Here is a 46604-nt window from a genome sequence, read left to right as displayed (position 1 = left end):
ACGACGACTTCCGAGACTTCGCCAAAAGGTTGAAGGAAGCCGGCAAGCCCCCGAAGGTCATCCGCGTCGCCCTCGCCCACAAACTCCTCATCAGACTCAACGCAAAAGCACGCCAGGCGCGCACAGGCCTCGCTATGCCTACTTGACCCCAGACACAGTCGCTCATCCGGCCTTCGGCCGCCTTCTCCCCCCTTGGGGGGAGAAGGGAAAAACCGAGAGATAGTACGGCCGATTTCCCCGATCCCACAACGCGTTGTCCCCTTCTCCCCTTGCGGGAGAAGGTGCCCGAAGGGCGGATGAGGGGTTGCGATGCTGTGGCCCTGACGGATCGCCCGGTCCCGCTCGAACCGCAAATCCGGCGGAAGACCGCCCTATCCACCCCCTCATCCGGCCTTCGGCCACCTTCTCCCCCCTTGGGGGGCGAAGGGGAAAACCGGGAGATCGGGCTGGAGGCGCGATCGGGTTGCGGCGGGTCAGGCGATGCGGGCGACGATGGTGCAGATGCGGTCGAGGTGGTGGCGCTTTTCCATCGGGCTGGTGCCGGTGCGCAGATATTGCGGCACCTTGACGAACCAGTCGTCGGGATCGGCGATGCGCTGGCGGACCAGGGTCTCGATCATGGCCTCGCGCAGGATCGAGCGCTGGGCCTCGAAGGCGTCGCCGGCGGCCGGGCGGATCACCGTCTCGCGATAGGCCGCAAGCACCGCGAAGGCCTCGCGCTCGGTGAGCGGGCGGGTGCCGTCGATCTCGGCGGCGGGATCGAAACCGGCCGTCGCGGCGCGGACCCTGGTGTCCGCCGGCAAGGCCGGAGCGCCGGTCGCCGAGGCCGCGCCCCGGGTGGCTGCGACCGGGGCGGCCGCAACACCCGCCGATGCTACCGCCGCTTCGGGCGCCGGACCTTCCGCGGACGACCCTGCCATGCCGGACGCCGCAACCGGAGAGGCTGCGACCGGGACGACCGCCATGCCAACCGATGCCACCGCCGTCTCGGGTGCCGGACCATCCGCGGACGAGACCTCCATGCCGGATGTCGCGACCGGGGAGACTGCGACCGGGACGGCCGCACTACCGGCCGATGCCGCCGCCACCTCGGGTGCCGGACCGTCCGCGGACGGCGCTGCCATGCCGGACGCAGTGACCGGGGAGGCGGCAATCGGGGCGGCCGCAACACCCGCCGATGCCGCCGCCGCTTCGGGCGCCGGACCTTCCGCGGACGAGGCTTTCATGCCGGAAGCCGCGACCGGGGAGGCTACGAGCGGGGCGGCCGCCATGCCGGCCGATGCCGACCCCGCCTCGGGTGCCGGACCATCCGCAGACGACGCTGCCATGCCGGATGCCGCGACTGGGGAGACCGAGAGCGGGGCGGCCGCACTACCCGCCGATGCTACCGCCGCCTCGGGCGCCGGACCGTCCGCGGACGAGGCTTTCATGCCGGACGCCGCGACCGGGGACGCCGCGACCGGGGTGGCTTCGGGGCCGCCGGGCGAGACATCCCGGTCTTCGGCGCCGGGGGCGGCTGCGGTCCCGGCGGTCCCCTCCTCCATGCTGTCGGCACCGGACGCCGCGGCCGCCTCGACATCGGCGTCGTCCGGCGGCGCGCGCCACAGGACATAGTCGACCGCCGCCGTTTTCGTCCGGGCGCGCAGGTCCTCCAGGCGGCGGACGAGGCGGTCGGTCTGTTGGCCGGGATCCTCGAACCAGTCGGTCGACCAGACGCGCAGGATGTCCCAGCCGAGCCCGCGCAGCACCTCCTCGCGCAGGCGGTCGCGGTCGCGCGCGCTGCGGCTGGAATGATAGGCCGCGCCGTCGCATTCGATGCCGGCCAGGTAGGTCTCCGGTCGGTCCGGATGGCGGATGCCGAGATCGATGCGGTAGCCGGAGACGCCGACCTGCGGCACGACCCGGTAGCCGCGCGCCTCCAGCCGGCGGGCGACCTCGACCTCGAAATCGCTGTCCGGCACGCCGGCCGTCCGGCCCGGCGCCGCGCGGCCGCGCGTCTCGGCATATTCGAGATAGTTGCGCAGGACATGGACGCCGTCGCGCGAGGTCTCGGTCGGCACCACGTCGATCGAGCCGAAGGAGGCGAACAGGCCGATGCGCAGGCGGGCGCGCGAGAACAGCACGTTGAGCCGGCGCGCGCCGTGACGGGTGTTGATCGGCCCGAAGCGCTGCTTCATCGCCTTGGCGCCGGCCTCGCGGCCGTAGGTCAGCGAGATGAAGATGAAATCGCGCTCGTCGCCCTGCACGTTTTCCAGATTCTTGACGAAGAGCGGCTCGCCGCGCTTCTCCATGATCTCGCCATAGCGCTCGACCGCCTCGTCGCCGGCGGCGAAGCGGCGCAGGGTCTCGCCGACCAGGTCGCGCTGGTCGGTGTTCAGCGTGACGATGCCGAGCGAGCGGACCTCGTCCTCCGGCAGACCGGCATGGTGGCGCATGAAGGCGATCGCCTCCTCGGCGATGCGCTCGGCCTCGGCGGGATTGCGGCGCGCCTGATAGGTGCCGTCGACGCGCACCAGATCGATCGAGAAGGCGCCGGGCCGCGCCGCCGGGAAGGTGATCAGGCCGTTGTCGTAGAAGGTCTCGTTGGAGAAGCGGATCAGGCTCTCGCAGCGGCTGCGATAGTGCCATTTCAGCCGGCGCACCTCGCCGAAGACCTTCTGGCAGCGCTCCAGGATGGATTCGTCGTCGACATCGTCGGCCTCGGCCTCTTCGGCCGGCGCGTCGCCGGAGCGCTCGAAGAAGCTGGTCGGCGGCAGCTGGCGCGGATCGCCGACCACGACCATCTGGCGCGCGCGCAGCATCGCGCCGAGCGCATCCTCGGGCCGCATCTGCGAGGCCTCGTCGATGACCAGGAGATCGAAGGCGATCCGGCCGGGCGGCAGGAACTTGGCGAGCGACAGCGGGGACATCATGAAGCAGGGCTTCAGCGACAGGATCGCGCCGGCGGCGCGGCCGACCAGCGACCGCACCGGCACGAAGCGCTTCTGCTTCGGCAATTCGTTCCTGAGCAGCGCCATCTCGGTCCAGGTGGTGACCGAGCCGCCCTTGGCGCCGTCGGGCGGGCGGCGGGTCAGCAGGCGCGTCCGAACGGTCTCGCGGTCGGCGCGGATCTTGGCCCGGTCGCGCTCGGCGAAGATGCGGCGGCGCGCTTCGAGTTCGCCGCCATTGGAGCGGGCGAGGCCGGCCGCGGTCTGACGGGCCCGTTCGGCCCGGCGCCGGGCGACCACCCAGGCGAAGGCCGCCGCCACGCCGGCGCCCGGCAGGCCGGCCGCGTCGATCCGGTCGAGGAGGTCGTCGAGCCCGGCCGCGGCCAGCCGGCGCCGGGCGACCTGCAGGGCGACCACGTCGGCCAGCTGATGGCGCGCAGCGACCAGCGCCTCGGCGCGGGCGAAGCGTTCGGCGAGGGCGAGATCGGCCAGCCGGCCGAGGCCGACGCCGCCGAGGTCGACCAGGCTCGCCTCGTAGTGGGCCAGCCGGTTGCGGGCCTCGGTGCACAATGCCGCCAGCCGGGCGCGCACGGCGCCGGCCTCCGCCGAGACGAGGGCGGCCTGGACCGCGGCCGGAAGACCGCAGGCCGCCGTGGCGGCGAGCCAGTCGAGCCCGCTGCGGGCCGCCGGCACGGCGGCCATGTCGGGGATCGCGGCGGTGACCCGATCGGCGAGGCCGGTTGCGGCGAGACGGTCCGCAGCCGCGCTCCGCTCACGGTCGAGCGTCGCCGCCCGGGCGATCCGGGCCAGCGGCGCCGGCGAGGCGGCCAGCGCCTGATCGGGATCGGCGGCCAGGAAGCGCGTCCACAAGGCGCGCTGCTGACCGAGCCCGCGCAGGAGATCGCGGATCGAGCCGGCACCGGCGCCGAGCGAAGCCACGGCCGGGGACTTCGCGACGCCTTCGCCGGCGAGGCGAAAGCCGGCCAGGGCGGCGGCCCGCTCGGCGTCGAGCGCCAGGATGGCGGCGAGCGCCGGCGCGAGGCCGGGCCGGTCGGCGGCGGTCGCTTCGAGGTCCCGCCGCAGGCCGCGGCCGCGGGCGATCGGCTCGAACGGCGTCGCCAGCCCGGCCCAGGCGGACCCGAACAGTTGCGCGGCGGTCCGATCGGTCTCGAACCGCACCGTCCGCTCGACATGCTCGGCCAGCCGGTCGAGATGCGCGGCGACGAGGCGGCCCTCGCCGACGAGACTGGCGCGGGCGGCGATCGCCTCGGCTTGCGCCATCGAGCCGTCGAACCGGCCGACCAGGCGCCCGATCCAGGATCGCCGCAGGGCCGCCGCGGCCTTGCGCATCGCGGCCGGCTCCGGCAGGTCCGGCGCCGCCAGGGCCGGGCTCAGGCGCATGAGGTCGCCGCGCTCGCGCGCCAGCGCCGACCATTCGGCCTGGAGCCGGTCGAAGGCGGCGTCGTCCAGGGTGGCGTCGAGATACCAGCGGCGTTCGAGCGGGGTCAGCACGGCGAGCCCGACGATCGCCTTGGCGACGAGGCCGAGCGCCTCGGCCGCCAGGCCGTCGTCGAGGCCGGCGATGTCGAGCGCCGGCAGCAGCGCCGCGACCAGGGCTTCGGTCGCGTCGACCGCCGCGATCGAGCGCCGCGCCTGTGCGAAGAGCTCGGCCGGCGACCGTTCGGCATCGGCGCGTGGCGGCAGGGCGGCCAGCACCGCGGGCGCCCGGGCGATCAGATCGTCGGGCAGGCCGATCTGGGCGTACAGCACCGCGTGGTCGGCGTCGCGATCGAGCCAGTCGATGCGCGCCGTGCCGGCCGCGCATGCGAGCATCGGATCGAGACCGGCCCAGGGGGTCGGATCCGGCGGCGGCTCGGCCGGCAGCGCGGCCTCGCGCGTCACCAGCGCCAGGGCCTCGTCCAGCGTGGCCGGGCCGAATTCGGCCAGGAGCGCCGGCAGGTCCATGACCGGGCGGCCGGTCGCGATCATCCGGTCGAGCGCGGCGATCAGGCGCGGCTGCTCGTGCGGCGCCGGCTCGGCCTCGATCAGGCCGGACCAGACGCAGGCCTGGCGCGGGCCGAAGGCCTGTTCGAAGGCCTGCACCTGATAGGCATAGGTCTCGACCTCGCCGGTCAGGTCGGCGAGCGCGACCGGATCGGTCAGCAGGCCGTCCGGCAGGCGCGTCGCGGCGAGCGCGGCGGCCCCGTCGGCGAAGCGCGCCGCGCCGCGGATCGAGGACCAGATCAGCGAGAACGGGGTGGCGCGGTCGGCGGCGGGCGCGTGCAGGGCTTCGACATAGTCGGAGACGAAGGCCCGCGCGGCGCGCCAGGTCGGATCGGCCGCCGGCGCCGGGGCCCCGCCGCCGACCGCGACGCCGAGATCGCAGCGGTCGGCGAGGCTCTTGACCACGGCCTTCGGCGAGGATTTCTCGGAATGCAGTTCGAGGCAGAAATGGCCGAGCCCGGCGCCGTCGAGCCGGCGCTTGACCACGTCGAGCGCGGCCTGCTTCTCGGCCAGGAACAGCACGCTCTGCCCGGCCGCGAGCGCGTTGGCGATGACGTTGGTGATGGTCTGCGACTTGCCGGTGCCGGGCGGCCCCTGGATGACCAGGTTCTTGGCCTGCATCACGTCGACCAGCGCGCTGTGCTGGGAGGCGTCGGCGTCCTGGATCAGGATCGGGGTGATCCGCTCGATCTCCGGATCGTCGATCGGATAGTCGGGCGGGGCGCCGAGCGCGGCGGACGGCGCCGCATCGCGCTCGAAGCCGGCGAGCAGCGAGCCGACCAGGCCGCTCTCGACCGGATCGACCGTCCAGCGCTCGGGCCGGGTATCCTCGTAGATGGCGATGCGCGCGAAGGAGAAATGGCCGAGCACCAGCCAGCGGCGCACCCGCCAGCGCGGCAGCCCCTCGACGGCCGCCCGGACGGCCTCGAAATAGGCCTCCACGGTCCCGGCTTTGTCGCCCTCCTCGTCCTCGGCCGGCGCGAAATCGGGCAGGATGCGGCCGTAGCGGCGGTCCTCGAGCAGCTTCTGCAGGCTGATATTGCCTTCCGCGACCGGCTCGCGGGCGGATAGCGCATAGACTTCCTTGCCGCGCAGCCGCTCGCGCTCGATGCGCACCGGCAGCAGGATCAGCGGCGCGTAGAGCGGCTTGTCGGAGGTCTCGCTCTCGTACCATTCGAGGAAGCCGAAGGCGAGAAACAGCGTCGACAGGCCGGATTCCTGCTCGGCGAGGCGGGCCTCGTCGTGGATCTTCTCCAGGACGGATTCCAGCTCCTCGGGATATTTCAGCGTCTGCAGCTGACCGTTGCCATGCGCCGGCTTGGTGGCGGCCGGGCCGAGTTCCGGGTTCGGCTCGATGCCGAGCGCGCGGGCATGGTCGTTGCGGTTGATCTCGGCGCGTTCGGGGCGCGGCGGCAGGTCGAGCGCGACGCGCAGGCGCCGGCGCAGCGCCTGTTCGAGCCGGTCGAGTTCGGCCTCGTTGTCGCCGCCGGCCGCCTGCAGGCCTTCCAGCGCGACCAGATATTCGACATCGGACGCGCGGGCGTGGTCGAGCGCGGAGAGGAACTCCTCGGTCTTCTCGTCGGCCGGGATGGTGTCGGGCTCCGGCAGCGCGACCAGCCGCATCGCGGCCTCGCCGCCGGTCAGCCGGCCGTAGACCTCCTCGAGCACCTCGTCGACGATCTGCAACTGCCGCTTCGAACGGCTGCCGACCGGATAGCTGAGCATCCGGTTGCGCTTGGTCAGATCGAGCAGCTTCAGCCGCAGCTGCTCGTAGAGCCGCCCGAGCCGCGCCTTCTCGGTCTGTTCGAGCATCGTCCCCACCACCGATGTTGCCGCGTCGCCGCCCGCCGTCGAACCCGTCATGCCGTCCCGTCCGGTGTCCCGCCCCGACCCGGCCCGGCCCGGCCCAGAAGACCCGGACGGCCTGCAACCGACCGCATCCGGACTGAAAGGGGCCGATTCGCTCCGGCCCCGCAAGGCGTTGCGGGCCGAGGGCGACAGGACGGGCCAAGGCCGTGGCGCACGGCCGGCTGCGGTGACGCAACGCGGTGCCGGGGGCGCCGGGCGTCGTCGCGTCGCCGGATGCAGCCGCGCACCGTTTCTCCGGATCGGCGATGCCGGCGGCGAGACAGGGTCGGCGGCAATGGTTCGGCGGCAAGGCTTCCAAAAGGTCTTAGCCGCCCGCGACCCGTCATGACAAGGCCCGCGAGAGCGCGTAGCGGGAATCCCGGCCCGGTAGAATAGCGCCGATCGGCCGCAGGATCAGGAGAGGGTCGCCCGGGCCGCGGCGACCCGGGCTGCGGCAAGCCGCACGGCCGCCCGGATGGGAGCGACGATCGGCTCGGCGAAACGCGGCGCCAGCCGGTCGGCCGCCTCGCCGAGGGGGCCGCCGCCGATCACCACGGCTTCGGCGCCGAGCCCGAAAATGGCCTCCCGGCAGGCCCGGTCGAGCGCTTCAAGAAGGGCCTCCGGATCGGCCATCAGGGCCTCGGGCCGGCCGGGCGTCAGCGCGACGCCGAGAAACGAGCCGCCATGGCCGTAGCCGTCCGCCATGGCCGTGATCGAGGCGGCGAGATCGGGCGTGGTCGTCGCCACCGCGAAGCGCCGGCCGCCGGCGGAGGCCTCCAGGAAGCCGGCCTGGCCGATGCCGACGACCGGACAGGCGAGCGCGGCATCGAGCGCGTCGAAGCCCGGATCGCCGAAGGCCGAGACGATGACCGCATCCGGCGCGATCGCCTCGATCTCGGGCACCAGCTCGGCGACTGCCTCCGCGGCGACCGCCAGGGCCGCGGCGTCGGTGATCAGCGGCGCCCCGTGCCGGGCCGTCAGCCCGATCACCGCCGTGCCGGCCGGCGCCGCGCGCGCCGCGATCGCCCGCATCGTCTCGGTCGTGGCCGCATTGGTGTTCGGATTGATCAGGAGCAGTCGCATCACACCGCCGTCGGCCCGAGAACGCGGGCGAGGATATCCTGCCGTCCGGTCGCCTCCAACCAGTGCCGCGCGATCTGGTCGCGCCGGGCGAACCAGACGCCGGACTTCGACGCGACATGGGCGAGGAAGCGCTCGAGCCCGCCGATCCGGCCCGGCCGGCCGATGATCCTGAGATGCAGCCCGACCGACATCATGCGCGGCGCCTGGCCGCCTTCGGCATGGAGCCGGTCGAAGGCATCGATGCAGTAATGCGCGAAGTCGTCGCCGAAGACGAAGCCGCCGTTGCGGGTGAAGCGCATGTCGTTGGTGTCGAAGGCATAGGGCAGGACCAGATGGTCGGTGCCGCCGACATCGGTCAGATAGGGCAGGTCGTCGTTGTAGGCGTTGGAATCGTAGAGGAAGCCGCCCTGTTCCAGGAGCAGGCGGCGGGTGTTGGGCGAGGTCGCCGACCGGGTGTGCCAGCCGCGCGGCGGCGCGCCCGCGGCCTCGGTGATCGCCGCGACGGTGCGGGCGATGGCGCTGCGCTCTTCCGCCTCGCTCATATGGGCGTGGCGCTCCCAGCGCCAGCCATGAGCGGCGACCTCGTGGCCGTCGGCGACGCCCTCCTGCGCCAGCCACGGCGACAGCGCGACCGCCCGGCCGTTGGCATTGAGCGTCGCCGCGACGCCGTAGTCCTTCAGCAGCGCCCGGATGCGCGGCCAGCCGGCGCGGGTGCCGTATTCGAAATGGGATTCCATGCAGGGGTCGGGCACGCCGACGATTTCCTCCTGCACCTCGTAGACGCTCTCGTTGCGCTCGTCGCCGGCAGACAGCGCCAGTTCGGCGCCCTCCTCGACATTGACCACCACCGAGACGGCGAGCCGCGCGCCGTCCGGCCAGAGAACGGCGGGCGGACGGCCGGCATAGCCGCGGAAGTCACGGGTCGGGGACATCGAATTCACTCCTCAGAGATCGGCCATGCGGCGCAGCCCGACCATGCGGTCTCCGACGACCAGGACCACGACGGCGAGCAGGATGAGCAGGGTGGAAATGGCCGCGATGGTCGGATCGGGGCTTTCCTCGACGAACTGGAGCATCTGGATCGGCAGGGTGCGGGTCCAGGCATCGGTGAAGAAGATCGAGATCGGATAATTGTCCATCGACGCCAGGAAGGCGAACATGCCGGAGGTGACGAAGGCCGGGGCGAGCGCCGGCACCAGCACCTGCACGATCGCCCTCGGGTAGGACAGGCCGAGCGTGCGCGCGGCGTCGATCAGCGTGAAGTCGAACAGCGACAGCGCGGCATAGACGGTGCGCACCACATAGGGCAGCGTGATCACCACATGGGCGAGGATCAGGCTGACCCAGACCGAGCGCAGGCCGGCGGCCCGGTAGGCCTCCAGCATGGCGATGCCGACCACCAGGCCGGGCAGCATCAGGGGCGAGACCAGGAAGGTGACGATCGCGTCGCGGCCGGGGAAGCGGCCGTTGAGGAGGCCGATCGCGGCGGCGGTACCGAGGCCGAGGCCGAGCACGGTCGACAGCGCGGCCAGCTGGACCGAGGTCGCCACCACGCCCCAGAGCTCGCGCGAGCGGCCGAGCGCCTCGTACCAGCGCAGCGACCAGGACGGCGCCGGCAGCGTGAAGACGGCGCTCGAGCCGAAGCTGACCGCCACCGTGACGGCGAGCGGGGTCAGCAGGAAGACCACCGTCGCGATCGCGAGGACCCAGACGACGATCCCGGACAGGCGTTCGACCGGCGTCACGACTGACCTCCGAACCGGCGCGACAGCGCCGAACTGGCGACCACGACCGAGACGGCGAGGACCAGCAGCACCACCGCCGTGGTCGAGCCGAGCTGTTCGTTGCGCATGAGCAGGAAGGAGCGGCCGGTCAGGGTCGCCAGCGTCTGGAAGCGGTCGCCGATCAGGAGGTTCGGCACGACATACATCGACACCGCCATGGAGAAGACGAAGGCGATGCCGGAGACGATGCCGGGCAGCGCCAGCGGCAGGAAGACCCGGAAGAAGCGATAGCCGGGGGCGGCGCCGAGCGTGGCGGCGGCCTCGCCGAGGCGCGGGTCGATCAGCTTCACGACCGAATAGATCGGCAGGATCATGAACGGCACGAAGACGTTGGCGGCGCCGATGACCAGGCCGGCCTCGGTGAACAGCAGCCGCTGCGGCTCGTCCCACAGGCCGAGCGCGACCAGGGCCTGCGAGACGACGCCGTCGCGCCGGAGCACGATCTGCCAGGCGAAGGCCTTGACCACCACGCCGACCGAGAGCGGCAGGATGATCGCGACCAGGATCAGCGCCTGAGCGGCGCCGCGCGCCCGGGCCAGCGCCAGGGCGGTCGGGAAGCCGATGGCGAGCGAGAGCAGCGTGACCAGGACGGCGATGCGCAGCGTGTTGCCGATCACGATCCAGTCGAACGGATCGGAGAAGAATTTGACGAAGCCGGCGACCGACGGCACCCCGTCGATCACCAGCGCGCGGGCGAGCAGGTTGAGGAGCGGCAGCCCGTAGACGAGGCCCAGATAGAGGACCGCCGGCAGCACCAGGAGGCCGACCGGATCGATGCGGCGCAGCGCCATCATGCGACCGCCTCCAGATCCTGCGGCCCGGCCTCGGCGGCCGGATAGACGAGCGTGTCGTCGACCGCCCAGGTGAGATCGAGCAGCGCACCCGGGGCGGCGCCGGCCGGCAGGCTCGATGCCTCGACCTGGACTTCCGCGCCTTCGGGCGCGGCGAACAGCAGCTGCACCCGGGCGCCCTTGAAGATCGCATCGGCGAGCGCCGCCCGGATCGCATTGTGGCCGGCTGGGCCGGCGGGGCCGGTCGCGTCTCCGGCGCCGCTACCGAGCGCGATCCGCTCCGGCCGGACGCCGACCAGGACGGCGCTGCCGGGCAGGAAATGGCCGCGCGCGCGGATCGGCCCGAGCGCCGTCGCGATGGTCAGGAGGCCGGCCTCCGCGGCCTGAACCGTGCCGGGGATGCGGGTCGACAGGCCGACGAAGCCGAGCGCGAAGGGGGTCGCCGGCCGGGCGTAGATCTCGGCCGGGGTCGCCAGCTGCTCGATGCGGCCGCGCGCCATCACGGCGATGCGGTCCGACATGGCGAGCGCCTCGTCCTGGTCGTGGGTGACGAAGATCGCCGTCGTGCCGACCTCGCGCAGGATGCGCTTCAGGTCGATCTGCATCGCCTCGCGCAGCTTGCGGTCGAGCGCCGAGAAGGGCTCGTCGAGCAGCAGCAGCTTCGGCCCGACCGCCAGCGCCCGGGCGACCGCGACGCGCTGCTGCTGGCCGCCCGACAGGGCCTTCACCGAGCGGTCGGCATAGGCCGACATCTGTACGAGGGCGAGGTTGCGGGCGACCGTCGCGGCGATCGCGGCCGGATCGGCACCGCGGGCCTTGAGCCCGAAGGCGACGTTGCCGGCCACGTCGAGATGGGGGAACAGCGCGTAGTTCTGGAACACGACGCCGATGTCGCGCCGGTGCGGCGGCAGGCGCGTCAGCTCCTGGCCGTCGAGGACCACGCGGCCGCGATCGGGCCGGACGAGACCGGCCACGATGCGCAGGAGCGTGGTCTTGCCGCAGCCCGAGGGGCCGAGCAGCGACACGAACTCGCCCCGCCCGACGGCGAGATCGACGCCGTCGAGCACGGTCGCCGGGCCGAAATGCTTCTCGGCGGCGGCGATCGAGAGGAAGCCCGGATCGCGGGCGGCGGCCTCGGTCATGGCCGTCAGAGCGCCATCTCGCGATCCCACCGGGAGACCCAGTTGGACCGCTCGGCGGCGACATTGGCCCAGTCGATCTGGTGCACGGTCAGGTCGGCGGGCAGACCGGCCGGCTTGGGCGTCGCCTTGTTGGTGCCGAGCGAGGCGGTCGGGCCGACCAGCTGCGCCTGCAGGGCGGCGCCGAGCAGTTCGTTGACATAGGCGAAGGCCAGGTCCGACTGCGGCGCACCCTTCACGACCGCGATGCCGGACGGCATGGCGAAGACGCCTTCCTTCGGGGCGGCCAGTTCGATCGGCGCGCCGGCCGCCTTGCGCTCGGAGGCGAAGGACGACATGGCCGGCCCGATCATCCAGGCCTCGCCCTGTTCGAGCAGGTTATAGGCCTGCGGCATCTGGGTGTAGATGGTGAGCAGGTTCGCCTTGATGCCGGCCAGCTTCTTGAAGCCGGCATCGGTGTCCTTCTGGGCGGCCGCGAAGCTCGCGCCGGTGGCGAGGTGGCCGGCGACGAACAGGCTCGGCAGGCCCTCGGTGTTCTGCAGCGACGGGATGATGATCCGGCCCTTGTATTTCGGGTCGAACAGGTCCGCCCAGGAGGTCGGCGGGGTCTTCATCGCGGTCTTGTTGTAGGCGATGCCGAGCCAGGGCTGCAGGTAGTTGGCCCACATGCCGTCCATATGGGTGGCACCGGGAACCAATTCGGCAAGGTTCGGCGCCTTGGCGGCGGTCAGCGGATCGAGCAGGCCTTCCTTGACGGCCAGGATCATCACCGGATCGTCCATCTGCACGACCGAGAGATACTGCGACCCCTTGTTCTTCTGCATCTTCTCGAGATTGACCAGCGACTTGGTGCCCTCGAAGATGATCTTGGCGCCGTATTTCTTCTCGAAATTCGGGATGACCACCTGCTCGACCCAGGGCTTGTGGCTGGCGGCGCCGCCGACGACCAATTCCTTGGTCTCAGCCCGGAGGAGGCCCGGCGCGGCGAGCGTGAAGCCGGCGGCGGCGCCGGCCTTGAGGATGGAGCGGCGGCTGAGACCCGCCCGGCTGATCGTGTCCATGATGATCCCTCGCGAATACCGTCGCCCGAAATGGCGGCTGACGGTGGGCTCGCAAGGCTCATGCCAGTCCCGATGGCGCGAGCCTTGCCATCAAGACTCAATGATCTCAATACGTTGCCGTATCGTGAGTCCATCGGGCCGGTTCACACTTTAAGCCATTTTGTGCACAATCGATGGAAAAATGTGCAATCTCCCCCGGCGATCTGCTGGACAGGGGCGGCCCGGGTTCGGCATGGTCGCCGGATCGGCAAGTCACCCGGACGCTCATGCACGAAGACGACATCCACCTGATCCTGTCGCGGCTGATCCTGGCCGGACGCCTGCCGGGCCGGACCAAGCTCGGCGAGCATCGCCTCGCCGACATTTTCGGGGTCAGCCGCGAGCGCATCCGCAAGGTGCTGCACCGGCTCGGCCACGAGCGCCTGATCGAGGTGGTCAAGAACCGCGGCGCCTTCACGATCGCGCCCGACCTCAACGAGATCCACGTCATCTTCGAGGCGCGCCGCATCCTGGAGAGCGGCATCGCGGCGCATCTGGCCGAGACCCTGACGGCGGCGGAGATCGACCAGCTGCGCGAGCATGTCGAGAGCGAGGCCGAGGCGCTGCGCACCGGCGACCGCGACACCTGGCTGAGGCTGTCGGCCGAATTCCACCACCGCCTCGCGGCGCTGACCGGCAACCCGATCATCCAGCGGCAGGCGCGCGAACTGGTCTCGCGCACCACCATGCTGGTCGCCTTCTACGAGAACTCGCACGGCTCGCAATGCGGCTGCGACGAGCATCGCGCCATCTTCCGCGCCCTCTCCGCCGGCGAGCGTGGCCGCGCCGTCAAGGCGATGTCGAGCCATCTGGCCCTGGTCGAGACCCGCCTGCGGCCGCTCGCCTGCGTCGATGCCGGCCCGACGCTGGAAAGCCTGATCGAGGAATACAAGGCCGAGGTGCTGGGCGCGCCCGCCTGAGCGGCAGTCGGCCGGCCCGCACGCCTCACGGCCGGCCCGCTCTCACGCTCCGTCGCCCGAAACGCCGCCCCGCACCGCTATCGCCCCTGGCCGCTTTCGCAAGGTGCCGCGTCTAACGACCGGGACCCGGATCGCGCAGCACGGCGCGGATCGCGAAGCTCGACTGGATGCGGGCGACGCCGGGCAGGCGCGACAGGATCTCCTTGTGGATGGTCTCGTAATGGGCCGCGCTGCGGGCTTCGGCGCGCAGCACATAGTCGGCGATGCCGGTCATCAGGAAGCATTCGCGGATCTCGGGATGCTTGCGCACCGCCTCCTCGAACTGGTTGAGCGAATCCTCGCTCTGCCGGTCGAGCGTGATCTGCACGATGACCACGATGCCGTCCTCGTCGTCGCCGGCCACGATCGCCGTGTAGCCGCGGATGACGCCGCCGGCCTCCAGCGCCTGCACCCGCCGGAGGCAGGCCGAGGCCGACAGGCCGACCGCGCGGGCGAGATCGACATTGCTCATCCGGCCGTCCTTGCGCAGCGCCCGGATGATCTTGCGGTCGAAGTCGTCGATCTTCATCGCAATATTCTCGCGTGGGACGCACGATCGTTGCGCAAAGGAGCCGATTCCGCAAGCTTCTCCGGCGCTTGGGTGCCACATTCGAACGCCCTTCTGCGACAGTGCAGCCATGTCGCGGCGGGGCGGCAGGAGGGCGACGGCATGCTCATGAAGGTGGTCGAAGGCGTCAACGGACCGGCCCTTGGGGCCGGCGAACTGGTCGTCGATCTCGGCGCGCTCGCGGCCAACTACGCGGTGCTGCAGGCCCGTCAGCCGGACGCGCGCATCGCCGGCGTGGTCAAGGCCGACGCCTATGGGCTCGGCGCCGGCCGGGTCGCCAAGACGCTCTACGACGCCGGCTGCCGCGACTTCTTCGTAGCCCATCTCGGCGAGGCGCTCGATCTCGCCGCCGAGCTGCCGGCCACCGCGCGCATCCATGTGCTGAACGGCCTGGCGCCCGGCGCGGAAGCCGCCGCCGCGGCCGCCGCCGTGATCCCGGTGCTGAACTCGCTCGACCAGGTCGCCCGCTGGGAGCAGGAAGCCCGCCGCCGCAACACCCGTCTGCCCGCCGCGATCCAGGTCGACAGCGGCATGGCCCGCCTCGGCCTCGCCGCCGAGGAGGTCGCGGTGCTCGCCGCCGACCCGGCCTGGCAGGAGGCGATCGAGGTGGTGCTGGTGATGAGCCACCTGGCATGCGCCGACGAGCCCGCCGCGCCGGCCAATCTGCGCCAGTTCGAATGCTTCCGCGCGCTCGCCGCCCGGCTGCCGGCCGCCCCGCAGGCGCTCGCCAATTCGGGCGGCGCCTTCCTGCCCGGCTTCGGGCTCGACCTCGTCCGCCCGGGCATCGCGCTCTACGGCGTCGATCCGGTCGACGACCGCGGCTCGCCGCTGAAGCCGGTGGTCTCGCTCGGCGCGCCGGTGATCCAGCTGCGCGACGTGCCGGCCGGCACCGGCGTCGGCTACGGCCTCGCCCATGTCACCCGCGCCCCGCGCCGGCTGGCGACGATCGGGGTCGGCTATGCCGACGGCTGGCCGCGCGCGCTGAGCGACCGCGGCGCCGTCTATGCCGGCGGCATCCGCCTGCCGATCGTCGGCCGCGTCTCGATGGACAGCACCATCGTCGATGCCAGCGCCCTGGCACCGGGTTTGCTGCGGCCGGGCGACCGGGTCGAACTGATCGGTCCGCACCAGTCGCTGGCCGATGTCGCCCGCGATGCGGGCACGATCGCCTACGAAATCCTCACCGGCCTCGGCGCCCGCTTCGAGCGGCGCTACCGGTCGCCGACGCACTGACGACGCGCCGCCCCAACCGGACGGCGTGAATTCCATCTCAGGGGCAAGTCATGAAGGTTCTGGTTCTCGGCGGCGGCGTGGTCGGTGTGACCACGGCCTATTATCTGGCCCGTGCCGGCCATGAGGTGACGGTGATCGACCGCCAGACGGGCCCGGCGCTGGAGACGAGCTTCGCCAATGCCGGCGAGATCTCGCCCGGCTACGCCTCGCCCTGGGCGGCGCCCGGCATCCCCCAGAAGGCGGCCAAGTGGCTGTTCATGCGCCACGCCCCGCTGATCCTGCGCCCGACCCTCGACCCGGACATGCTGCGCTGGCTGTTCTCGATGCTGGCCAACTGCACCTCCGGCCGCTACGCGATCAACAAGGGCCGCATGGTGCGCCTCGCCGAATACAGCCGCGACCGGCTGATCGCGCTGCGCCAGGCGACCGGCATCCGCTACGACGAGCGGATGCAGGGGACGCTGCAGCTGTTCCGCTCCGAAAAGCAGCTCGCCGGCGCCGACAAGGACATCGCGGTCCTGAAGGCCGACGGCGTGCCCTTCGAGGTGCTCGACCGCGACGGCTGCATCGCCGCCGAGCCGGCGCTCGCCCAGGTGCGCGAGAAGTTCGTCGGCGGCCTGCGCCTGCCCAACGACGAGACCGGCGACTGCTTCAAGTTCACCAACGCGCTCGCCTCGATCGCCGAGAGCCTCGGCGTCGTGTTCCGCTTCGGCATCACCATCGAGGCCGTCGAGACCGCCGGCGGCCGGGTCACCGGCGTGCGCACCTCCGCCGGCACCGTCACGGCCGACGCCTATGTGGCCGCCATGGGCAGCTACACGCCGCGCCTCCTGAAGGGGCTCGGGCTCCGCCTGCCGGTCTATCCGGTCAAGGGCTACTCGATCACCGCCCCGATCGTCGACGAGGCGCGCGCGCCGGTCTCCACCATCATGGACGAGACCTACAAGGTCGCCATCACCCGGCTCGGCGACCGCATCCGGGTCGGCGGCATGGCCGAGATTTCCGGCTTCTCGACCGACCTGCCCGAGCGGCGGCGCGGCACGCTGGAACATTCCGTCGGCGACCTCTTCCCCGGCGGCGGCGACCTCAAGGCGGCGACCTTCTGGTCCGGCCTGCGCCCGATGACCCCGGACGGCACGCCGATCATCGGCGCCACCCGGTTCGACAATCTCTGGCTGAACACCGGCCACGGAACGCTCGGCTGGACCATGGCCTGCGGCTCGGCCGCCGTCCTCGCCGACCAGATCGGCGCCCGCAAGCCGGAGATCGAGACCGCCGACCTGGCGCTGTCGCGCTACGCGGCCTGAGGGCGGAAGGCCGCCAAAATCGTTGGCACCGGGTTCGATTGACCGAGCCCGCTGCCGGGCCATAGTTGCCGGCGGAAACGCGTTTTCCTGCCTGCAACCCGTGACCGACGAGGTCCCGTCATGGCCCGACCGCTGCCCGTCCTGCTTGTCGCCACGCTGTTCGTCGGCCTCGTCGCGGCGGTCCCCGCCCGGGCCGGCGATGCGGAGGATTGCCAAAGACTGACCGGCGAGGCCGGCATCCGGGCCTGCACGGCCGCCATCGCCCGGTCGCCCGGCGACGCCAATTCCTACATCAGTCGCGGCGTCGAATATGCCGGTCTCGGCCAGCACGATCGTGCCATCAGGGACTACGAACAGGCGATCGCGTTGCGGCCCAGCGACGCCATGGCCCGTTTGAACCGGGGCAATTCCTATCGCGCCCTTGGCGATACCGAGCGCGCCATCGCCGAATTCGGTCAGGCGATCAGCCTGAAGCCCGACTACTACAAGGCCTTCTTCAACCGGGGCCTGGCCTATTCGGCCCTCGGCGACCGGGACCGCGCCCTCGCCGATTTCAACCAGGCCATCGCGTTGAAGTCGGACGACCCGGACGCCTTCACGTCACGGGGCCGCATCTTCCGCGACAAGGGCGACAACGACCGGGCGATCGCCGACTACGATCGGGCCCTCGCCCTGAAGCCCGGCTACCGGCTGGCGCTGATCAACCGCGGCGACGTCAATATCAGACGCAAGGAGCCGGACCGCGCGATCGCCGACTTCGATCAGGTGATCGCACAGAACCCGGACGACGTCCTCGCTCTGTTCAATCGCGGCGTCGCCTTTCAGGCCAAGAGCCTGCACGATCGCGCGATCGCCGACTATACCCGCGTGATCGCCCTCAAGCCCGACGATCCGGACGGCTACACCAATCGCGGCATCGCCTACCGCGCCAAGGGCGATGCCGATCGGGCGCTGGCCGACTACAACAAGGCCATTGCCCTGAGGCCCGCGGATCCGAGCAACTACAACAATCGTGGCAACATCTTCTGGGACAAGGGCGATTTCGATCGCGCGCTGGCCGACTACGAACGCGCCATCCAGTTGCGGCCGGACTATGCGGTGGCGATAGACAATCGCAAGCTCGTCGTCGCGCAGCGCGACAAGGCCAAGGCCGCAGCGGCAACGCCGGCCATCCCCGCCGGCGCCCGCGTCGCGCTGGTCATCGGCAACGGCGCCTATGGACGCATGGGCCGGCTGCGCAATCCCGCCAACGATGCCGCGGCGGTCGGCAAGGCGCTGACCGCGATCGGCTTCTCGGTCGAGATCGTGACCGATGCCAACCGCGAGACCATGGCCCGCAGTCTGCGCGCCTTCTCCGACAAGGCCGACCGGGCCGAGATCGCGATGGTCTACTATTCCGGCCACGCCGTGCAGATCCCGCGCGGTGGCGCGATGGAGAACTATCTGCTGCCGGTGGACGCGCAGCTCTCCGACATCCGCGACGCCGAAGACGAGGCGATCGGCCTCGGCCGGGTCATGGAGCGCGTCGGCCGGGCCAAGACCCGGATCGTCGTCCTCGACGCCTGCCGCGACAATCCCTTCGCGGCCCAGATCGCCTCGGCGACGCGGTCGACGCCGGCCCGCGGGCTGGCGCGGCTGGCGGTGCCCAATCACGGCTCGCTGGTGGTCTATTCGACCGCCCCGCAGGATGTCGCCGGCGACGGCGACGGCGACCTCAGCCCCTTCACCCGCGCCTTCGTCGAGACGGTCGCCACCAAGGGGCTGGACGCGCGGCTGATGATCGGCCGGGTGCGCTCGAAGGTGTTCGAGGCGACCGGCGGCCGGCAGACACCCTATTCGGACGACGGCCTGCTGCAGGAGGTCTATCTTGGCGGCCAATGACCGCTTGGCGGACCGTGACCGCTTGGCGGACCGTGACCGCTTGGCGGACCGTGACCGCTTGGCGGCCCGTGACCGCTTGGCGGCCCGTGGTCGCAAGGTGTCCAGTGACCGCAAGGCGGCCCGTGAGACGGCGATCGGGGCGGCCGGCGACGGCGCATGGCGGGGCCGCCGATGGCCGAACCTGCGCCGCATGCGGCAGGGCGCTGGTTGACAGTCCCGGCCCCGCTCGCCATGGTCCCGCCTCCCTGCCCGATCAGCCGTTTCCGGAGCCCGAACATGAGCCTGCCCGTCGACCTGCCCCTGCTCGAACGCGTCATCGACACCGCCTGGGAGAACCGGGCCGAGGTCGGTCTCGACACGCGCGGCGAGGTTCGCGACGGCGTCGAGGCGGCGCTCGAACTGCTCGACCGCGGCCAGATCCGCGTCGCCGAGAAGCAGGACGGCCAGTGGGTCGTGCATCAGTGGCTGAAGAAGGCCGTGCTGCTGTCGTTCCGCCTGAACGACATGGCGATCGTCTCCGGCGGTCCCGACGGGGCGGTCTGGTGGGACAAGGTGGCCTCGAAGTTCCTCGGCTGGGACGAGGCGCGCTTCCGCGCCGCCGGCTTCCGCGCCGTGCCGAACGCCGTCGTGCGCCGCTCCGCCTATGTGGCGCCGGGCGTGGTGCTGATGCCCTCCTTCGTCAATCTCGGCGCCTATGTCGACAGCGGCACCATGGTCGACACCTGGGCGACGGTCGGCTCCTGCGCGCAGATCGGCAAGAACGTGCATCTGTCCGGCGGCGTCGGCATCGGCGGCGTGCTCGAGCCGCTGCAGGCCGGCCCGACCATCATCGAGGACAACTGCTTCATCGGCGCCCGCTCCGAAGTGGTCGAAGGCGTGATCGTCGGCGAGGGTTCGGTGCTGTCGATGGGCGTGTTCATCGGCGCCTCGACCAAGATCGTCGATCGCGACACCGGCGAGGTCCATATCGGCCGCGTGCCGCCCTATTCGGTGGTGGTCTCCGGCTCCATGCCGGGCAAGCCGCTGCCGGACGGCACCCCCGGCCCGAACCTCTATTGCGCGGTCATCGTCAAGAAGGTCGACGAGAAGACCCGCTCCAAGACCTCGATCAACGAGCTGCTGCGCGACTGATCCGCAAGGCGCGGATCCGCAGCCGCGCAAGCCCCGGAGGCGGCGATGGCCAAGGCATCGAAACCGCGATACCGCCTCCTGGCGGCCGACGAGATCGTCGAGACGCTCGATGCGCTCAAGGCGCGCATCGAGGCCCGCTTCCCCGGCGCCGGGCTCGCCGGCGTGGCCGGCGAGGTGCGCGACCTGATCGCCGAGACGGCCGCGACGACGCGCGCGATCATGCGGCCGCGCTGGCTTCTGAGACTGGTCGTCGCCGGCGTCCTGGCCGGCGCGGCGGCGCTGCTCGCCGCCCTGGTGCTGCGGCTCGATTTCGATGCCGGCACCAACAACATCTTCAATCTGGTCCAGAGCATCGACGCGCTGGTCAACCTGACCATCCTGAGCGCGGTGGCGGTGGTCTCGCTGGTCACCGCCGAACGCCGGCTGCGCCGGTCGCGCGCCCTCCAGGCGCTGAACCCGTTCCGCGCGGTCGTCCACGTCATCGACATGCATCAGCTGACCAAGGATCCCGGCATGGTCGGCCCGGGCGCAGTGCGCACGGCGGTCTCTCCCGAACGCTCGATGACGCCCTTCGAGCTGTCGCGCTATCTCGACTACTGCTCGGAACTGCTCTCGCTCACCGCCAAGGGGGCGGCGCTCTATGCGATCGCCACCGAGGATGGCGAAATCGCCACGGCGGTGAACGAAATCGAGCAGCTGACCACGAACCTGTCGCAGAAGATCTGGCAGAAGATCATGATCGTGAACGCGACCGGCCGTTGAGGCCGGCGGCGCGGAAACCCCGGCTCCGCGGACGGAGACCGGCCGTTCGGCCGGCCCGGCGGCGGCGCGGCCGGTTCACAATGGCGCACGGGATGGCGTACGGGACGGCGCACGGGATGGCGATGTTCGAGTATTTCTTCGGCCTGAACGGGCGCCTGGGACGCGCCCAGTTCTGGCAGCGGAATTTCCAGCTGTTGATCCTGCTGTGTCTGGGAATCGTTCTGCTCGTGCCGCTGACCAGGCTGACCGGGCGCAACCCGTTCGTCCTGACGCTTTTCGCCCTGATCCCGCTGCTCTCGATCGCCGGTACCGGCAGCCTGATCGTGCGGCGGCTGCACGACCATGGCCGGCCGACCTGGCTGGCCCTGCCCTATCTGGCGATCAACCTCGCCAGCCTGGTGCCGTCGCCGCCCGGCCGGACGCAGGAGCAGCTGATCGCCATGGGCCTGATCACGCTCGGCTCCGTCATCCTGTTCGTGCATCTCTACTGCCTGCGCGGCACGCGCGGCCCCAACCGCTACGGCCCCGACCCGCGCGGCTGAGCCCGTGACGAAGGGCCCCTGGCCGGCGGGGCGACGGCCCCGACCCGGCGGGGCTATGGCCCCGGGCCGCAAGCCCGGAGACCGCGAACGGACGCCGCGGGGCGATTGACGGCCCGCCAAACGCGAGGCTACATCCGCTCATGCCGTCGATCCCGTCCCCGATTTCCGATCCGGTCGCCATCCTGCGCGACCTGATCACCGCCCCCTCCGTGACGCCCGATGCCGGCGAGGCCATCGCCCGGCTGGCCCGCATCCTGGAGGCGGCCGGCTTCGACTGCGAGACCGTCACCTTCAGCGCGCCCGGCACGTCGGACGTGGTCAATCTCTATGCCCGGATCGGCCAGGGCGCGCCGCACCTGACCTTCGGCGGCCATGTCGACGTGGTCCCGCCCGGCGATGCGGCCGGGTGGCGGCACGATCCCTTCTCGGCCGCGATCGAGGACGGCCGGCTCTACGGCCGCGGGGCGGTCGATATGAAGGGCGGCATCGCGGCCTTCGTCGCCGCGGCGCTCGACCATCTCGCCACCCGCCGCCCCGGCGCCGGCACGCTCTCCTTCCTGATCACGGGCGACGAGGAGGGGCCGAGCATCAACGGCACCGTCAAGCTGCTGCGCTGGGCGCATGACCGCGGCGAGCGCTTCGATGCGGCGATCGTCGGCGAGCCGACCAACCCGCAGGCCGTCGGCGATGCCATCAAGGTCGGCCGCCGCGGCAGCCTGTCCGGCACCGTCACGGTCACCGGCCGGCAGGGCCACGTCGCCTATCCGCATCTGGCCGAGAACCCGATCCCCGGCCTGATCCGCCTGATGGGCGCGCTTCTGGCCGAGCCGCTCGACGCCGGCAACGAGCGCTTCCAGCCTTCGAACCTGGAATTCGTCTCCGTCGATGTCGGCAATCCGGCCTGGAACGTGATCCCGGGCACGGCCCGCGCCCGCTTCAACATCCGCTTCAACGACCGCTGGTCCCGCCCGACGCTCGACGCCTGGCTGCGCGCCCGGCTCGCCGCGGCCGCCGGCGACGGCCTCGCCTGGACGCTGGCGCTGGAGACCCCGTCGAGCGATTCCTTCCTGACCGTCGACCCCCGCCTCGTCGACGGGCTCGGCGCCGCGATCGAGACCGTGACCGGACACCGCCCGGAGCTTTCGACCGGCGGCGGCACCTCGGACGCCCGCTTCATCAAGGACTACTGCCCGGTGGTCGAGTTCGGGCTGGTCGGCCAGACCATGCACCAGGTCGACGAGCATGTACCGGTCGCCGATCTCGTCACCCTGACGGCGATCTACCGGGTCTTCCTGGACGGCTTCTTCGACGGGGCGGACCGGACCGCATGATCACGCTGGCGGAGATCCGGGCCGGCGTGACGGCGACCTGGCTATTGGTCAAGGGCAATCCCGAGGGCCTGCGCGGCTTCGATTTTTCGGAAGCCGGGTTCTGGCGGTCGTTCCAGGTGATCGTGCCGCTGCTGCCGGCCTTCGCGATCGGCATCGCGGCCGAACACCGGTATCTCGTCGCCACGGATCCGGACCTCGCGACCGTGCCGCTCCTGGTCTTTCTGGCGGTCAAGCTCGCCGGCGAGGTGGTCAACTGGTTCGGCGCGCCGCTGCTGCTCGCCGCGCTGGCCGGTCCGCTCGGCATCGCGCCCCGTTTCGCGCCGCTGATCACCGCCACCAACTGGGCGAGCCTGCTGGCCGCCATCCTGCCGACCCTCGCAGCCCTCGGCTTCGGCATCGGCCTGCTCTCGGACAGAGGCGCCGGGCTGCTCGGCCTGATCGGCCTCGCCGCGAGCCTCGCCATCTTCTATCGGGTCTCGCGCATGACGACCGGATGCAGCGCACAGATCGCGGTGGTGATGCTGCTGATCGGGCTGATCTTCGCGAAACTGATCGGCATCGTCACAAGCCACCTTGTCGGCTGACGCCGATCCGTCGGCTAAAGCCGATCGGTCGGGTGACAGGCCGCTGAAAATCACTCCGAACCCGCCATTCTGTCATCCCCGGGCTTGTCCCGGGGATCCAATGTGAAGGTCAAGTCCTTGAAAAGTCTGGATCCCCGGGACAAGCCCGGGGATGACAGAGTTGAAACGACCCGCGTCTGATCGCGTTCCGACGCGCTCTTCAGCAATCCGCCAAAGCCGATCCGCTGGCTGACGACGCCGGATCGGGCTGATAGTCTGAATATTCTCTGCGAGGTCCCGGCATGACCATCCACGATCCCCGCCTGACACCCGCCCGCGCCGATCTCGCCGCGCAGTCGCTCGAAGGCCTCGTCGCCGCGCCGCGCTATGCGGCCGGGACGCCGGCGCGGGTGATCGAAGGCCTTGCGCCGCTGCGCCGCGAACCGCGTCCGGATGCCGGGCTCGACACCGAGGCGCTGCATGGCGAGCGGCTGACGGTCTATGACGAGGATCAGGAGGGCTGGGCCTGGGTCCAGCTCGCCCGCGACGGCTATGTCGGCTACCTGCCGAGCCATGCCATCCTGAAGGGCGAGGCGCCCGCGCCGACCCACCGGGTCGCGGCGCTGCGCACCTTCGTCTTCCCCGGCCCGAGCATCAAGGAGCCGCCGCTCCTGTGGCTGAGCCTCGGCGCGGAGGTCGCCATCCGGCGCGAGGTCGAGGTCCGCGGCCGCATCTTCGGCCTGACCGAGACCGGCGGCGCGATCGTGATGCAGCATCTCGCGCCCGTCGGCGCCGTCGAGGCCGACCCGGTCACGGTCGCCGAGCGCTTCCTCGGCACGCCCTATCTGTGGGGCGGCAAGTCGAGCCTCGGCATCGACTGTTCCGGCCTCGTCCAGACCGCACTCGCCGCCTGCGGCATCACCGCACCGCGCGATTCCGACATGCAGGAGGCCGCCCTCGGCACGGCCATCGGGCTTGATCCGGCCGCCTGGCGGCGCGGCGATCTCCTGTTCTGGCCGGGCCATGTCGCACTCGTCCGCGACGCCGACACCATGCTGCATGCCAACGCCCACACCATGTCGACCGCGATCGAAGGCCTCGCCGCCGGCCTCGCCCGCATCGAGGCCGCCGGTACCCCGCTGCGCACCGTCAAGCGCCTGTGAAATAGGGGACGGTGGCAGGCGGACGGTGACGCAGGCGGATGTCCGGCGGGACGTCCCTCAGTCTGCCGCCGTGCGCCCGCCGGCGGCCGCGAGGGCCTCGGGCGTGTCGAGGTCGAGGGCGACGGCGGCGCCGAGTTCGATCTCGACGATGGCTTCCGGATAGCCCCGGAGCACCTGGCGGGCGCCGACATCGCCGGCGACCGCCATCAGGTCGGGGAAGAAGCGGCGCGAGATCAGGACCGGGTTGCCGCGCTGGCCGGCGGCGGTCGGGACGATGACCAGGGCACCGCGGGCGGGATCGTAGGCCTCGATCAGGCGGTCGACCACGGCGGCATCGACGCGCGGCATGTCGCCGAGCAGGATCACGGCGGCCTCGGCGGCCTCCGGCACGGCCCCGATGCCGGTACGCATCGAGGTCGACAGGCCCTCGGCATAGTCGGGATTGTGCACGACGCGCACATCCAGCCCGTCGAGCGCGGCGGCGACCTCGGCAGCCATGTGGCCGGTGACCACCGTGACGCTGTCGGCGCGGCTCGCCAGCGCGGCCTCGGCGGCGTGGCGGACCAGCGGCTTGCCGTCGAGGGTGGCGAGGAGCTTGTTCGGGCCGCCCATCCGGGTCGAGCGGCCGGCGGCCAGCACCACCGCGGCGATCCGACGCGCCTCCGGCACTTCGGCCTCGTTGGGCGCGGCGCGCGGCGCCGGGCGGGAGACGATGTCCATCAGGAGCCCTCCGACGCCGAGCCCGACGATCTCGGCCGGTCCGACCGGCAGGTCGGCGAGCAGGCGGGCAAGAATCCAGTCGAAGCCGTTCTCGCGCGGGCTGCGCGCGCAGCCGGGCGCGCCGAGCACCGGCCGGCCATCGAGCGCGCCGACCAGGAGCAGGTTGCCGGGATCGACCGGCATGCCGAAATGGTCGACCCGGCCGCCGGCCGCCTCGATCGCGGCCGGGATCACGTCGCGCCGGTCGACCACCGCGGAGGCGCCGAAGACGACGACCAGATCGGCGCGGTCCTCGGCGACCGCGGCCCGGATCGCCGCGGCGAGCGGGGCTTCCGCGTGGGGCACGCGCCGGTCGGCGACGATGGCGCTGCCGGCCGGCGTCAGGCGCTCGGCCATCACCCGCAGGGTCTTGTCGATCACCGAGGCCTTCAGCGACGGCAGCAGGGTCGACACCACGGCGACCCGCTGCGGCCGGTAGGCGGCGATCGAGACCAGCGGACCGGCCGCGCGGATCGCCGCCACGGCACGATCGACGACCGCCTTCGACAGCGCGAACGGGATGATCTTGACGGTGGCGACCATGCGGCCGGTTTCGGCGGCGGCATGCGCCGGCAGGGTCGCGAAGGTGATGCCGGGATCGAGGCCGTTCAGCGCGTCGATGCCGGCGCGGTCGACGATCAGCAGGCCGGGCGCGGCGGCGAACAGGTTGCTGCGCCCGGTCGCCGGCGGCTCGACCCGGATGCCGGCGCCGGCCAGCGCCTCGGCGATCCGGCCGGCGGCCGCGTCCTCGTCGAGATCGTCCGGTCCGGGAACCGCCGCCACCACCGCGTCGAGCCCGGCCGCCCGGAAGGCGGCGACCTCGGCGGCGCCGATCCGCTGGCCCTTGCGGAAGGTGCCGGCCGGCGTCGCCACCGCATGGGCCAGGATGGCGCCGGCCGCCTCGTCGACCGGCACGGGGCCGAATTTCATGATGCGGCATCCGCGGCGGGACGCCGCCGCAGGGCCTGGATCGCCTGGGCCAGCACCGCGACGGCGATCTCGGCCGGCGACTGGGCGCCGATATCGAGGCCGATCGGGGCGGCGATGCGGCCGATGGCGGCCGGATCGACGCCCGCTGCGGTCAGGCGCTCGACGCGCTTGGCGTGGGTCTTCCGGCTGCCGAGCGCGCCGACATAGAAGCTGCCGGCCTCCAGGGCGCGGGCGATCGGCCAGTCGTCGATCTTGGGATCGTGGGTCACGGCGACGAGGCCCGTATAGGCGTCGAGGCCGACCTTGCCGGGGATCACGTCGTCCGGCCAATCGGGATAGAGCGGCACGCCCTCGAAGCGCGCCTCGGTGGCGAAGGCCGTGCGCGGGTCGATCACGGTCACGTCGAAGCCGGCCATGCGCGCCATCGGGGCGAGCGCCTGGGTGATATGCACCGCGCCGATGCAGACGAGGCGCGGCGGCGGCACATGCACGGTCAGGAACAGGCGGCCGCCGTCGGCCGTCTCGACCATGCCGGATTTCGCCGAGCGGAACCGCCCGGCAAGCTCGGCGCCGAGCGGATCGGCCGGATCGAGTTCGGCCTCCCGGACCAGGCGCTCGGCCCCGGTCGCGAGGTTGGTGACGCGGATCACGGCCCGGCGGGCGCGCCGTTCCGCATTGAGGGTTTCAAGCAGGCCACGATCCATCCGACGCGCTCTTTCAGTCGATCCGTTCCACATAGACGGCGATGCGGCCGCCGCAGGACAGGCCGACCCGCCAGGCGGTCTCGTCGGCGACACCGAATTCCAGGAGCCGCGGCCGGCCGTCGCCGATCACGTCGATCGCCTCGCCGACCACCGCGCCTTCGACGCAGCCGCCGGAGACCGAGCCCTCGAAATGGCCATCCCCGTCGATGACCAGATGACTGCCGATCGGCCGCGGCGCCGAGCCCCAGGTCTCCACCACGGTGGCCAGCGCCACCGCCCGGCCGTCCCGCCGCCACGCCTCGGCGATGCCGAGCACGTCCTTCTCGCTCAGATCCAGCGCATCGCCCATGACGCATCTCCCCGGCCGCCCGTTTCGCCTCCAATATAGGCGCCCGCCGCGCCGGCACCAGCCGTCTGAATGCGGAGCCGCGCGGCGCGTTGCGCGAAATCATGGCCGGCCGGCGATCCAGCCGCGACATTGGCGACGAGACCTGTGGCGACGAGAACGGAGCCCCCGATGCCCGATGCGATATCCCGTCCGCCGTCCGATCCGGCCCCGCAGCCGCCCAACCCGACCGGGCTCGACGCCTACAAGCCGGCCGAGATGGCGCGGCGCGTCGAGGAGGCCGGCGTCGCCAAGGCCCGGCTGTCGGTCCGCCGGCTCGCCATGCTGGGCATGCTGGCCGGCGCCTTCATCGCCTTCGGGGCGATGTTCTTCACCCTGGTGACGACCGGGGCGGGCGACAGCTTCGGCCCCGTGCGGTTGCTGGGCGGCGCGGCCTTCTCGCTCGGCCTGATCCTGGTCGTGATCGGCGGGGCTGAGCTCTTCACCGGCAACGCCCTGATCGTGATGGCCTGGGTCGACGGCAAGGTCGGCCTCGGCGACCTGCTGCGCAACTGGGCGATCGTGTTCGTGGCCAATCTCGCCGGCGCGCTGGCCATGGTGGCGCTCGCCTGGGCGGCCGGGCTCGGCGATCTCGGCGGCGGCGCGGTCGGGCGCAACGCGGCCAAGATCGCGGAAGCCAAGCTGGCGCTGTCGCCGCTTGCCGCCTTCGCGCGCGCCATCCTGTGCAACGCGCTGGTCTGCCTCGCGGTCTGGCTGACCTTCGCGGCGCGCGAGGTGTCCGGCAAGATTCTCGCCATCCTGTGGCCGATCACCGCCTTCGTGGCGCTCGGCTTCGAGCATTCCATCGCCAACATGTATCTGATCCCGGCCGGCTGGGCCTTCGGCGGCGTGATCGACCTCGGCGGCTTCGCCGAGAACCTCGTCCTCGTCACGCTCGGCAACGTCATCGGCGGCGCCGGCGGCGTTGCGGCGAGCTACTGGGCGATCTATCTGGAGAAGGACTGAGCGGCCGGCAGGATGCGGGTCTCGGTGACGAGGACATCCATCGGCACGTCGTGCGGCTGGGGATGGATGGTGGCGAGTTCGGCGCCGCCGAGGCCGAGCCCGACCGCGAAAGGCCGCGGCGCGAGGCTCGCCAGGGTGCGGTCGAAATAGCCGCCGCCATAGCCGAGCCGCCAGCAGCCCGCGGCCTGGAAGCCGACCAGCGGCGCGATCACCACGGCCGGCACGACCACCCTGCGGGCGGCCGGCACCAGGATGTTCCAGAAGCCGCGCTCCATCGCGTCGCCGGGTGCCCAGGCGCGGAATTCGAGCGGGGCGGCCTTCTCGACCACCACCGGCAGGGCGAGCGTCATGGCGTGGCGGGCCGCGAAGGCTTCGGCCCAGGCGCGGAGATCGATCTCGCCCTTGATCGGCCAGTAGAGGCCGAGCGCCGCGCCGGGCCGCGCCGGGACGGCGGCATCGAGCTGGCGGGCGAGCGTGGCGGTCAGCCGCTCGCGCTCGGCCGCACCGATCGCCCGGCGCGCGTCCAGCAGCCGCTCGCGCTCGGCGCGGCGAAAGGCCTTCCAGTCCAACGGCTCGGTCATGGCGCCTCCGGCGATGTCACGGCCCCGTTCACAGCAAGGCGACATGGCACCATGGCGCAGCCGGCGGCACTGTCCCGATGGCGACCGGATCGTCCGAGCGGCGCCGCTGTCTCAGCGGCAGCTGCAGGCGCCGCCGACGCCGCCGAAATTGCGCCGGGCGAAGTTTTCCGCATCCGACCGGGTCGGAAAGCGGGCGAACTGGCAGGCGCCGCGGTTCGACTGCATCTGCTCGGCCGAGCGGGAATCGACCTCGATCCGGCCCGACGCGCAGAAGACCCCGTAGCTCTCGTAGTCGGCGCGGGCCGGGCTTCCGGCCAGCAGGATCCCCGACACGGCGGCGAAGAGCAGGCAGAGCTGCGGCGAAACGACAACCGGCGTCATGGACGATCCTCCATTCGTTGGCGTCCGAGCATTGTCCCGCGGGGGCGGCTCCGCAAGACCGCCGTGGAGACGGTCGCATGTTCGATCCGAAGGTGGTTCGGAGAAGCGAAGCGGAAGGGTACCGGCCGTTGCAATCGATCCGTCGGCAGGCTTTCGAAAAACGCGTCGTAACGCGATCGGAAGCCGGCAATTTCCCCTCTGTCATCCCCGGGCTCGTCCCGGGGAGCCAGACTTTTCAAAGACTTGGCCTTCGCAATGGATCCTCGGGACAGGCCCGGGGATGACAGAATGGCGGGTTCGGACCGCATTTCAGCGGCCCGCCAGGAGCCGGCCAGGCCACGAAGCACGGCCGCGACGGCAGGAACCGCAGGGCGGCGGCCCGGCGCCACGGTCGGGGTGGTCCGAGGAAGCCCCACGCGCCGGCGCCTCGACGGACGGTCGATCTTTCGCCGGCTTAGTACCCGGTCGTCCGGTCGACGACATTCTCGAGCGGCAGGCCCCGCTCGGCCCGGGCGATCTGTTCGAGCGTGTAGCGGCAGATGTGCTGGGGGTCGGAATCGGCCGCATTGTGGGGCGTGATGGTGACCTTCGGATGGGTCCAGAACGGGCTCGCCGCCGGCAGCGGCTCGGTCTCGAACACGTCCAACACGGCATGATCGAGCGTGCCGTCGTCGAGGGCGGCGAGGATATCGGCCTCCACCTGCAACCCGCCGCGGCCGGCATTGATCAGGATCGGCCCGCCGAGCGCGCCGTCCCGGGCGAGACCGGCGAAAAGACCGCGGTTGAGGATGCCGCGGGTGTCGGGCGTCAGCGGCAAGAGGATGACCAGGATGTCGGTGCGGGCCAGGAACGGCTTCAGGCCTTCGGCCCCGGCGAAGGTCTCCACACCCGGCACGACCTCGCCGCGACGGCTCCAGCCGGCGACGCGGAAGCCGAGGCGGGCGAGCACGGCGCTCGCGTCGCGGCCGAGCACGCCCATGCCCATGACGCCGACGCGGACATCCGCGGCGGCCGGCTGGTAGTCGGCCAGCCATTCCCGGCGCGCCTGGGCGGCCCGATGCCGGTCGCCCCGGCGCAGGCGGTCGAGGCAGTGCAGCACGACATATTCGGTCATCCGCCCGGTCAGATCCGGGTCGACCACCCGCACGACCGGCGCGGACGGCAGCGTCCTGTCGCCGAGCAAGGCGTCGACGCCGGCGCCGAGGTTGAAGATGGCGGCGAGGTTCGGCAGGCCGGCGAGCAGGCCGGGCGTCGGCTTCCAGACGGCGGCATAGCGGATCGAAGCCGGGTCGAACGGCGCGCGCGCGTCGACGATCGGCAGCGGACCGCCCTCGCGGCGGAAACGGGCGATCCATTCGTCGGGAGACCAGCCGTTGATGGCGACGAGCAGGGACATGGGCAGCCTTGCGACAGGAGGGAAGCGGGCGGGTGGGAGCGCCAGTCATGCCGCAGTGCGGCAGGCCCGTCCAGGGCCGCGGCTGCAAGGCGGCTGCCCGTAGGTCAAGGAGCGGGGGTCAAGGAGCGGGGGTCGCTGATCGAAGGCCAGGGCCAAGGTCTGTATCCGGGGCGGCTGTCAGGGTCCCACTCCCGGCTGCGGGGAGCATCCCATACTCCGCGCGTCATGACCTGCCGGCGCGCGCGGGCCCGCGGCGACGGCCTATTCCCCGGCCAGCCGGCTGGCGCCGAGCGGGATCGGCACGACCGGACCGGCCGGCACCGCCTCGCCCATCTCGACATCCTCGATGCGCGCGGCGCGGCGCTGCAGCTTCTCCGAGGAAATGACGATCTGCTCCAGATCCTTGGCCGCCTGGCCGTGATGGGCCTGCAGCTTGAGCACCCGGTCGTGCAGGCGCGCGACGTCGTCGATGAGATGCACGACCTCGGCCTGGATCAGATGCGCCTGCTCGCGCATGCGATGGTCGCGCAGCACGGCCTGGACGACCTGGATCGACAGCATCAGGAGCGACGGCGAGACGATCACCACCCGGGCGCGCTGGGCCTTCTGCACCAGATCCTCGAAGCGCTCGTGCAGGTCGGCGAAGATCGATTCCGACGGCACGAACAGGAAGGCGGTGTCCTGGGTCTCGCCGGGCAGCAGATACTTGTCGCGGATGTCGATGACGTGGCGCAGCACGTCGCGGCGGAAGCGGGTGCCGGCGAGCTTGCGCTCGTCGTCGGTTTCGGCCGCGCCGAGCGCCGTCCAGGCCTCGAGCGGGAACTTGGCGTCGACGACCAGCGGCGGCGCGCCGTTGGGCAGGTGGATCAGGCAGTCCGGCCGGACGCCGGTCGGCAAGGTGGCCTGGAACGTATAGGCATTGGGCGGCAGCGCGTCGGCGACGATCGCCTCCATGCGGCCCTGGCCGAAGGCGCCGCGCGCCTGCTTGTCGGCGAGGATCGAGCGCAGCTGGAGCACCTCGGAGGCGAGGTCGCTCATCGAGCGCTGGGCGCGGTCGATCACCGCCATGCGCTCGCCGAGCCGGGCGAGGCTCGCCTCGGTCGACCGGCTGGTTTCGACCATCGAGGAGCCGAGCCGGTGGGTCAGCCCGTCGAGCCGTTCCGAGACGGCGCGGGCGAGATCGGCCTGCCGGCTGCCGAAGACCTCCGCCATGGTCTGCATGCGGCCGGTCATCTCCGCCTGCAGCCGGGCCATCTCGGCCAGGCGCAGGTCGAGTTCGCGCGCGCGCTCCTCCGCGACCGCCCGGGCGCGCGTGCCGCGCCACAGCCAGACAAGGAGCAGCCCGCCCGCCAGCACCGCCCCCCAGGCGGCCATGCGGGCCAGAGCCGCAGTGCCGCCCAAGGCGGCCAGAAGGGTTCCGTCCATGGCCGGCAGGCTAGAACGATTCGGGTACGAAAGGGGTTAACGGACACGCCGTCGCAGCCCCGGATCCGTTGACCGGCTGCGCGTTCTCGCCTATCTGACGACCATGTCCAAACTCGACATCGTCATCATTCCCGACCAGCGCCTGAAGCAGAAGTCCGAGGTGGTCGCCTCGGTCGACGGCTCGATCCGCAGGCTGCTCGACGACATGCTGGAGACCATGTATGCCGCGCCCGGCATCGGGCTGGCGGCCGTGCAGGTCGGCGTGATGCAGCGCGTCGTGACGATCGACGTGTCGAAGGAGGAGGACAAGCGCGAGCCGCTGTTCCTGGTCAATCCGGAGATCGTCTGGTCGTCGGAGGAGCTGTCGACCTACGAGGAAGGCTGCCTCTCGATCCCCGACTATTACGAAGTCGTCGAACGCCCCGCCAAGGTCGGCGTGCGCTATCTCGACCGCCACGGCGAGACGCGCGAGCTGGAGGCCGAGGGCCTGCTCGCCACCTGCCTGCAGCACGAGATCGACCATCTCGACGGCGTCCTGTTCATCGACCACCTGTCCAAGCTGAAGCGCGACCGGGTGATGAAGAAGTTCCAGAAGCAGGCCCGCCTGAAGGAACAGGGACTGGCCTGATTTTCACGCCAGGGTTGCGGCGATTGTCCGGGACCGACCCACGTGGTAGAGTGCTGCCGATCGACGACGACGCGCGGGAGGACGGTCATGGGCGATCTGTTGATCCGCGGGCTCGATCCGGAAACCGAGGCAAGATTGGCGGCACGCGCCAAGGCCAACCGGCGCAGCATTTCGGCGGAGGCCGCCGACATCCTGTCGCTGGCGATCGACCTGCCCGACATGTCTGCGGGCGAGGCCTATCGGCGGCTGCGCGAACGGAACGGACCCGTCGACTTCGAGCCTCCGCCGCGCACGGTCGAGGCGCCCCGGGTCGATTTCGAATGAACGTCCCGGATACCAATGTGGTTTCCGAAGGATTCAAGGCCAATCCGCATCCGGGCGTCGCCGCCTTCCTGTCCGCGACGCCGCTGCGAACTCTGTACCTGGCGGCGCCGGTTCTCGCCGAATTGCGCTTCGGTGCCGCCCGGCTGCCACGCTCCCGGCGCCGGACGTCGCTGGAAACCGATATCGAGGACCTTGAACGGGTCCTCTATCGCGGCCGGATTCTGGCTTTCGATGCCACGGCGGCTCGCCACTATGCGGAGATCATGGCGCATCGCTTTGCGATCGGCCGCCCCGTCGCCGTCATCGACGCCCAGATCGCCGCCATCGCGCGGGCGAACGGGATGCGGCTGGTGACCCGCAATGTCCGCGATTTCGAGGCGACGGGCGTCGACCTCGTCGATCCCTTCGCGCTATAGAGCCGGGCTGTCGCTCCATTCGGGAACCCGCCCGCCATGTCCCTCCGCGTCGTCTTCATGGGCACGCCCGATTTCGCCGTGCCGACCCTCGTCGAGATCGTCGGCCAGGGCCACGAGGTGGTCGCCGTCTATTCGCAGCCGCCGCGGCCGGCCGGGCGCGGCCTGCAGCCGACGCCCTCGCCGGTGCATCGCCAGGCCGAGGCGCTCGGCATCCCGGTGCTGACCCCGACCAGCCTGAAATCGGCCGACGAACAGGAGCGCTTCCGCGCCCATGACGCCGACGTGGCGGTGGTGGTCGCCTATGGGCTGATCCTGCCGGTGCCGATCCTGGAGGCGCCGCGCGAGGGCTGCGTCAACCTGCATGCCTCGCTCTTGCCACGCTGGCGCGGCGCCGCGCCGATCCACCGCGCCATCATGGCCGGCGACCGGGAGACCGGCGTCGCCGTGATGCGCATGGAGGCGGGCCTCGATACCGGACCGGTCGCCATGACCGAGCGGGTCGCGATCCGCCCCGACGAGACCACCGGCGACCTGCACGACCGGCTCGCCCGGCTCGGCGCCGACCTGATGGTGCGGGCGCTGGCCGCCCTCTCGCGCGGCGCGCTCGGCGCCGTGCCGCAGGCGGCCGAAGGCGTCACCTATGCGGCCAAGATCGACAAGGCCGAGGCGCGCATCGACTGGAGCCTGCCGGCCGCGACCGTGCACGACCGCATCCGCGGCCTGTCGCCCTTCCCGGGCGCCTGGTGCGAGGCGACGATCGGCGGCAAGCCGGAACGGGTCAAGGTGCTGCGCTCGACGCTCGCCCCAGAAGTCGCCGCCCCCGACGCCGCAACCGGCGCACCGGGCACGCTCCTCGACGATCGCCTGACGGTCGCCTGCGGGTCGGGCGCGGTGCGGCTGATCGAGTTGCAGCGCGCCGGCGGCAAGGCGCTGAGGGCGGAGGACTTTCTGCGCGGGGCGGCGCTCGCCCCCGGCGCCAGGCTCGGGTGAGGCCGGCATGTCCGCATTCGCGATCGAAGCCGCCCAGCCGACCGATGCCGCCGCGATCCGCGCGCTCCTGGTCGCCGCCTTCCCGACCCCGGCCGAGGCGGACCTCGTCGCCGCGCTGCGCCTCGGCGGATATGGCGTGCTGGAGCTGGTCGCCCGCGCAACCGGAGCCGGCGATGGCGATGGCGATGGCGGCGACGATGGCAACAGCGGTGGCGGCAGCAGCGGTGGCGGCAGCAGCGCCGATCGGGTCATCCTCGGCCATCTCCTGTTCTCGCGCCTGACCGTCGCTCCGCCCAACGACCGCCGCCGGGCCGTCTGTCTCGCGCCGCTGGCGGTCGCGCCGGGCCGGCAGACGACCGGCATCGGCACCGCGCTGGTGCGCGAGGGGCTGGCCCGGCTGGAGGCGTCGGGCGAGGACATCGTGCTGGTGCTCGGCGATCCGGCCTATTACGGCCGCTTCGGCTTCCATCCCGGCCGGCCGGAGCGGATGCTCACCCCCTACCCGATCCCGGAGAACCAGTGGCTGGCGCTCGGCGACCGGCCTCTGCCGCTGCGCCTCGCGCTCGCCTATCCGCCGCCCTTCGCGACGCTCGGCTGACCGCCATGGCCCGTTTCAAGCTCACGATCGAATATGACGGCACGCCCTATGTCGGCTGGCAGCGGCAGTCCAACGGCGCCTCCGTGCAGGGCGCCCTGGAGGCCGCCATCCTGGCCATGACCGGCGAGACCGTGACGCTGCGCGGCGCCGGGCGCACCGATGCCGGCGTCCACGCCACCGGCCAGGTCGCCCATGTCGACCTCGCCAAGGACTGGCGCCCGGCCGTGGTCCGCGACGGGCTGAACGCGCATCTGGTCGAGGAGAGCGTCGTCGTGCTCGCCGCCGAGAGGGTTGCCGACGATTTCGATTCGCGCTTCTCCGCGCGCGGCCGGCACTACATCTACCGCATCCTCGACCGGCGCCCGCCCCCGGCGCTGGACCGGCGCCGCGTCTGGCACCGGCGCGAACCGCTCGATGTCGAGGCCATGAATGCCGGCGCGCGCCACCTGCTCGGGCATCACGACTTCACCACCTTCCGGTCGGCCAACTGCCAATCGAAATCGCCCATGAAGACGCTCGACCGCCTGGAGGCGCGCCGCGTCGGCGACCTGATCGAGGTCCACGCCGACGCGCGCTCCTTCCTGCACAACCAGGTCCGCTCGATGGTCGGCACCCTGGAACGCGTCGGCCTCGGCGCCTGGCCGCCCGAGCGCGTCGCCGAAGCCCTCGCCGCCCGCGACCGCGCCGCCTGCGCCGCCGTCGCCCCGCCCTGGGGTCTCTATCTGGTGGGTGTGGACTACTGACGGCGGAGGCCGGTCGCGCCGGTCGCCATAACCGCTTGGTGGCCCCGTGCTGCCGAGAGTTACAAAATCCCGCCAGCGGCACGCAAAGGGTTGACGGACACGGCCCCGGGTTGTGGAATTGGGGCATTGCAAACAGCCCAGCGGTTGCGATGTCGTCTCCCGTCCGGTCCCGACCCGTCGCCGCCCTGCTGGCTGCGCTTCTTGCCGGTCTCACGGCAACGCTGCCGAGCCGGGCCGCGGAACCGTCCGGTCAGGGCGGCGTTGCGCCGGCGATTCCGCCGGCTGGCCCGCGCGTCTCGGCGCCCCTGGTACCCGGCGCCGTCACGGTCGAGAGCCTGGAACGCCAGCTTCTGATCGTCAGCCCGCATGCGGAGCCGGAGCGCTGGGCGGACCTGCATATCCGGATCGCCCAGCTCCTGCTGGCGATCCAGCCCAGCCTCGACGATCAACGCGAAGCGTCCCGTCACCTGATCGCAGCGCGGAAGGTCGTCTCCCCGACGGCCGACCTCGATCGCTATCTGGCCCTCGCGAACGGAGCCGCCGAGGGCTTGGCGTCTGTCGCGAGAATAACTTCAAACCCCGGGCTTCTGGCGGAAGCCGCCGAAGAATACCGGGCCGCCATTGCGGTCCTGACGCCGCAAAGGCCGAAGGATTGGGTCCGCTTTCATCTGAGCCTCGCCTGGACCGAGGCGGAGCGTTCCGAGCTTCCCGACGCCCCCGAAGGCAGAAGGGCGGCGGCGCTCACGGCCGCCGTCGCCTCGACCCAGGCGGTCGGCCCCGACTTCCTGCCGGAACTCTGGAAGAAAACGGTCGTAGTGGTGGGCAGTATCGCCGGCCAATGGGTCCGAAAGCACCCCTCGGGCGCGGACCCGAAACTTGCCGACGAGAGTCTGGCCATTCTCCGACGGGCTCTCGCGGTCGAGGCCGAGCGACCGGACACCTTCGACGTGACGACGCGGGCTTCGATCGCCCTCCACGCCGTCGATCTTTTGGATTCCCGGTTTGACGCGACGCAGGACGTCGGATCCTTGGCGGAGGCGCGGGACCTTCTGCTCGCGAGCATCGCCGATCTGAAGCGGAAACAGCAGGACGATCTGGCGGAAATGCACACCGCCGCTCTGGCTTTGGTGCTCGGCAAGCTCGGGGGCGCCCACGGGTCGGCAGCCGATCTCGAAGCCTCCGTGAGGCTCCTGCAAGACCTGCTGGCGAAAGCCGACCAAAGCAGCGTGCCGGCGACCGGTTCGTGGACCGGTTCAGTGATCATCACTCTCGCCGACAGCAGCCTGAGGGCCGCCAATCAGTTCAACGATGTCGAGCATTACGATCGCTATGCCGGAACCATCCGCATGGCCCTGGCGCGGCTGACGGCGGCGAACCGAAGCGACGTCATACCGAATCTCCAGGCGCGACTGGCCAGCCTGCTGGTCGCGCGGCATGAGATCGCAGCCGCGCCGGCCCTGCTGCAGGAGGCCGTCGGCCTGTTGCAGAGCGCTCTCCGGACCAACCAAGCGGCCGGCCTGGACGCTGCCGCTCGCCAGAACCGCCTCGACCTGACCATCGCCCGGCATTGGCTGGCACGCCATCATCGCGATCGCCGGCTCGCCCGGGCGGTGCTGGCCGATCAGCGCGCCCTGACCAAGGGCTTCAACCGGGCGACGGAGACCTCCGACTGGGCGCTGCAGCGCCATGCGGTCGCGATGACGCTGAAACTGGTCGCCGAACTCGACGGCAAGCCGGGTCTGCTCGACGAGGCCATCAAACGGATCGAGGAAGCCCGGGCGGCGATGGAAGAGACCGGCATGGACATGGCCCAGGTCGAAGCCGACCGGCTGGACCTCTATCGCCTGCGCAAGGCCGCGAAGCGGTAGCCCAGGCTCGGGGGCGAACGGCCTTCCCGCCCTCCGATCCCCGCTACCGCGGTAGGCCTTTGGCGCGGGCGATGACGCGATCGCCGAGGCGTTCGACCCACAACGCGCCGGCGACGGTGCGCTGGATCAGGACGTTGCGCAGGTCGATCTCGTCGCGGCGGCGCTCGATCAGGCCGAGCCGGCCGAGCGCGTCGAGGGCGCGGGTGACCACCGGCTTGGTCACGTCGAGCCGGGCGGCGAGGCCGCGCACGGTGTGGGGCGGGGGCTCCAGATAGACGGTCAGCAGCACGGCCAACTGCCGGGCGGTCAGGTCGGTGCCGTCGCCGCGCACCAGATCGATGGTCACGTCGTGCCAGAGCTTCAAGGCCTGGCTGGGGCGCAGTTCGACCGGCATGACGGAGGGCGCTCGATGTCGGAGGGATCGCTGGCGGGGAGATCGATGTCTGGGGGCTCGATTTCGGGGGCGCGAGGTCTTGGCAGGCGTTCGTTTCGCAGCCGGAATGGTATCCGGCCCACGGGCGAACGGGCAAGGGAGGGAGCGAGCGAGACGTGCCTCCGCGCCTGCATTGGGTCATGGCGCACGGATCGTCCTTGACCCGACGAACCGCCTCCTTGCCGGACCGGATCCGGACCGTCCGACGGCCGGCCCCCGCGCCGGCAGCCGCCCGGCCGGAGCCGGCGCACCGCCGGGGCCGTCGCGCCGTCCGGCCGAACGCCGCCGGTGAGAGCAAGGTCCGATCGGAGCGATCCGCGATCGGAAACAGCTTGCGCCAACAAAAACATGCAGAGGATCATCCGATCCCTTCAGACCGGATGATCCTCGAGCGACCGCGCTCAGGCGCCGGCGTAGCGCTTCTCGATGGCCGCGAACAGGGCGCGGATGCCCTGGGCCTCGCCGCCGTCGGGGCGGCCGGGCTTCGGCGACGGGTTCCAGGCATAGATGTCGAGATGCACCCAGGTGCGCGCCCGCTCGACGAATTTCTTCAGGAACAGGGCCGCGATGATCGAGCCGGCGAAGCCGCCCGAGCCGATATTGTTGGTGTCGGCGATCTTGGACTCCAGCATCGGCGCATAGGGCATCCAGAGCGGCAGGCGCCACAGCGGATCGTGCACGGCCGCCGAGGCCGCGGCGAGTTCGGCGGCGAAGCCGTCGTCGTCGGTGTAGAAGGGCGGCACGTCGGGGCCGAGCGCGACGCGGGCCGCGCCGGTCAGCGTCGCCATGTCGACGATCAGGTCGGGCGCCTCCTCGTCGGCGAGCGCCAGCGCGTCGGCCAGCACCAGCCGGCCCTCGGCATCGGTGTTGCCGATCTCGACGGTCAGGCCCTTGCGGCTCGGAAACACGTCGCTCGGCCGGAAGGCGCGGCCCGAAATGGCATTCTCGACCGCCGGGATCAGCACGCGCAGGCGCACCGGGAGCCGGGCGTCGACGATCATGCGCGCCAGGCCGAGCACGTTGGCGGCGCCGCCCATGTCCTTCTTCATCAGGAGCATGTTGGTGTCGGGCTTGATGTCGAGGCCGCCGGTGTCGAAGCAGACGCCCTTGCCGACCAGCGTCACCTTCGGGTGGTCCGGGTCGCCCCAGACGAGATCGATCAGCCGCGGCGCCCGGTCCGAGCCCTGGCCGACCGCCTGGATCAACGGGAAGCCGGCGGCGAGGTCGTCGCCGGCGAGCACCCGGAAGGATGCGCCGGCGCTGCCGGCCATCTCGGCGGCCGCAGCCGCGAGTTCGGCCGGGCCGAGATCGTTGGCCGGCGTGTTGACCAGGTCGCGCACGCCCGTGATGGCGGCGATCTGGCTTTCAAGCCGCGCGCGGTCGACGGTCGGGCCGAGCTTCAGCCGGGCGACGGGGCCGTCGCCGCCCTCCCCGCCGCGCTTGTAGCGGCGGAAGCGGTAGGCGCCGAGCGCCCAGGCCAGCGCCGCCAGGGTCTCGTCGGCGACGCCGCTTTCGAAGCGGTAGTCGCCGGCCGGCAGCAGGGTCGAGAGCTTGCCGATCAGGAAGGGCGAGGCCGCATCCGAGCCCTTGCCGAGGCCGAACAGGACCGAACCGATGCCGCCGGAGGCTTCCGGAACGACCAGATGGCTGCCGGCGGCGGCCTCGAAGCCGGAGGCGCGGGCGAAGGTCGCGGCGGCCGGGGGCAGGCTGTCGAGGAGCGCGGCGAGGTCGGCCGCGGCGACCGCGCGGATGGCGAGGGTGGGACCGGACCCGTCGGCCGGCAGGATGCGAGCAGTCACGGTGTTCAAGTCCTCGTCGCGTGCGGAACCGGAAATTCGGGCGCCGTTGCGGGACTTTACCGCGCCGCGGCGGCATGTCCACCGGGGCCTGCCGGGACCCGGCCCGGCGCTGCGGGCGGGGCGCCTTAACCGATCATTAGGGTTAACGGACTATTGCAGGGACGTGGTCTCGTCCGACCTCGCCGGTGACCGTCCATGTCTCATCTTCCGCGTCCCCTGCCCGTTCTCGCCCTCGCCGTGACCGCCGCGCTGATCGTCGGCGGCTGCGCCCGCAAGCCGCAGCAGCCCGATCCGGCGACCACCGGCAGCATCGGCCCGCAGGCCGAGGAGACCCTCAAGACGAGCGTCGACAGCTGGGCGAAGCGCTATGTCGAGGCGCCCGAGAACCGCGATGCGATCCTCGGCTATGCGCAGGCGCTGCGGCTGAACGGCCAGACCCAGCAGTCGGTCGAGGTGCTGCGGCGCGCCATCCTGGTCTATCCGAAGGACGGCCAGATCGCGTCGGCCTACGGCAAGGCGCTGGCCTCCAACGGCGACCTGGAAACGGCCCTGAAGGTGGTCCGCAACGCCAACTCGCTGACCACGCCGGACTGGCGCCTGCTCTCCGCGGAAGGCGCCATCCTGGATCAGCTCGGCAATGTCGGCGAGGCGCGCAAGGCCTATCAGACGGCCCTGAAGATCGTGCCGGACGAGCCGAGCGTCCTGAACAATCTCGGCCTGTCCTACCTGCTCGCCAACGAGGCGGCCAACGCCGAGGCGACGCTGCGCAAGGCGGCCGCCCAGCCGCGCGCCGACAGCCGCGTGCGCCAGAACCTCGCGCTGGCGCTCGGCCTGCAGGGCAAGTTCGACGAGGCGGAGAAGGTCGCGCGCGCCGAACTCTCGCCGGCCCAGGCGCAGGAGAACGTGAACTATCTGCGCGCCATGCTGGCCCAGCAGAGCACCTTCAAGGATGTCCGCCAGCCGGACCGGCGCAAGACCGGCGCCTGAGGCCCCGCTCCGCTCCGGCCGCCCCGCTCCGGCCGCCCCGCTCAGGCCCATCCGGGCCTGCCCCATCGCTTCATGAGACCCCGCCGCGCCGTCCGAGACCCCGGACCGCGCGGCTTTCGCTTGTCGGGCGGATGGCGCGCCGTTCGGACGCGGGCGATCGGCGCGCGCCCGGAGGGTCCGGCCAGCTCGGAGATCGCAGACACGCCCCGTCGGCCGCACGGATGCGAACCGGCGGGCCGGCCTCAGTTCAGCTTGAGCAGCTGGATCATGGCCGGGCCCATGATGACGATGAACAGCACCGGCAGGAAGAATACGATCATCGGCACGGTCAGCTTGGGCGGCAGCGCGGCGGCCTTCTTCTCGGCCTCGGCCATGCGCGCGTCGCGGCTTTCCTGCGACAGCACGCGCAGCGCCTGGCCGAGCGGCGTGCCGTAGCGCTCCGCCTGGATCAGCGCCGTGACCACGCCCTTGACCGATTCGAGGCCCGTGCGCATGGCCAGGTTCTCGTAGGCCTTGCGCCGCTCCTGCAGGAAGGAGAGCTCGGCGCAGGTCAGCGACATCTCCTCGGCGAGCGGGATCGACGAGGAGCCGATCTCCTCGGCCACCTTGCGGAACGCGGCCTCGATCGACATGCCGGATTCCACGCAGATCAGCGTCAGGTCGAGCGCATCCGGCCAGGAGCGCCGGATCGACACCTGCCGCTTCTGGATCATGTTGGAGAGATAGAGGTTGGGCAGATAGAGGCCGAGCCCGGCGAGCCCGACCGAATAGGCCACCTTCATGCCGGCCGGCGTCGCCGATCCCTTGGCCAGCACGAAGAAATAGGTCGTGCCGAGGATGAACAGCGCGAAGGGCAGCACGAAGCGCGCGAACAGATAGACGGTGATCGGCGCCTGGCCGCGGAAGCCGGCCATGCGCAGCTTGTTCTGGGTGCCTTCGTCAGCGAGCGTCTCGCGCAGATTGAACCGGTCGACCAGCTCGCGCATATAGGCCTTCGGCTCGTTGCGCAGGCTGATCTTGGATTCCGCCGCCAGTCGCGCCCGCTCGCGCGCCCGGATCTTCTCGCGCTCGACGCCGACCGCCTTCATGCGCGTCTTCAGCTGGTCGCGCTCCAGGAGCGGCATGGTCAGGGTGATGATCGTGGCGGCGACGCCGATCGCGACGAGGACGCCGAGCATGAAGCTCGGATCCGTCATCAGCGTCATGATGGTCTTGAACATGCCGTCACCCGTCTAGAACGCGGCCGCCCGCCGCATACCGCCGCCGCACCGCACCGCGCCCCGCCGCCGGGCGCGCCGCACGGTCAGAAATCGAAGTTGATCATCTTCTTCATGACCATGATGCCGATGAACATGTAGAGCAGGCCGCTCGCCACGATCATGTTGCCGGACGTCGTCGTGAACAGGACCGAGATGTAGTTCGGGCTGGTGACATAGACGAGCAGCGAGACGATCACCGGCAGCGAGCCGATGATGCCGGCGGAGGCCTTGGCCTCCATCGACACGGCGGCGATCTTGGCGCGCATCTTCTTGCGGTCGCGCAGGACGCGCGAGAGATTGCCGAGCGTTTCGGACAGATTGCCGCCGGCCTTCTGCTGGATCATGATCACGATGCCGAAGAAGTTGGCCTCCTGCACCGGCATCCGCTCGAACAGCTTCTGACAGGCCTCGCCGAGCGGCACGCCCATATGCTGCGCCTCGACGATCTGGCGGAACTCGCTGCGCACGGGCTCGCGCGATTCGTTGGCGATGATGCGCAGACAGTCGCCGAGCGGCAGGCCGGACTTGATGCCGCGCACGATCACGTCGACCGCATTGGGCAGTTCGTCGACGAACTGCTTGATCCGCCGCTTGCGCCGGAACGCCAGGAACCAGCGCGGAAAGCCGAAGGCGCCGATGATGAAGGCGCCGGCGGCGATGAACAGCTTGGCCTTGATGAACAGGGACAGCACGACGAAGCCGAGCCCGCACAGCATCGAGAAGATGAAGAAGGACTTCTTGGTCCATTTCAGGCCGGCCTGGCTGAGCCGGAGCGCGAGCGGCGGCGAGGCGTTCTGCTTCAGCTTGGCCTGCTGCTTGGCCTCGAAATCGCGGATGGCGTCCTGGATGCCGCGCCGGCGCTGGCTCTGCTCGGCCTGGATGCGCTTCTCCGAAGAGACCCGCTCGCGGTCGATCAGCGCGCCGACGCGCTTCTCGGTCAGGTTCTCGGACTGGACGCGCGAGAACAGCAGCGCCCAGGCGATGCCGCCCGCGGACAGCATGGCGAGCACCGTAATGGCCAGGATTGTGAAGGTCGGCCCGAACATTCACCCGGCTCCCGTCACGCTGCCGCCTCGCCGATGTCGGCCTTGTCGAGCGCGTCGGCCAGCCGCTTTTCCTGGTTGTAGTAGCGCGCCCGCTCCCAGAAGCGCGGCCGGCCGATGCCGGTCGAGCGATGCCGGCCGATGATCCGGCCGTGCTCGTCCTCGCCGAGGATCTCGTAGAGGAACAGGTCCTGGGTGATGATCACGTCGCCTTCCATGCCCATCACCTCGGTGATGTGCGTGATCCGGCGCGAACCGTCGCGCAGGCGCGCGGCCTGGACGATGACGTCGACCGAGGACACGATCATCTCGCGGATGGTCTTGGAGGGCAGCGAGAAGCCGCCCATCGTGATCATCGATTCCATGCGCGACAGGGCCTCGCGCGGGCTGTTGGCGTGCAGCGTGCCCATCGAGCCGTCATGGCCGGTGTTCATCGCCTGCAACAGGTCGAAGGCCTCCGGTCCGCGCACCTCGCCGACGATGATCCGTTCGGGACGCATGCGCAGGCAGTTGCGGACGAGATCGCGCATGGTCACCTGCCCCTCGCCCTCCAGGTTCGGCGGCCGGGTTTCGAGGCGCACCACATGCGGCTGCTGGAGCTGCAGTTCGGCCGCGTCCTCGCAGGTGACGATGCGTTCGGTGGTCTCGATGTAGCGCGTCAGGCAGTTGAGCAGCGTCGTCTTGCCCGAGCCGGTACCGCCCGAGACGATGACGTTGCATCGGCTGAGACCGATCACCTGCAGGACGGTCGCCCCCTCCGGCGAGATGGAGCCGAACTTCACCAGCTGGTCGAGGGTCAGCTTGTCCTTCTTGAACTTGCGGATGGTGAGGGCCGGGCCGTCGATGGCCAGCGGCGGCGCGATCACGTTGACGCGCGACCCGTCGGGCAGGCGCGCGTCGCAGATCGGGCTCGATTCGTCGACGCGCCGGCCGACCTGGCTGACGATGCGCTGGCAGATGTTCATCAACTGCTGATTGTCGCGGAACCGGATATTGGTCAGCTGCACCTTGCCGCTGACTTCGATGAAGGTCCGTTCGGCACCGTTGACCATGATGTCGGCGATGTCGTCGCGCGCCAGCAACGGCTCGAGCGGACCATAGCCGAGCACGTCGTTGACGATGTCCTCGAGCAGTTCCTCCTGCTCGGCGATCGACATCACCACGTTCTTCAGCTGGATGATCTCGTTGACGACGTCGCGGATCTCCTCACGGGCGGACTCGATATCGAGCCGGGCCAGCTGGGAGAGGTCGATCGTGTCGATCAGCGCGGAGAAGATCGAGCTCTTGACGTCGTAATATTCCTCCGAGCGCGGCCGGGCCTCGGGCCGGTTCGGCGGGATGGCCGCATCCGACGCCCCCGACGGGGACGCCGGTTCGGGCGGTCGCGCAGATCCGGCCGGCGCCGCCGGCACCGGTTTCGGTGGGGGCGGCGGGACCGTTCCAGTGCCTGATGCTCCGCGCTTACCGAACATCCTCAGTCCTCTGAACCTGCGTCACGCGCGGCGGCGGACCTGTTCACTTGGCGCCCCGCAACCGCGCCAGCAGCGGCGCGAAGGGAGAGCGCCTCGCCTTCTTGATTTCGTGCTTGCCGGTGACGACCTGCGCGAGCTGGCGGAAGGTCTCGCCGACCGCGCTCTTCGGATCGGTCTCGGCGATCATCTGGCCGTTGTTCGAGGCGGTGCCGAACAGGGCGGCGTCGAACGGAATCTGCGCGGTGATCGGCAGGCCGAGCGCCTTGGCGAATTCCTCCGGCTTGATCTCCGGCCGCTTCGGGACGCCGACCATGTTCATGACCAGGCGCGGCGGCGCATCGTTCGGACGCGCCTGCTTCAGGGTATCGGCGAGGTTCTTGGCGTTGCGCAGGTTCGCGAGATCCGGGGCGCAGACCAGCACCGCCTCGTCGACGGAGCGCAGCACCCGCCGGACCCAGCCGGTCCACAGATGCGGCACGTCCAGCACCACGATCGGCACGCCCGTGCGGGTGGCATCGATGATCGGATCGAAGGCGGCCTCGTCATATTCGTAGGGGCGGTCGAGCGTCGCGGGCGCCGCCAGCAGGTGAAGATTCTCGGCGCATTTGGCGAGCAGCCGGTCGAGATAGACATCGTCGACCCGCTCGGGCGCCGCCAGCGCATCGCCGATGCCCTGGGTCGGGTCGAGGTTGAAATCCAGCCCGGCGGTGCCGAAGGCGAGGTCGAGATCGGCCAGAACGACCTCGTGATTGTAGGTCTTGGCGCAGGCCCAGGCGACATTGTGCGACAAGGTCGAGGCGCCGCAGCCGCCCTTGGCGCCGACGAAGGCGACCGTGCGGCCGAGCGGGGCGGCGTCGGGCTTGTAGTAGATTTCGCCGATCTCGCGGATGAGATCGAACACGGTGATCGGCGCGACCATGTATTCCGAGACGCCGCGCCGCGTCAGCTCGCGGTAGAGAATCACGTCGTTGATATGCCCGATCACGATCACCTTCGAGCCGGGGTCGCAATTCTCGGCCAGCTGGTCGAGCTGGCCGAGGATCACGTCGCGTCCCTCGCGCGATTCGACGATGACGAGGTTCGGCGTCGGCGCCGTGCCGTAGAAATCGACGGCCGCGGCGAGACCGCCGGTCTGCACCTTGGTATGGGCTTTGACCATGCGACGGTCGGCGGCGGCGGCCTCGACGATGTCGGCCACCTCCTTCGTCTCGCAGAAGGCCTGCACGGCGATGCGCGGGATCGACCTGAGATCGAGGCCGGGCATGTTCTTGTCCGCAGGGCTCATGTCAGTTCCCGATATTCGAGATCGACTTCTTGTCCAGGGCGGTTTCCGACTTGGTCGGCGCGCCCTGGCGGTATTTCGAGATGACCGTGGTGCGCCGGGTGGCGTCGGAGGCCGGCATGCCCTTCGGCGTGACGAGGTCGCTCGGGTCGACCACCATGGCGGCGATGTTGGCCTGATAGGCGCAGCCGAAATTGTAGTAGTCGGAATTGTCGAACTGGCCGACCACCTGGTCGGGCCAGGTGCCGCAGGCATGCGGCACGCCGGCCACGACGCGCGGATAGGCGAGGCGGATCGGCGCATCGGCGGCGGCCTGCTCGACCTTGTAGGGCGCCAGGCTGATCGCATGGGCGGGCACGCCGCCGCGCTGCAGGGCGGTCTTGACGCTGCGCGACATCTGGGAGGCGGCGGTTTCGTTGCCAGAGCCGCTCGGCACCAGGATCGTCACCCCGCTCGCGCCGCGCTCGCGCGACTGGGCACCGAAGGCCGCGATGGTCTCGGCGGTGGTCTCGGTCAGCCGGCCGGACTGCGAGCCGACCGGAATGTCCAGGGTCTCGGCGGATTCGCTGAGCACGATCGGATGCCGGGTCCGGTAGCCGTCATGCGGGACCGAGCCGGTGATGGTCGGTTCCGACTTGGGAACGCCGGAGCAGCCGGCGAGCATCAGCGCGGCGGCGGCGAGCGCAGTCGCCAGACCCGGAGCACCGGCGGCACCGGAACGGGTCGGAGCGGAATCGGAGGGACGCATCGGACCACCCTTATTCGTAGATGAAGCCGTACTGGCCATGATAGGCGCCGGCGGTCGAACGGCCGTCGGATCGATAGGTGCGGTTCAGCCGGCCGAGAAAGCTGGCGGCGGCGTCCGAGGACGCCTGGAAGTTCTGATCCGGGCGGACCAGCTTGCCGGGCGCGACCGGCTGCACGACGATCGGCTGGACGAAGATCGCCAGTTCGCTCTGCGAGCGCTGGTAGTCGCGGCTGCGGAACAGCGCGCCGAGGATCGGCAGGCTCATCGCGCCCGGCACGCCGGCCAGGGACTGGCGCACGTCGTCGCGGATCAGGCCGGCCATCACGATCGTGCCGCCCGACGGCACCTCGAGGGTGGAATCCGCGCGGCGG

At 71.0% G+C, this 46604-nt stretch carries 42 protein-coding genes and 1 pseudogene (1 of these 43 running past the window's edge); 20 read left to right on the top strand and 23 right to left on the bottom strand.

Annotation, left to right across the window (positions count from 1 at the left end; all coding sequences use genetic code 11):
* Window positions 1-146, top strand: a pseudogene (locus ABB55_RS30960) (IS110-like element ISAli8 family transposase); the annotation flags it as partial.
* Between the two features lie 327 nt (window positions 147-473).
* On the opposite strand, the gene ABB55_RS19540 reads toward ABB55_RS30960, so the two are convergent.
* From ABB55_RS19540 to ABB55_RS19510, 7 genes are all read right to left on the bottom strand, one after another.
* On the bottom strand, window positions 474-6794 hold the full coding sequence (locus ABB55_RS19540; RefSeq protein ID WP_054360301.1) for a DUF4011 domain-containing protein: 6321 nt from the start codon (window positions 6792-6794) through the stop codon (window positions 474-476).
* Between the two features lie 399 nt (window positions 6795-7193).
* A complete protein-coding gene (locus ABB55_RS19535) occupies window positions 7194-7862 on the bottom strand; it encodes an aspartate/glutamate racemase family protein (protein ID WP_054360300.1) in 669 nt (222 codons plus the stop codon).
* Entirely contained in the window at window positions 7862-8794 is a 933-nt protein-coding gene (locus ABB55_RS19530; RefSeq protein WP_054362182.1) for a polysaccharide deacetylase family protein, read from the bottom strand. Before ABB55_RS19530 ends, ABB55_RS19535 begins: the two co-directional genes overlap by 1 nt.
* A 12-nt stretch (window positions 8795-8806) precedes the next feature.
* Complete coding sequence (locus ABB55_RS19525) at window positions 8807-9607, bottom strand: ABC transporter permease (RefSeq protein ID WP_054360299.1); 801 nt, start codon at window positions 9605-9607, stop codon at window positions 8807-8809.
* The gene (locus ABB55_RS19520; protein WP_200912049.1) at window positions 9604-10440 is read right to left on the bottom strand and encodes an ABC transporter permease; all 837 of its coding nucleotides are present in this window, start codon (window positions 10438-10440) and stop codon (window positions 9604-9606) included. The genes ABB55_RS19525 and ABB55_RS19520 overlap by 4 nt, the downstream gene beginning before the upstream one ends.
* On the bottom strand, window positions 10437-11579 hold the full coding sequence (locus ABB55_RS19515; RefSeq protein WP_054360298.1) for an ABC transporter ATP-binding protein: 1143 nt from the start codon (window positions 11577-11579) through the stop codon (window positions 10437-10439). Before ABB55_RS19515 ends, ABB55_RS19520 begins: the two co-directional genes overlap by 4 nt.
* Window positions 11580-11584: 5 nt before the next feature.
* Entirely contained in the window at window positions 11585-12637 is a 1053-nt protein-coding gene (locus ABB55_RS19510; RefSeq protein ID WP_054360297.1) for an ABC transporter substrate-binding protein, read from the bottom strand.
* A gap of 266 nt (window positions 12638-12903) precedes the next feature.
* Here ABB55_RS19510 and ABB55_RS19505 point away from each other — a divergent pair, with 266 nt between their 5' ends.
* Window positions 12904-13596, top strand: a complete 693-nt coding sequence (locus tag ABB55_RS19505) for a GntR family transcriptional regulator (protein ID WP_054360296.1) — start codon at window positions 12904-12906, stop codon at window positions 13594-13596.
* Between the two features lie 112 nt (window positions 13597-13708).
* Here ABB55_RS19505 and ABB55_RS19500 read toward each other — a convergent pair whose 3' ends face one another.
* Window positions 13709-14164: an Lrp/AsnC family transcriptional regulator gene (locus ABB55_RS19500; RefSeq protein ID WP_054360295.1), complete on the bottom strand. Its 456-nt coding sequence runs from the start codon at window positions 14162-14164 to the stop codon at window positions 13709-13711.
* A gap of 141 nt (window positions 14165-14305) precedes the next feature.
* Between ABB55_RS19500 and alr the strand changes: the two genes are divergently transcribed.
* The 9 genes from alr to ABB55_RS19455 all read left to right on the top strand — a co-directional run bounded on the left by alr (window position 14306) and on the right by ABB55_RS19455 (window position 24116).
* Window positions 14306-15436: an alanine racemase gene (alr, locus tag ABB55_RS19495; RefSeq protein WP_083463767.1), complete on the top strand. Its 1131-nt coding sequence runs from the start codon at window positions 14306-14308 to the stop codon at window positions 15434-15436.
* 50 nt (window positions 15437-15486) lie between these two features.
* Complete coding sequence (locus ABB55_RS19490) at window positions 15487-16743, top strand: D-amino acid dehydrogenase (RefSeq protein WP_054360294.1); 1257 nt, start codon at window positions 15487-15489, stop codon at window positions 16741-16743.
* A gap of 120 nt (window positions 16744-16863) precedes the next feature.
* Complete coding sequence (locus ABB55_RS19485; protein WP_054360293.1) at window positions 16864-18624, top strand: tetratricopeptide repeat protein; 1761 nt, start codon at window positions 16864-16866, stop codon at window positions 18622-18624.
* A 276-nt stretch (window positions 18625-18900) separates the two neighbouring features.
* The gene (gene dapD / locus ABB55_RS19480; RefSeq protein WP_054360292.1) at window positions 18901-19755 is read left to right on the top strand and encodes a 2,3,4,5-tetrahydropyridine-2,6-dicarboxylate N-succinyltransferase; all 855 of its coding nucleotides are present in this window, start codon (window positions 18901-18903) and stop codon (window positions 19753-19755) included.
* Window positions 19756-19800: 45 nt separating this feature from the next.
* Window positions 19801-20517, top strand: a complete 717-nt coding sequence (locus ABB55_RS19475) for a hypothetical protein (RefSeq protein WP_054360291.1) — start codon at window positions 19801-19803, stop codon at window positions 20515-20517.
* A gap of 116 nt (window positions 20518-20633) precedes the next feature.
* Window positions 20634-21059 carry a DUF805 domain-containing protein gene (locus ABB55_RS19470; RefSeq protein ID WP_054360290.1) on the top strand — a complete coding sequence of 142 codons (426 nt, stop codon included), beginning with the start codon at window positions 20634-20636 and terminating at the stop codon, window positions 21057-21059.
* A gap of 140 nt (window positions 21060-21199) precedes the next feature.
* On the top strand, window positions 21200-22390 hold the full coding sequence (gene dapE / locus ABB55_RS19465) for a succinyl-diaminopimelate desuccinylase (protein WP_054360289.1): 1191 nt from the start codon (window positions 21200-21202) through the stop codon (window positions 22388-22390).
* Complete coding sequence (locus ABB55_RS19460) at window positions 22387-22974, top strand: hypothetical protein (RefSeq protein ID WP_054360288.1); 588 nt, start codon at window positions 22387-22389, stop codon at window positions 22972-22974. The genes dapE and ABB55_RS19460 overlap by 4 nt, the downstream gene beginning before the upstream one ends.
* Window positions 22975-23255: 281 nt before the next feature.
* Entirely contained in the window at window positions 23256-24116 is an 861-nt protein-coding gene (locus ABB55_RS19455; protein WP_200912048.1) for a C40 family peptidase, read from the top strand.
* Between the two features lie 57 nt (window positions 24117-24173).
* Here ABB55_RS19455 and ABB55_RS19450 read toward each other — a convergent pair whose 3' ends face one another.
* From ABB55_RS19450 to ABB55_RS19440, 3 genes are read right to left on the bottom strand one after another with little or no spacing between them, the layout of a single operon-like run.
* Window positions 24174-25805, bottom strand: a complete 1632-nt coding sequence (locus ABB55_RS19450) for an NTP transferase domain-containing protein (protein WP_054360287.1) — start codon at window positions 25803-25805, stop codon at window positions 24174-24176.
* Complete coding sequence (locus tag ABB55_RS19445) at window positions 25802-26509, bottom strand: XdhC family protein (protein WP_054360286.1); 708 nt, start codon at window positions 26507-26509, stop codon at window positions 25802-25804. The genes ABB55_RS19450 and ABB55_RS19445 overlap by 4 nt, the downstream gene beginning before the upstream one ends.
* Before the next feature lie 13 nt (window positions 26510-26522).
* Complete coding sequence (locus ABB55_RS19440; protein WP_054360285.1) at window positions 26523-26858, bottom strand: XdhC family protein; 336 nt, start codon at window positions 26856-26858, stop codon at window positions 26523-26525.
* 168 nt (window positions 26859-27026) lie between these two features.
* Between ABB55_RS19440 and ABB55_RS19435 the strand changes: the two genes are divergently transcribed.
* The gene (locus tag ABB55_RS19435; protein ID WP_083463765.1) at window positions 27027-27860 is read left to right on the top strand and encodes a formate/nitrite transporter family protein; all 834 of its coding nucleotides are present in this window, start codon (window positions 27027-27029) and stop codon (window positions 27858-27860) included.
* On the opposite strand, the gene ABB55_RS19430 is transcribed toward ABB55_RS19435, so the two are convergent.
* The 4 genes from ABB55_RS19430 to ABB55_RS19415 all read right to left on the bottom strand — a co-directional run bounded on the left by ABB55_RS19430 (window position 27842) and on the right by ABB55_RS19415 (window position 31643).
* Complete coding sequence (locus ABB55_RS19430; RefSeq protein WP_054360284.1) at window positions 27842-28441, bottom strand: 5-formyltetrahydrofolate cyclo-ligase; 600 nt, start codon at window positions 28439-28441, stop codon at window positions 27842-27844. The genes ABB55_RS19435 and ABB55_RS19430 overlap by 19 nt on opposite strands.
* A gap of 111 nt (window positions 28442-28552) precedes the next feature.
* Entirely contained in the window at window positions 28553-28822 is a 270-nt protein-coding gene (locus ABB55_RS19425; RefSeq protein ID WP_054360283.1) for a hypothetical protein, read from the bottom strand.
* A 454-nt stretch (window positions 28823-29276) separates the two neighbouring features.
* A complete protein-coding gene (locus ABB55_RS19420) occupies window positions 29277-30218 on the bottom strand; it encodes a 2-hydroxyacid dehydrogenase (protein ID WP_054360282.1) in 942 nt (313 codons plus the stop codon).
* Between the two features lie 261 nt (window positions 30219-30479).
* Window positions 30480-31643: a DNA recombination protein RmuC gene (locus ABB55_RS19415; RefSeq protein WP_083463764.1), complete on the bottom strand. Its 1164-nt coding sequence runs from the start codon at window positions 31641-31643 to the stop codon at window positions 30480-30482.
* A 103-nt stretch (window positions 31644-31746) separates the two neighbouring features.
* Here ABB55_RS19415 and def point away from each other — a divergent pair, with 103 nt between their 5' ends.
* From def to ABB55_RS19380, 7 genes are all read left to right on the top strand, one after another.
* On the top strand, window positions 31747-32271 hold the full coding sequence (gene def, locus ABB55_RS19410; RefSeq protein ID WP_054360281.1) for a peptide deformylase: 525 nt from the start codon (window positions 31747-31749) through the stop codon (window positions 32269-32271).
* An 87-nt stretch (window positions 32272-32358) separates the two neighbouring features.
* The gene (locus ABB55_RS19405; RefSeq protein ID WP_054360280.1) at window positions 32359-32595 is read left to right on the top strand and encodes a FitA-like ribbon-helix-helix domain-containing protein; all 237 of its coding nucleotides are present in this window, start codon (window positions 32359-32361) and stop codon (window positions 32593-32595) included.
* Complete coding sequence (locus ABB55_RS19400) at window positions 32592-33011, top strand: type II toxin-antitoxin system VapC family toxin (RefSeq protein ID WP_054360279.1); 420 nt, start codon at window positions 32592-32594, stop codon at window positions 33009-33011. Before ABB55_RS19405 ends, ABB55_RS19400 begins: the two co-directional genes overlap by 4 nt.
* A gap of 36 nt (window positions 33012-33047) precedes the next feature.
* Window positions 33048-34001, top strand: coding sequence for a methionyl-tRNA formyltransferase (fmt, locus tag ABB55_RS19395; protein ID WP_054360278.1), 954 nt, complete (start codon window positions 33048-33050; stop codon window positions 33999-34001).
* 7 nt (window positions 34002-34008) lie between these two features.
* A complete protein-coding gene (locus tag ABB55_RS19390; protein WP_054360277.1) occupies window positions 34009-34599 on the top strand; it encodes a GNAT family N-acetyltransferase in 591 nt (196 codons plus the stop codon).
* A gap of 5 nt (window positions 34600-34604) precedes the next feature.
* Complete coding sequence (truA, locus tag ABB55_RS19385; RefSeq protein ID WP_054360276.1) at window positions 34605-35342, top strand: tRNA pseudouridine(38-40) synthase TruA; 738 nt, start codon at window positions 34605-34607, stop codon at window positions 35340-35342.
* A gap of 149 nt (window positions 35343-35491) precedes the next feature.
* Entirely contained in the window at window positions 35492-37210 is a 1719-nt protein-coding gene (locus ABB55_RS19380; RefSeq protein WP_054360275.1) for a hypothetical protein, read from the top strand.
* A 43-nt stretch (window positions 37211-37253) separates the two neighbouring features.
* Here the strand turns inward: ABB55_RS19380 and ABB55_RS19375 are convergent, their stop codons facing one another.
* Together ABB55_RS19375 and ABB55_RS19370 are read right to left on the bottom strand one after the other, a co-directional pair.
* Complete coding sequence (locus tag ABB55_RS19375; protein WP_054360274.1) at window positions 37254-37604, bottom strand: MarR family transcriptional regulator; 351 nt, start codon at window positions 37602-37604, stop codon at window positions 37254-37256.
* A 440-nt stretch (window positions 37605-38044) separates the two neighbouring features.
* Window positions 38045-39442 (bottom strand): leucyl aminopeptidase family protein, encoded by a 1398-nt coding sequence (locus ABB55_RS19370; protein WP_420848237.1) that lies wholly within the window; start codon window positions 39440-39442, stop codon window positions 38045-38047.
* Between the two features lie 195 nt (window positions 39443-39637).
* Here ABB55_RS19370 and ABB55_RS19365 point away from each other — a divergent pair, with 195 nt between their 5' ends.
* A complete protein-coding gene (locus ABB55_RS19365) occupies window positions 39638-40429 on the top strand; it encodes a tetratricopeptide repeat protein (RefSeq protein ID WP_054360273.1) in 792 nt (263 codons plus the stop codon).
* Window positions 40430-40671: 242 nt separating this feature from the next.
* Here the strand turns inward: ABB55_RS19365 and ABB55_RS19360 are convergent, their stop codons facing one another.
* The 6 genes from ABB55_RS19360 to ABB55_RS19335 form a co-directional block, all read right to left on the bottom strand.
* Window positions 40672-41649 (bottom strand): type II secretion system F family protein, encoded by a 978-nt coding sequence (locus ABB55_RS19360; RefSeq protein WP_054360272.1) that lies wholly within the window; start codon window positions 41647-41649, stop codon window positions 40672-40674.
* A gap of 83 nt (window positions 41650-41732) precedes the next feature.
* Window positions 41733-42734 carry a type II secretion system F family protein gene (locus ABB55_RS19355; RefSeq protein ID WP_054360271.1) on the bottom strand — a complete coding sequence of 334 codons (1002 nt, stop codon included), beginning with the start codon at window positions 42732-42734 and terminating at the stop codon, window positions 41733-41735.
* Between the two features lie 14 nt (window positions 42735-42748).
* Window positions 42749-44203 carry a TadA family conjugal transfer-associated ATPase gene (locus ABB55_RS19350; RefSeq protein WP_054360270.1) on the bottom strand — a complete coding sequence of 485 codons (1455 nt, stop codon included), beginning with the start codon at window positions 44201-44203 and terminating at the stop codon, window positions 42749-42751.
* 43 nt (window positions 44204-44246) lie between these two features.
* Entirely contained in the window at window positions 44247-45488 is a 1242-nt protein-coding gene (locus tag ABB55_RS19345; protein ID WP_054360269.1) for a CpaE/TadZ family protein, read from the bottom strand.
* A gap of 1 nt (window position 45489) precedes the next feature.
* Window positions 45490-46233: a CpaD family pilus assembly protein gene (locus tag ABB55_RS19340; RefSeq protein ID WP_054360268.1), complete on the bottom strand. Its 744-nt coding sequence runs from the start codon at window positions 46231-46233 to the stop codon at window positions 45490-45492.
* 10 nt (window positions 46234-46243) lie between these two features.
* Window positions 46244-46604 carry the 3' portion of a type II and III secretion system protein family protein gene (locus ABB55_RS19335; protein ID WP_054360267.1) on the bottom strand. Its footprint extends 1139 nt past the window's final position, so 361 of the gene's 1500 nt are visible here — the last part of the coding sequence; its start codon lies beyond the right edge, outside the window; the stop codon is at window positions 46244-46246.

It is taken from the genome of Prosthecodimorpha hirschii (assembly GCF_001305515.1).
Classification (GTDB): domain Bacteria; phylum Pseudomonadota; class Alphaproteobacteria; order Rhizobiales; family Ancalomicrobiaceae; genus Prosthecodimorpha; species Prosthecodimorpha hirschii.
This window is presented reverse-complemented; position numbering and strand designations above follow the sequence as displayed.

Bases quoted from the DNA above. Each gene is read 5' to 3' on its own strand.
- ABB55_RS19420 (WP_054360282.1), bottom strand. From the start codon at position 30,218: ATGTCCCTGCTCGTCGCCATCAACGGCTGGTCTCCCGACGAATGGATC.
- ABB55_RS19510 (WP_054360297.1), bottom strand. From the start codon at position 12,637: ATGGACACGATCAGCCGGGCGGGTCTCAGCCGCCGCTCCATCCTCAAG.
- truA (WP_054360276.1), top strand. From the start codon at position 34,605: ATGGCCCGTTTCAAGCTCACGATCGAATATGACGGCACGCCCTATGTC.
- ABB55_RS19345 (WP_054360269.1), bottom strand. From the start codon at position 45,488: ATGAGCCCTGCGGACAAGAACATGCCCGGCCTCGATCTCAGGTCGATC.
- ABB55_RS19425 (WP_054360283.1), bottom strand. From the start codon at position 28,822: ATGACGCCGGTTGTCGTTTCGCCGCAGCTCTGCCTGCTCTTCGCCGCC.
- ABB55_RS19455 (WP_200912048.1), top strand. From the start codon at position 23,256: ATGACCATCCACGATCCCCGCCTGACACCCGCCCGCGCCGATCTCGCC.
- ABB55_RS19470 (WP_054360290.1), top strand. From the start codon at position 20,634: ATGGCGATGTTCGAGTATTTCTTCGGCCTGAACGGGCGCCTGGGACGC.
- ABB55_RS19515 (WP_054360298.1), bottom strand. From the start codon at position 11,579: ATGACCGAGGCCGCCGCCCGCGATCCGGGCTTCCTCTCGATCGCCGCC.
- ABB55_RS19460 (WP_054360288.1), top strand. From the start codon at position 22,387: ATGATCACGCTGGCGGAGATCCGGGCCGGCGTGACGGCGACCTGGCTA.
- ABB55_RS19380 (WP_054360275.1), top strand. From the start codon at position 35,492: ATGTCGTCTCCCGTCCGGTCCCGACCCGTCGCCGCCCTGCTGGCTGCG.
- ABB55_RS19440 (WP_054360285.1), bottom strand. From the start codon at position 26,858: ATGGGCGATGCGCTGGATCTGAGCGAGAAGGACGTGCTCGGCATCGCC.
- def (WP_054360281.1), top strand. From the start codon at position 31,747: ATGTCCAAACTCGACATCGTCATCATTCCCGACCAGCGCCTGAAGCAG.
- dapE (WP_054360289.1), top strand. From the start codon at position 21,200: ATGCCGTCGATCCCGTCCCCGATTTCCGATCCGGTCGCCATCCTGCGC.
- ABB55_RS19500 (WP_054360295.1), bottom strand. From the start codon at position 14,164: ATGAAGATCGACGACTTCGACCGCAAGATCATCCGGGCGCTGCGCAAG.
- ABB55_RS19490 (WP_054360294.1), top strand. From the start codon at position 15,487: ATGAAGGTTCTGGTTCTCGGCGGCGGCGTGGTCGGTGTGACCACGGCC.
- ABB55_RS19365 (WP_054360273.1), top strand. From the start codon at position 39,638: ATGTCTCATCTTCCGCGTCCCCTGCCCGTTCTCGCCCTCGCCGTGACC.
- ABB55_RS19350 (WP_054360270.1), bottom strand. From the start codon at position 44,203: ATGTTCGGTAAGCGCGGAGCATCAGGCACTGGAACGGTCCCGCCGCCC.
- ABB55_RS19340 (WP_054360268.1), bottom strand. From the start codon at position 46,233: ATGCGTCCCTCCGATTCCGCTCCGACCCGTTCCGGTGCCGCCGGTGCT.
- dapD (WP_054360292.1), top strand. From the start codon at position 18,901: ATGAGCCTGCCCGTCGACCTGCCCCTGCTCGAACGCGTCATCGACACC.
- ABB55_RS19445 (WP_054360286.1), bottom strand. From the start codon at position 26,509: ATGGATCGTGGCCTGCTTGAAACCCTCAATGCGGAACGGCGCGCCCGC.
- ABB55_RS19485 (WP_054360293.1), top strand. From the start codon at position 16,864: ATGGCCCGACCGCTGCCCGTCCTGCTTGTCGCCACGCTGTTCGTCGGC.
- ABB55_RS19435 (WP_083463765.1), top strand. From the start codon at position 27,027: ATGCCCGATGCGATATCCCGTCCGCCGTCCGATCCGGCCCCGCAGCCG.
- ABB55_RS19355 (WP_054360271.1), bottom strand. From the start codon at position 42,734: ATGTTCGGGCCGACCTTCACAATCCTGGCCATTACGGTGCTCGCCATG.
- ABB55_RS19360 (WP_054360272.1), bottom strand. From the start codon at position 41,649: ATGTTCAAGACCATCATGACGCTGATGACGGATCCGAGCTTCATGCTC.
- ABB55_RS19450 (WP_054360287.1), bottom strand. From the start codon at position 25,805: ATGAAATTCGGCCCCGTGCCGGTCGACGAGGCGGCCGGCGCCATCCTG.
- ABB55_RS19390 (WP_054360277.1), top strand. From the start codon at position 34,009: ATGTCCGCATTCGCGATCGAAGCCGCCCAGCCGACCGATGCCGCCGCG.
- ABB55_RS19540 (WP_054360301.1), bottom strand. From the start codon at position 6,794: ATGACGGGTTCGACGGCGGGCGGCGACGCGGCAACATCGGTGGTGGGG.
- ABB55_RS19400 (WP_054360279.1), top strand. From the start codon at position 32,592: ATGAACGTCCCGGATACCAATGTGGTTTCCGAAGGATTCAAGGCCAAT.
- ABB55_RS19405 (WP_054360280.1), top strand. From the start codon at position 32,359: ATGGGCGATCTGTTGATCCGCGGGCTCGATCCGGAAACCGAGGCAAGA.
- ABB55_RS19375 (WP_054360274.1), bottom strand. From the start codon at position 37,604: ATGCCGGTCGAACTGCGCCCCAGCCAGGCCTTGAAGCTCTGGCACGAC.
- ABB55_RS19430 (WP_054360284.1), bottom strand. From the start codon at position 28,441: ATGACCGAGCCGTTGGACTGGAAGGCCTTTCGCCGCGCCGAGCGCGAG.
- ABB55_RS19520 (WP_200912049.1), bottom strand. From the start codon at position 10,440: ATGATGGCGCTGCGCCGCATCGATCCGGTCGGCCTCCTGGTGCTGCCG.
- ABB55_RS19415 (WP_083463764.1), bottom strand. From the start codon at position 31,643: ATGGACGGAACCCTTCTGGCCGCCTTGGGCGGCACTGCGGCTCTGGCC.
- ABB55_RS19530 (WP_054362182.1), bottom strand. From the start codon at position 8,794: ATGTCCCCGACCCGTGACTTCCGCGGCTATGCCGGCCGTCCGCCCGCC.
- ABB55_RS19505 (WP_054360296.1), top strand. From the start codon at position 12,904: ATGCACGAAGACGACATCCACCTGATCCTGTCGCGGCTGATCCTGGCC.
- ABB55_RS19475 (WP_054360291.1), top strand. From the start codon at position 19,801: ATGGCCAAGGCATCGAAACCGCGATACCGCCTCCTGGCGGCCGACGAG.
- alr (WP_083463767.1), top strand. From the start codon at position 14,306: ATGCTCATGAAGGTGGTCGAAGGCGTCAACGGACCGGCCCTTGGGGCC.
- ABB55_RS19535 (WP_054360300.1), bottom strand. From the start codon at position 7,862: ATGCGACTGCTCCTGATCAATCCGAACACCAATGCGGCCACGACCGAG.
- fmt (WP_054360278.1), top strand. From the start codon at position 33,048: ATGTCCCTCCGCGTCGTCTTCATGGGCACGCCCGATTTCGCCGTGCCG.